Source organism: Mesorhizobium sp. M0340, from assembly GCF_040321535.1.
Classification (GTDB): domain Bacteria; phylum Pseudomonadota; class Alphaproteobacteria; order Rhizobiales; family Rhizobiaceae; genus Mesorhizobium.
The window spans coordinates 1-53,956 of sequence record NZ_JAMYRR010000031.1; the positions used below are offsets into that span (position 1 = coordinate 1).

At 62.9% G+C, this 53,956-nt stretch carries 61 protein-coding genes and 1 pseudogene; 24 read left to right on the plus strand and 38 right to left on the minus strand.

The genetic code is table 11. The annotated features are described in order from the left end of the window. Positions 1-138: 138 nt before the first annotated feature. Genes NKI79_RS29035 through NKI79_RS29050 form a run of 4 tightly spaced genes read right to left on the minus strand, consistent with a single transcriptional unit; the run spans position 139 to position 6,967 of the window. Positions 139-2,226 carry a hypothetical protein gene (locus NKI79_RS29035; RefSeq protein ID WP_352806487.1) on the minus strand — a complete coding sequence of 696 codons (2,088 nt, stop codon included), beginning with the start codon at positions 2,224-2,226 and terminating at the stop codon, positions 139-141. 3 nt (positions 2,227-2,229) lie between these two features. Continuing rightward, the gene (locus tag NKI79_RS29040; RefSeq protein WP_352806489.1) at positions 2,230-5,052 is read right to left on the minus strand and encodes a DUF4159 domain-containing protein; all 2,823 of its coding nucleotides are present in this window, start codon (positions 5,050-5,052) and stop codon (positions 2,230-2,232) included. Beyond that, positions 5,049-5,963, minus strand: a complete 915-nt coding sequence (locus NKI79_RS29045) for a DUF58 domain-containing protein (RefSeq protein ID WP_352477997.1) — start codon at positions 5,961-5,963, stop codon at positions 5,049-5,051. Before NKI79_RS29045 ends, NKI79_RS29040 begins: the two co-directional genes overlap by 4 nt. Then, complete coding sequence (locus NKI79_RS29050) at positions 5,963-6,967, minus strand: AAA family ATPase (protein ID WP_254819166.1); 1,005 nt, start codon at positions 6,965-6,967, stop codon at positions 5,963-5,965. Before NKI79_RS29050 ends, NKI79_RS29045 begins: the two co-directional genes overlap by 1 nt. Positions 6,968-7,113: 146 nt before the next feature. On the opposite strand from NKI79_RS29050, the gene NKI79_RS29055 reads away from it, so the two are divergent. The 3 genes from NKI79_RS29055 to NKI79_RS29065 are packed head-to-tail and all read left to right on the plus strand — an operon-like array spanning position 7,114 to position 9,654. Next, positions 7,114-7,743 (plus strand): DUF1285 domain-containing protein, encoded by a 630-nt coding sequence (locus tag NKI79_RS29055; protein WP_352477995.1) that lies wholly within the window; start codon positions 7,114-7,116, stop codon positions 7,741-7,743. Positions 7,744-7,756: 13 nt separating this feature from the next. Beyond that, positions 7,757-8,389, plus strand: a complete 633-nt coding sequence (locus NKI79_RS29060) for a CoA pyrophosphatase (RefSeq protein WP_352806492.1) — start codon at positions 7,757-7,759, stop codon at positions 8,387-8,389. After that, positions 8,386-9,654: a CCA tRNA nucleotidyltransferase gene (locus tag NKI79_RS29065; RefSeq protein WP_352477993.1), complete on the plus strand. Its 1,269-nt coding sequence runs from the start codon at positions 8,386-8,388 to the stop codon at positions 9,652-9,654. The genes NKI79_RS29060 and NKI79_RS29065 overlap by 4 nt, the downstream gene beginning before the upstream one ends. Positions 9,655-9,657: 3 nt before the next feature. On the opposite strand, the gene NKI79_RS29070 is transcribed toward NKI79_RS29065, so the two are convergent. From NKI79_RS29070 to hemF, 3 genes are all read right to left on the minus strand, one after another. Further along, positions 9,658-9,843 (minus strand): DUF1059 domain-containing protein, encoded by a 186-nt coding sequence (locus tag NKI79_RS29070; protein ID WP_023679490.1) that lies wholly within the window; start codon positions 9,841-9,843, stop codon positions 9,658-9,660. A gap of 272 nt (positions 9,844-10,115) precedes the next feature. Next, complete coding sequence (locus NKI79_RS29075) at positions 10,116-10,376, minus strand: DUF1344 domain-containing protein (protein WP_023679489.1); 261 nt, start codon at positions 10,374-10,376, stop codon at positions 10,116-10,118. A 257-nt stretch (positions 10,377-10,633) separates the two neighbouring features. Continuing rightward, the gene (gene hemF, locus NKI79_RS29080; RefSeq protein WP_352477992.1) at positions 10,634-11,548 is read right to left on the minus strand and encodes an oxygen-dependent coproporphyrinogen oxidase; all 915 of its coding nucleotides are present in this window, start codon (positions 11,546-11,548) and stop codon (positions 10,634-10,636) included. 105 nt (positions 11,549-11,653) lie between these two features. On the opposite strand from hemF, the gene NKI79_RS29085 reads away from it, so the two are divergent. Further along, complete coding sequence (locus tag NKI79_RS29085) at positions 11,654-11,911, plus strand: hypothetical protein (RefSeq protein ID WP_023679487.1); 258 nt, start codon at positions 11,654-11,656, stop codon at positions 11,909-11,911. Here the strand turns inward: NKI79_RS29085 and soxR are convergent. Both soxR and NKI79_RS29095 read right to left on the minus strand, forming a co-directional pair. Next, positions 11,908-12,354: a redox-sensitive transcriptional activator SoxR gene (gene soxR, locus NKI79_RS29090; RefSeq protein WP_352477990.1), complete on the minus strand. Its 447-nt coding sequence runs from the start codon at positions 12,352-12,354 to the stop codon at positions 11,908-11,910. The two genes, NKI79_RS29085 and soxR, sit on opposite strands and share 4 nt — an antisense overlap. Positions 12,355-12,524: 170 nt before the next feature. Then, a complete protein-coding gene (locus NKI79_RS29095) occupies positions 12,525-12,983 on the minus strand; it encodes a tRNA (cytidine(34)-2'-O)-methyltransferase (RefSeq protein ID WP_352806496.1) in 459 nt (152 codons plus the stop codon). Between the two features lie 284 nt (positions 12,984-13,267). Between NKI79_RS29095 and NKI79_RS29100 the strand changes: the two genes are divergently transcribed. From NKI79_RS29100 to NKI79_RS29115, 4 genes are read left to right on the plus strand one after another with little or no spacing between them, the layout of a single operon-like run. Continuing rightward, the gene (locus NKI79_RS29100) at positions 13,268-13,810 is read left to right on the plus strand and encodes a hypothetical protein (RefSeq protein ID WP_352806498.1); all 543 of its coding nucleotides are present in this window, start codon (positions 13,268-13,270) and stop codon (positions 13,808-13,810) included. Positions 13,811-13,832: 22 nt separating this feature from the next. Further along, the gene (locus NKI79_RS29105; RefSeq protein WP_352806500.1) at positions 13,833-15,722 is read left to right on the plus strand and encodes an ABC transporter ATP-binding protein; all 1,890 of its coding nucleotides are present in this window, start codon (positions 13,833-13,835) and stop codon (positions 15,720-15,722) included. Beyond that, positions 15,719-17,602, plus strand: a complete 1,884-nt coding sequence (locus NKI79_RS29110) for an ABC transporter ATP-binding protein (RefSeq protein ID WP_352806503.1) — start codon at positions 15,719-15,721, stop codon at positions 17,600-17,602. The genes NKI79_RS29105 and NKI79_RS29110 overlap by 4 nt, the downstream gene beginning before the upstream one ends. Positions 17,603-17,624: 22 nt before the next feature. After that, the gene (locus tag NKI79_RS29115) at positions 17,625-17,939 is read left to right on the plus strand and encodes a DUF6665 family protein (protein WP_352806505.1); all 315 of its coding nucleotides are present in this window, start codon (positions 17,625-17,627) and stop codon (positions 17,937-17,939) included. A gap of 27 nt (positions 17,940-17,966) precedes the next feature. On the opposite strand, the gene NKI79_RS29120 is transcribed toward NKI79_RS29115, so the two are convergent. Next, complete coding sequence (locus NKI79_RS29120; RefSeq protein WP_254819178.1) at positions 17,967-18,323, minus strand: cupin domain-containing protein; 357 nt, start codon at positions 18,321-18,323, stop codon at positions 17,967-17,969. A gap of 280 nt (positions 18,324-18,603) precedes the next feature. Between NKI79_RS29120 and petA the strand changes: the two genes are divergently transcribed. From petA to NKI79_RS29140, 4 genes are all read left to right on the plus strand, one after another. Continuing rightward, on the plus strand, positions 18,604-19,164 hold the full coding sequence (petA, locus tag NKI79_RS29125) for a ubiquinol-cytochrome c reductase iron-sulfur subunit (RefSeq protein ID WP_352477980.1): 561 nt from the start codon (positions 18,604-18,606) through the stop codon (positions 19,162-19,164). 16 nt (positions 19,165-19,180) lie between these two features. After that, positions 19,181-20,482 carry a cytochrome b gene (locus NKI79_RS29130; RefSeq protein ID WP_352806508.1) on the plus strand — a complete coding sequence of 434 codons (1,302 nt, stop codon included), beginning with the start codon at positions 19,181-19,183 and terminating at the stop codon, positions 20,480-20,482. 140 nt (positions 20,483-20,622) lie between these two features. Next, a complete protein-coding gene (locus NKI79_RS29135; protein ID WP_502909869.1) occupies positions 20,623-21,444 on the plus strand; it encodes a cytochrome c1 in 822 nt (273 codons plus the stop codon). A 214-nt stretch (positions 21,445-21,658) separates the two neighbouring features. Further along, a complete protein-coding gene (locus tag NKI79_RS29140) occupies positions 21,659-22,204 on the plus strand; it encodes an adenine phosphoribosyltransferase (RefSeq protein WP_254819181.1) in 546 nt (181 codons plus the stop codon). Positions 22,205-22,247: 43 nt separating this feature from the next. Here the strand turns inward: NKI79_RS29140 and NKI79_RS29145 are convergent, their stop codons facing one another. The 6 genes from NKI79_RS29145 to NKI79_RS29170 form a co-directional block, all read right to left on the minus strand. Further along, a complete protein-coding gene (locus NKI79_RS29145; RefSeq protein WP_352477975.1) occupies positions 22,248-22,718 on the minus strand; it encodes a MaoC family dehydratase in 471 nt (156 codons plus the stop codon). Further along, entirely contained in the window at positions 22,715-23,176 is a 462-nt protein-coding gene (locus NKI79_RS29150) for a MaoC family dehydratase (protein ID WP_352477973.1), read from the minus strand. The genes NKI79_RS29145 and NKI79_RS29150 overlap by 4 nt, the downstream gene beginning before the upstream one ends. Positions 23,177-23,308: 132 nt before the next feature. Then, positions 23,309-24,283: a magnesium/cobalt transporter CorA gene (gene corA, locus NKI79_RS29155; protein ID WP_352477971.1), complete on the minus strand. Its 975-nt coding sequence runs from the start codon at positions 24,281-24,283 to the stop codon at positions 23,309-23,311. 218 nt (positions 24,284-24,501) lie between these two features. Further along, positions 24,502-25,605: a redox-regulated ATPase YchF gene (ychF, locus tag NKI79_RS29160; RefSeq protein ID WP_352806516.1), complete on the minus strand. Its 1,104-nt coding sequence runs from the start codon at positions 25,603-25,605 to the stop codon at positions 24,502-24,504. 109 nt (positions 25,606-25,714) lie between these two features. Continuing rightward, positions 25,715-26,440 (minus strand): aminoacyl-tRNA hydrolase, encoded by a 726-nt coding sequence (gene pth, locus NKI79_RS29165; RefSeq protein WP_254819186.1) that lies wholly within the window; start codon positions 26,438-26,440, stop codon positions 25,715-25,717. Between the two features lie 23 nt (positions 26,441-26,463). Next, positions 26,464-27,108, minus strand: a complete 645-nt coding sequence (locus tag NKI79_RS29170) for a 50S ribosomal protein L25/general stress protein Ctc (RefSeq protein ID WP_254819187.1) — start codon at positions 27,106-27,108, stop codon at positions 26,464-26,466. A gap of 388 nt (positions 27,109-27,496) precedes the next feature. On the opposite strand from NKI79_RS29170, the gene NKI79_RS29175 reads away from it, so the two are divergent. After that, the gene (locus NKI79_RS29175; protein ID WP_352806519.1) at positions 27,497-28,759 is read left to right on the plus strand and encodes a flavin-containing monooxygenase; all 1,263 of its coding nucleotides are present in this window, start codon (positions 27,497-27,499) and stop codon (positions 28,757-28,759) included. 126 nt (positions 28,760-28,885) lie between these two features. Here NKI79_RS29175 and NKI79_RS29180 read toward each other — a convergent pair whose 3' ends face one another. Further along, a complete protein-coding gene (locus tag NKI79_RS29180) occupies positions 28,886-30,121 on the minus strand; it encodes an MFS transporter (RefSeq protein ID WP_502909868.1) in 1,236 nt (411 codons plus the stop codon). A 130-nt stretch (positions 30,122-30,251) separates the two neighbouring features. On the opposite strand from NKI79_RS29180, the gene NKI79_RS29185 reads away from it, so the two are divergent. Then, positions 30,252-31,118 carry an AraC family transcriptional regulator gene (locus tag NKI79_RS29185; protein WP_352477962.1) on the plus strand — a complete coding sequence of 289 codons (867 nt, stop codon included), beginning with the start codon at positions 30,252-30,254 and terminating at the stop codon, positions 31,116-31,118. Between the two features lie 114 nt (positions 31,119-31,232). Here NKI79_RS29185 and NKI79_RS29190 read toward each other — a convergent pair whose 3' ends face one another. The 6 genes from NKI79_RS29190 to lgt all read right to left on the minus strand — a co-directional run bounded on the left by NKI79_RS29190 (position 31,233) and on the right by lgt (position 37,111). After that, a complete protein-coding gene (locus tag NKI79_RS29190) occupies positions 31,233-32,168 on the minus strand; it encodes a ribose-phosphate pyrophosphokinase (protein WP_254819191.1) in 936 nt (311 codons plus the stop codon). A gap of 253 nt (positions 32,169-32,421) precedes the next feature. Continuing rightward, positions 32,422-33,042 (minus strand): hypothetical protein, encoded by a 621-nt coding sequence (locus NKI79_RS29195; RefSeq protein ID WP_352806525.1) that lies wholly within the window; start codon positions 33,040-33,042, stop codon positions 32,422-32,424. Positions 33,043-33,096: 54 nt separating this feature from the next. Further along, on the minus strand, positions 33,097-34,248 hold the full coding sequence (locus NKI79_RS29200) for a M24 family metallopeptidase (protein ID WP_023678425.1): 1,152 nt from the start codon (positions 34,246-34,248) through the stop codon (positions 33,097-33,099). Continuing rightward, the gene (pgeF, locus tag NKI79_RS29205) at positions 34,248-35,036 is read right to left on the minus strand and encodes a peptidoglycan editing factor PgeF (RefSeq protein WP_352806528.1); all 789 of its coding nucleotides are present in this window, start codon (positions 35,034-35,036) and stop codon (positions 34,248-34,250) included. The genes NKI79_RS29200 and pgeF overlap by 1 nt, the downstream gene beginning before the upstream one ends. Positions 35,037-35,174: 138 nt before the next feature. Beyond that, positions 35,175-36,263 (minus strand): class I SAM-dependent methyltransferase, encoded by a 1,089-nt coding sequence (locus tag NKI79_RS29210; RefSeq protein WP_352806530.1) that lies wholly within the window; start codon positions 36,261-36,263, stop codon positions 35,175-35,177. Continuing rightward, on the minus strand, positions 36,260-37,111 hold the full coding sequence (gene lgt / locus NKI79_RS29215; RefSeq protein WP_352806532.1) for a prolipoprotein diacylglyceryl transferase: 852 nt from the start codon (positions 37,109-37,111) through the stop codon (positions 36,260-36,262). Before lgt ends, NKI79_RS29210 begins: the two co-directional genes overlap by 4 nt. A 131-nt stretch (positions 37,112-37,242) precedes the next feature. Between lgt and NKI79_RS29220 the strand changes: the two genes are divergently transcribed. The 3 genes from NKI79_RS29220 to NKI79_RS29230 all read left to right on the plus strand — a co-directional run bounded on the left by NKI79_RS29220 (position 37,243) and on the right by NKI79_RS29230 (position 38,743). Further along, positions 37,243-37,545, plus strand: coding sequence for an accessory factor UbiK family protein (locus NKI79_RS29220; protein ID WP_352806535.1), 303 nt, complete (start codon positions 37,243-37,245; stop codon positions 37,543-37,545). A gap of 331 nt (positions 37,546-37,876) precedes the next feature. Continuing rightward, entirely contained in the window at positions 37,877-38,377 is a 501-nt protein-coding gene (locus NKI79_RS29225; RefSeq protein ID WP_023678420.1) for a type III secretion system chaperone family protein, read from the plus strand. A gap of 6 nt (positions 38,378-38,383) precedes the next feature. Further along, complete coding sequence (locus NKI79_RS29230) at positions 38,384-38,743, plus strand: tRNA-binding protein (protein ID WP_352477950.1); 360 nt, start codon at positions 38,384-38,386, stop codon at positions 38,741-38,743. A 12-nt stretch (positions 38,744-38,755) separates the two neighbouring features. On the opposite strand, the gene NKI79_RS29235 is transcribed toward NKI79_RS29230, so the two are convergent. The 4 genes from NKI79_RS29235 to NKI79_RS29250 form a co-directional block, all read right to left on the minus strand. Next, the gene (locus tag NKI79_RS29235; RefSeq protein WP_352806538.1) at positions 38,756-39,778 is read right to left on the minus strand and encodes a glycosyltransferase family 4 protein; all 1,023 of its coding nucleotides are present in this window, start codon (positions 39,776-39,778) and stop codon (positions 38,756-38,758) included. 205 nt (positions 39,779-39,983) lie between these two features. Further along, on the minus strand, positions 39,984-41,399 hold the full coding sequence (locus NKI79_RS29240; protein ID WP_352806541.1) for an ATP-binding protein: 1,416 nt from the start codon (positions 41,397-41,399) through the stop codon (positions 39,984-39,986). 50 nt (positions 41,400-41,449) lie between these two features. Then, positions 41,450-42,169, minus strand: coding sequence for a response regulator (locus NKI79_RS29245; protein WP_023678415.1), 720 nt, complete (start codon positions 42,167-42,169; stop codon positions 41,450-41,452). After that, positions 42,156-42,683: a MarR family winged helix-turn-helix transcriptional regulator gene (locus NKI79_RS29250; protein ID WP_023719182.1), complete on the minus strand. Its 528-nt coding sequence runs from the start codon at positions 42,681-42,683 to the stop codon at positions 42,156-42,158. Before NKI79_RS29250 ends, NKI79_RS29245 begins: the two co-directional genes overlap by 14 nt. 243 nt (positions 42,684-42,926) lie before the next feature. Here NKI79_RS29250 and NKI79_RS29255 point away from each other — a divergent pair, with 243 nt between their 5' ends. The 3 genes from NKI79_RS29255 to NKI79_RS29265 all read left to right on the plus strand — a co-directional run bounded on the left by NKI79_RS29255 (position 42,927) and on the right by NKI79_RS29265 (position 45,109). Then, positions 42,927-43,820 (plus strand): branched-chain amino acid aminotransferase, encoded by an 894-nt coding sequence (locus NKI79_RS29255; RefSeq protein ID WP_352806544.1) that lies wholly within the window; start codon positions 42,927-42,929, stop codon positions 43,818-43,820. 145 nt (positions 43,821-43,965) lie between these two features. Beyond that, entirely contained in the window at positions 43,966-44,277 is a 312-nt protein-coding gene (locus NKI79_RS29260) for a hypothetical protein (RefSeq protein WP_254819202.1), read from the plus strand. A 190-nt stretch (positions 44,278-44,467) separates the two neighbouring features. Then, complete coding sequence (locus tag NKI79_RS29265; RefSeq protein WP_352713127.1) at positions 44,468-45,109, plus strand: MBL fold metallo-hydrolase; 642 nt, start codon at positions 44,468-44,470, stop codon at positions 45,107-45,109. Positions 45,110-45,179: 70 nt separating this feature from the next. On the opposite strand, the gene NKI79_RS29270 is transcribed toward NKI79_RS29265, so the two are convergent. The 3 genes from NKI79_RS29270 to NKI79_RS29280 all read right to left on the minus strand — a co-directional run bounded on the left by NKI79_RS29270 (position 45,180) and on the right by NKI79_RS29280 (position 46,434). Continuing rightward, on the minus strand, positions 45,180-45,590 hold the full coding sequence (locus NKI79_RS29270) for a BA14K family protein (protein ID WP_352806548.1): 411 nt from the start codon (positions 45,588-45,590) through the stop codon (positions 45,180-45,182). A gap of 193 nt (positions 45,591-45,783) precedes the next feature. Then, positions 45,784-45,996 (minus strand): cold-shock protein, encoded by a 213-nt coding sequence (locus NKI79_RS29275; RefSeq protein ID WP_006202521.1) that lies wholly within the window; start codon positions 45,994-45,996, stop codon positions 45,784-45,786. Positions 45,997-46,221: 225 nt separating this feature from the next. Then, the gene (locus NKI79_RS29280; RefSeq protein ID WP_006202520.1) at positions 46,222-46,434 is read right to left on the minus strand and encodes a cold-shock protein; all 213 of its coding nucleotides are present in this window, start codon (positions 46,432-46,434) and stop codon (positions 46,222-46,224) included. Between the two features lie 500 nt (positions 46,435-46,934). Between NKI79_RS29280 and NKI79_RS29285 the strand changes: the two genes are divergently transcribed. After that, complete coding sequence (locus NKI79_RS29285) at positions 46,935-47,330, plus strand: Kazal-type serine protease inhibitor family protein (RefSeq protein WP_352477940.1); 396 nt, start codon at positions 46,935-46,937, stop codon at positions 47,328-47,330. Positions 47,331-47,340: 10 nt separating this feature from the next. Here NKI79_RS29285 and NKI79_RS29290 read toward each other — a convergent pair whose 3' ends face one another. From NKI79_RS29290 to NKI79_RS29305, 4 genes are read right to left on the minus strand one after another with little or no spacing between them, the layout of a single operon-like run. After that, a complete protein-coding gene (locus tag NKI79_RS29290) occupies positions 47,341-47,565 on the minus strand; it encodes a hypothetical protein (protein ID WP_352477938.1) in 225 nt (74 codons plus the stop codon). A gap of 32 nt (positions 47,566-47,597) precedes the next feature. Further along, positions 47,598-47,735 carry a hypothetical protein gene (locus tag NKI79_RS29295; RefSeq protein WP_254819207.1) on the minus strand — a complete coding sequence of 46 codons (138 nt, stop codon included), beginning with the start codon at positions 47,733-47,735 and terminating at the stop codon, positions 47,598-47,600. Positions 47,736-47,780: 45 nt separating this feature from the next. After that, positions 47,781-48,026, minus strand: a complete 246-nt coding sequence (locus tag NKI79_RS29300; protein WP_254819208.1) for a hypothetical protein — start codon at positions 48,024-48,026, stop codon at positions 47,781-47,783. Then, positions 48,023-48,289 carry a hypothetical protein gene (locus NKI79_RS29305; RefSeq protein WP_352477936.1) on the minus strand — a complete coding sequence of 89 codons (267 nt, stop codon included), beginning with the start codon at positions 48,287-48,289 and terminating at the stop codon, positions 48,023-48,025. Before NKI79_RS29305 ends, NKI79_RS29300 begins: the two co-directional genes overlap by 4 nt. 336 nt (positions 48,290-48,625) lie before the next feature. On the opposite strand from NKI79_RS29305, the gene NKI79_RS29310 reads away from it, so the two are divergent. From NKI79_RS29310 to NKI79_RS29320, 3 genes are all read left to right on the plus strand, one after another. After that, positions 48,626-48,808 carry a hypothetical protein gene (locus NKI79_RS29310; RefSeq protein ID WP_352477934.1) on the plus strand — a complete coding sequence of 61 codons (183 nt, stop codon included), beginning with the start codon at positions 48,626-48,628 and terminating at the stop codon, positions 48,806-48,808. A 10-nt stretch (positions 48,809-48,818) separates the two neighbouring features. Next, positions 48,819-49,085 (plus strand): DUF1488 family protein, encoded by a 267-nt coding sequence (locus NKI79_RS29315; protein WP_254819211.1) that lies wholly within the window; start codon positions 48,819-48,821, stop codon positions 49,083-49,085. Positions 49,086-49,268: 183 nt separating this feature from the next. Beyond that, positions 49,269-50,924 (plus strand): tetratricopeptide repeat-containing sulfotransferase family protein, encoded by a 1,656-nt coding sequence (locus tag NKI79_RS29320; RefSeq protein WP_352806554.1) that lies wholly within the window; start codon positions 49,269-49,271, stop codon positions 50,922-50,924. On the opposite strand, the gene NKI79_RS29325 is transcribed toward NKI79_RS29320, so the two are convergent. From NKI79_RS29325 to NKI79_RS29340, 4 genes and pseudogenes are all read right to left on the minus strand, one after another. Beyond that, positions 50,911-51,264: a DUF1428 domain-containing protein gene (locus tag NKI79_RS29325; protein ID WP_352477930.1), complete on the minus strand. Its 354-nt coding sequence runs from the start codon at positions 51,262-51,264 to the stop codon at positions 50,911-50,913. The two genes, NKI79_RS29320 and NKI79_RS29325, sit on opposite strands and share 14 nt — an antisense overlap. A gap of 78 nt (positions 51,265-51,342) precedes the next feature. Beyond that, the gene (locus NKI79_RS29330; RefSeq protein ID WP_352477929.1) at positions 51,343-51,771 is read right to left on the minus strand and encodes a VOC family protein; all 429 of its coding nucleotides are present in this window, start codon (positions 51,769-51,771) and stop codon (positions 51,343-51,345) included. Between the two features lie 125 nt (positions 51,772-51,896). Next, positions 51,897-52,070 carry a hypothetical protein gene (locus tag NKI79_RS29335; protein ID WP_023719167.1) on the minus strand — a complete coding sequence of 58 codons (174 nt, stop codon included), beginning with the start codon at positions 52,068-52,070 and terminating at the stop codon, positions 51,897-51,899. Between the two features lie 103 nt (positions 52,071-52,173). Next, positions 52,174-53,702: pseudogene (locus NKI79_RS29340) on the minus strand (ABC-F family ATP-binding cassette domain-containing protein). Positions 53,703-53,956 lie beyond the last annotated feature (254 nt).

The window sequence follows — 53,956 nt, forward strand, 5'->3', positions numbered from 1 at the left end:
GCCCAGAAAAGCCTCCGCCAAGCTCAACTGGCCCATCTGCTTCACTGCCATCGCGATTCCCTCCGAGCTTCGTCTCAGAGAATCACAATCAGCGAATTACGCAACAGGCCCACAAGGGGAGAAGGAAGGACGGTGCCGCTACCGCCCTTCGCGGTACCACATAGAGCCCATCGCCAGAAGCAGCAGGCCGAGTCCGAGGAAGCCACCGAACAGCGGCACGCGCGAGACGGCCTTGAGCACGCTGTCGTCGGTAGTGCGCAGGCCGATCCAGTCATTGCCGGAGGCCGCGCCCGACGAACGGACCGGGACGATTGATGGCAGCGTGACCGTGCTGGTGAGATTGCCAAGTGGCGAGGCCGGAGCCAGCCGGCGAACGCTGCCGCCGGTTGCCTCAGCCGGTGGTTTCAGCCGGTTCTCGGTGGAGACGACATCGGTGAATTCCGGGGCGTTGACCGGCCCGACATGGGCCAATGCCGTCAGGTCGCCATTGCCGACCTGGTAGAGACCGATTTCGCTGGTCTCGACGCTGCCGAGGAAGACACCTGGTTCGGATTTCTCGAGCCTGACGATCAGTGCCTTGCCGGATGGCGTGATGACTTGCGCCGGGCCGGGATCGTCGCTCATCGTCTGGCGGCGGATTTCCAGCACCATGCCGCGGCCGTCGGCGGTCAGCCGCTCTTCCTCGAGTTCGGGCTCCTTCATCAGCCAGTGGGCGATGCGCCGGTAGAGCTGGACATGCGGCCCACCGCCTTCGAAGCCGCGCGCCCACAGCCAGCCCTGGTCGGACAGAAGCATGCCGACGCGGCCTTCGCCCTTGCGATCGAGCAGCAGCAGCGGCCGGTTGTCGGCGCCCTTCATCACCGCCTCGCCCTCGGGGTTCTCGACCCCGATGGTGCGGAACCAGCGGCTCCAGTGCGGCGGCTCGGTCGCGGAGCCGTCGAGCCCACGCGTTACCGGATGACGCTGGCCGGTATCGGTGAGGCGCGGATAGAAGGCCTTGTCGATGACCTCGCCGGTCGGCATTGCCGGCAGCGCCGACATCAGCGGCGTGCGGGCGATCGAGCTTTCGCCGGCATATTCGGGGCCTGCCGCGATCAGCAGCGCGCCGCCCTTTTCGACATATTCGGAGATATAGTCGTAATAGAGGATCGGCAGGACGTCGCGGTGCTGATAGCGGTCGAAGATGATCAGGTCGAAATCCTTGATCTTCTCGACGAACAGCTCGCGCGTCGGGAAGGCGATCAGCGACAATTCGTTGATCGGCGTGCCGTCCTGCTTTTCCGGCGGGCGCAGGATGGTGAAGTGCACGAGGTCCACCGAAGCGTCGGATTTCAGCAAATTGCGCCAGGTGCGCTCGCCCGCATGCGGTTCACCGGAAACGAGCAGTACCCGCAGATTTTCGCGAATACCGTCGATCAGCGCGATGGCGCGGTTGTTGGTGTCGGTGAGTTCGCCCGGCTCGTGGTTGATGGCGAGTTCGACAATGTTGCGCCCGGCGCTGGGAATAGTCACCTGCAGCGGCATCGCCTGGCCGATGTTGGCGTGCTCGACCGATACCTGCTCGCCATTGACCGATACGCGGACATCGACCGGGCCGGTGTCGTTGTTGGTGGCGATGACGCGATAGGTCATGTCGAGCGGCTTGCCGACGAGGCCGAAGCGCGGCGCATTCTCGAAGCGAATGCGACGGTCCTTTTCATGCTCGTTGCCGGTAATCAGCGCATGCAGCGGGGCATTGAAGTCGGGTGTGCCGGACGGTGCGTCATGCACCTCGCCATCGGTGATCATGATGGCGCCGCCGATGCGCGATGGCGGCACGTCGCGGAAAGCATTTTCGAGCGAGGAAAACAACCGCGTGTCGGTGCGCTCGTCGGCGGCTTCGGACTTGCCGGCTTCAACGACACGGACGTCGAACTGCTTGAAGCGGCCGAGACGCTGCTGAAGCCCGGCTAACGCCGCGTCGGTCTGCTTGGTGCGGTCGCCGATATCCTGGCTCTGGCTGCGGTCGACGACGACGGCGACGATGCTTTTCAGCGGCTCGCGCTCTTCGTCGAGGAACACCGGATTGAGCAGCGCCGCAGCCAGGGCAATCAGGGCTGCCAGGCGGAAAATCGCACCGCGCTGGCGAAACCAAAGGCCGGCCAGCGCCAGCAGCAGCAGCGGCACCAGGACCACTGCGAGCAGCGGCCAGGTGATGAGCGGTTCGAAGGAGAGCGACCAGTTCATGGTCTACTGTCCCAGCCGCTCGAGCAGCACCGGGACGTGCACCTGATCGGATTTGTAGTTGCCGGTCAGCATGTACATCATGATGTTGACGCCGGCGCGCAGCGCATAGATGCGCTGCATCGGATCCGATGGCACCGTCGGCAATAGCGGGTCGCCATTCTCGTCGACCGCCCAAGCGCCGGCGAAATCATTGGCGGTGATCATGATTGGCGAAACGCCGTCGCCGGTGCGCACCGGGCGGTTCTCGGTGTTGCTGGCTTCGAGCGATGCCTCGACCCAAAGCGGGCTGCCGGCAAAACGGCCGGGAAACTCCGGAAGAATGTAGAAGGATTTGGTCAGCACGTGGTCCGACGGCACCGGTTCCAGCGGTGGCACGTTGAGGTTGCCGAGGATGTCGCGCAGCCGCTCCGTAGCCGGGCTGGTCGAATCCGCACCAATGCCATTGGCGAACTGGTCACGGGTGTCGAACAAGACCGTTCCGCCCTGCTGCATATAGGCGTCGATGCGGGCGATGGCGGCCTCGCTCGGCATCGGGGCCGAGGGATCGATCGGCCAGTAGATCAGCGGGTAGAAGGACAGTTCGTCCTTGGAGATGTCGACGCCGGCGGGTGCTCCGGGTTCGAGCGCGGTTTTTTCGATAAGAAAGCGGGTCAGCCCTTCGAGCCCGGCGCGGCTGATCGAATCGACACCCGGCTCGCCGGTCAGCACGTAGGCGATCCGGGTCTTTGAAATGTCCCCGATCGCCTCCGTGTCTCCCGGTTTGGCGTCGTCGGCACGCGCGACGTCCGCTTGGCCAATCACGGCGCCGAGCGCCATCAGCAGGACTGCTGCCGTCGCCGCAGCGCCGGCACGGCGCGGCCGGCGCGACAACAGGCCGCCCATCCAGAATACGGCAAGCGTGTCGAGCACCATCAGCACCAGGGCGGCCGTGACAAGCGGACCTTTGAGGTTGCGCTGCTCGTCGAAGGCATACTGGATGGTGGTGACCGGCACCGTGATTTCAGGCCGGGCCAGCGGCGTGAATGCGCTGTCGCCACCGAGCAGATTGTGAGCGAACACTCCCGTTTCCGAGCCGTAGAGGCCGGGCGGGTTTTCCAGCGTCACCGGCAGCGGGCCGGCGACGGGCACTAGGGGCCTGGCATCCGGCGTCGGCGGCACCAGCGTGCCGTCGGCGGCGATCATGCGATAGGGTGCCAGCGACGTGGCGGCTGCCTCGGCATTGGCGACTGCCGAGCCCTGGTTGCGCGACAATTGCACGATGCGCCGCAGCATCTCGACGAAGCTTCCGGAGATCGGGAGGTTGGACCACGTCGCCTCGGGGGTGACGTGGAACAGTACGAGGGTGCCCTTGTCCTTCTTCATCCCGGTCACCAGCGGCGTACCGTCGGCAAGCGTGGCCCAGGTGCGCTCGACAATGTCGGGCGTCGGCTCGGCCAGCACCTGCCTGGTAACGGTGACCTCGGTTGGCGGCGCGAGGTCGGCGAAGGGACCGGTTTTCGGGAATTCGGTGACCGGCTGCGGCGCCGTCCATGACAGCGCGCCGCCAAGCGATCGCTCGCCGGTGCGCAGCCGGACCGGCAGCAGATCGTCGTCATTGCCGGCAGCGGCCAGCCGCGAACCGGCAAAACGCACCAGTGTGCCGCCCTTGTCGACCCAGTCGACCAGCCTCTGCCGCGCCTGTTCCGGAATGGTGCCGACATCCGCCATGACGATCATCGCCGGTTTCTGGTCGAGCAGTTGCGGAATGGCGTCGGCGAGATCGACGCTCGACGGCTCGACGAGATCGGCGAAGGGCTGCAGGGCGCGGCGGATGTAGTAGAGCGGCGACAGCAGCGGTTGCGCCTGATCGGCCTCGGACTGCGACAGCAACCCGACGCGGCGGCGTTTTGAGCTCTCATCGAGCACGCGGACGGCACCGGCCTGGCGCTCGCCATCGAGCGCGATATAGGCGAAGTCGTTGCGCAGTTCGAACGGCACCGCCATCGTGCCGGTCGCGGTGGTTCCGCCCGGGGCAAAGGTAAGCATCGCGTCGGCAATGCGGCGGCCCTTGTCGTCGAACGCGCCGGCCGTCACCTGTGCAGGTGCCGGGTCGCCCGGTGCGCGGATGGCGGTCAAGGCGAAGCCGTCGACCTGGTTGTCGGCGCCGGTCAGGCCAGTCAGCGACAGCCGGTCGGAGACGGCCCAGACAATACGTGCCGCGTTCTTTGACAACAACGTGTTGAAGGCGGTTTCGTCGCCTTGCGCCGCCAAGCCATCGGCGAGCACTGCGACGCTGGCGCCCGGCAGCGACTCCAGGGCTGACGCGACGCGGGCGTAGACGGCGGGGCGGTCGGTCGGGATCGGCCGCGGCTTTGCCGCGCGCAGCCGGTCGAGCGCGGCAGCGGCATCGAAGGGACCGATCTCGGCATTCGGCTTCTCGGCGGTGAAAGCGATGAGCACCGGCACGCCATTCGAATTGGCATCGGCGATCAGCCGCTCGGCGGTAGCGACCCGCTTGCCCCAGTCGGCGGCACTTGCCCAGTCATTGTCGATCACCAGCGCCAGGGCGGCGCCCTCGGCGGGCAGCTTTTCGCGCGGGTTGAAGACAGGTTCGGCAAGTGCCGCCACGACAAGCGCGGCCATCAGCAGCCTGAGCAGCGTCAGCCACCAAGGGCTCTGCTGCGGCGTTTCTTCGCGCCTCAACACGCGGGCGAGAATCCTGAGCGGCGGAAACACCTCGGTTTGCGGCCTGGGCGGGGTCAGCCGCAGAAGCCACCAGATCACCGGCAGCGCCAGCAGGCCCCACAGCACCATCGGCGCCCCGAAGGAGAGCGGCAGCCAACTCATGCGCGGGCCCTCCCGGCAAAGCTGCCCTCGGCGGTCATCGCCATATGGATGCGCACCAGCGCCTCGGAGGCAAGGCGATCGGTATGGTTGACGGTAAAGCTCCAGCCAAGCCGTTTGCACCAGGCGGCCAGTTCCTGGCGGCGGGCGGCATAAAGCAGGCGATATTCCTCGCCCAGCATTTCGGCGCGGCCGGCGGTCAGCTTGTCGCCGGTCTCAGGATCGGTGAATTCGGTGCGCCCGGCATAGGGGAAGCTTTCCTCGGCCGGATCGGCGACCTCGATCAGATGTGCGCGCACGCCGTGGCGGGCGAGCACGTCCAGCCAGGCCATGGTGTCCTCGACCGGGTCGAGGAAATCGCTGACGAGGACGATGTCGCAGAAGCGGCGAATGCCGGACAGGTCGGGCTTTGCCGGCAGGTCGCCGGCGTGCATCAGTTGCGCCGCGATGCGCTCGGCGCCATTGCGGGCGGTGAACGGGTCGGTCAGGCCGGGCCAGGCAATGCGCTCGCCGCTGCGCGACAAAAGCTCGGCCATGGCCAGCGTCAGCACAAGGGCGCGCGATTCCTTGGAAACGCCGGCTCCGGTCGATTTGTAGAGCATGGAAGGCGAGGGGTCGGCCCACAGCCACACCGTGTGGGCGGCCTCCCATTCACGGTCGCGGACATAGGTGTGGTCGTCGCGGGCGGAACGGCGCCAGTCAATGCGCGAGGAATCGCCTTCGACATAGGGCCGGAACTGCCAGAAATTCTCGCCGATGCCGCGCTTGCGGCGGCCGTGCCAGCCGGCAATTACCGTGTTGACGATGCGGCGCGCCTCGACCAGCAGGTCCGGCACCAACGAAGCCCGCAACCGGCCTCTGGCGAGCGCATCGCGCGTCGCTGCCGGTGCCTGCGCTTCACCGATGCGCGCCATCAAATCCCTTTCGCGAGCTTCGCCACGACGTCGCGAACCGTGGTGCCCTCGGCGCGGGCGGCGAAGGTCAGCGCCATGCGGTGCTGCAGCACCGGCTCGGCCAGTGCGCGGACGTCGTCGACCGACGGCGCCAGCCGGCCGTCATAGAGGGCGCGGGCGCGGGTGCACAGCGTCAGCGCCTGACTGGCGCGCGGGCCTGGGCCCCAGGCGACGTGCTTGTCGGTATCGGCGTTGCCCTGGCCGGGACGCGCAGAGCGCACCAGCTTGAGGATCGCCTCGACGACGCTTTCCGGCACCGGCATGCGGCGGATGAGCGTCTGGATGTCCTTCAGCCGCGCCGGCTGCAGCACGTTTTCAGCCTTGGCATCCTCGATACCGGTGGTTTCCAGCAGGATGCGGCGCTCCGCCTCGATCTCGGGGTAGAGGATGTCGACCTGCATCAGGAAGCGGTCGAGCTGTGCCTCGGGCAGCGGATAGGTGCCTTCCTGCTCCAGCGGGTTCTGCGTCGCCAGAACATGGAACGGTGACGGCAAGTCGTGGCGCACGCCGGCAATGGTGACGTGGTATTCCTGCATCGACTGCAGCAGCGCCGACTGGGTACGCGGCGAGGCGCGGTTGATCTCGTCGGCCATCAGCAGTTGCGCGAAGATCGGCCCGGAAATGAAGCGGAACGAACGCTTGCCGAATTCATCCTGCTCCATCACCTCTGAGCCGAGAATGTCGGACGGCATCAGGTCGGGCGTGAACTGGATACGGCGCGAATCGAGGCCGAGCACGATGCCCAGCGTTTCGACCAGCTTGGTCTTGGCTAGGCCGGGCACGCCGACCAGCAGTGCATGGCCGCCGGCCAGCAATGCGACGAGCGTGCGCTCGACGACGCTTTCCTGGCCGAAGATGACCCGGCCGACGCCGTTGCGAACCCTCGAAATGTCGGCCAGCGCTTTCTCGGCCTGCGCCACCATGTCCTTTTCGCTGATCGGGCTTTCCTTGATCATCACGCTCATGCAGCATCGATCCTTCTGGTTGGAAATACCGCTTGGCACAGTGGGTGCCGCAGAATGCCGCGATTCGGCCTCGCAGGGCGCCTGTCTTTGAATTTAAATCACAGACTTAGGCTGACAAGCGGAACAACAGTGACTATTTCGTGACCATGACGGAAGCCGCAGACAATCGTGAAGAGAGCCTGACGGCCGCGACCGAGGCGCGCGGGCTGCAAGCGCTGGTCTCGCGCGCGACGCGCGCCGGCAAGGGGCCGGCGCCGGTGGAACGCTGGAATCCGGCGTTTTGCGGCGATCTCGACATGGAAATCAAGCAGGACGGCACCTGGTTCTATCTGGGAACGCCGATCGGCCGGATGCCGCTGGTGCAGCTTTTTTCCTCGGTGCTGCGTAAGGACGAGGACGGCAGGACCTACCTGGTGACGCCGGTGGAAAAGGTTGGCATCCGCGTCGCCGACGCGCCCTTCATTGCCGTCGAGATGGACGTGTCTGGCGCGGGCGACGGACAAATCATCACCTTTCGCACCAATGTCGGCGACGTGGTCGAGGCTGGGGCGGGACACCCGCTGCGCTTCGTCGATGAGGACGAGACAGGTGGCCTGAAGCCCTATGTGCTGGTGCGCGGGCGGCTGGAGGCGCTGGTGGCACGGCCGGTGATGTACGAGCTGGTCGAGCACGGCGAAGAGATCGACATCGGTGGCAAGACGATGTTTGCCGTCCGTTCCAAAGGCGAGGTCTATCCAATCATGCCGGCTGAGAAACTGAAACGGCTGAGCGCATGATGGACCGCCTATGATGGATCAGGTGACGCCGTTGGCGTTTTCCGCTGCCGAGTTTCGCCAGCGCGTCGCGGCGCAGCCGCTGGCGCATGCCGGCGACGATTTTGGCGACCACCGCTTCAATCCGGGCCATCCCAGACTGAAGCTGGCCAACGCGCTGCGCGACGCCGCCGTTCTGATCCCGGTGGTCGATCATGGCCATGAAGCCACGGTCCTTTTGACCAGGCGGGCGGAAAAGCTGCGCAACCATTCGGGGCAGGTTGCTTTCCCCGGTGGCACCGTCGATCCAACCGATGCGAGCCCGGAAGCGGCGGCGTTGCGCGAGACACTCGAGGAGATCGGTCTCGATAGGGATTACATCGAGATCATCGGCCGTCTGCCGGACTACGTTTCCGGCAGCGGCTATCGCATCGCCCCGGTGCTCGGGATTGTGCGGCCCGGTTTCAGCCTGACGCTGAATTCCGACGAAGTCGATGCTGTCTTCGAGGTGCCGCTGGGTTTTCTGATGGACCCCGCCAACCACACCAGAGACAGTCGCATGTGGAACGACCTCGAATGGTTCTTTTACGAGATGCCCTATGGCGGCCAGCGCATCTGGGGCGTCACTGCGGGCATCATCCGAACGCTCTATGAAAGGCTCTATTCGTGAGCAATCCTGTGTCGATTGCCGGCAAGGCCGGCTGGCTCGGCGAAAGCCACTTGCAGCGCCTGCTCGCCGCGCTCACCCACGGCGGCGAGGAGGCGCGTGTCGCCGGCGGTGCGGTGCGCAACGCGCTCATCGGCCAGCCGGTCGCCGACATCGACATCGCCACCACGACGGTGCCCGAGGAAACCATCCGGCGTGCCGAGGCGGCGGGCTTCAAGACGGTGCCGACCGGCATCGAGCATGGCACCGTCACCGCGGTCGCCCAGGGCAAGGCCTATGAGGTCACCACGCTGCGTGCCGATATCGAAACGGACGGCCGGCGCGCCAAAGTGTCGTTCGGCCGCGACTGGAAAGCCGACGCTGAGCGGCGCGATTTCACCATCAATGCACTCTATGCCGAAGCCGATGGAACGGTCGTCGATCTGGTCGGCGGTATCGCCGATATCGAGGCGCGGCGGCTGCGCTTCATCGGCGATCCGGAAGCGCGTATCCGCGAGGATTATCTGCGCATCCTGCGTTTCTTCCGTTTCTTCGCCTGGTATGGCGACGGCAGGCCGGATGCCGAAGGGTTAAAGGCTTGCGCCCGGCTGAAGCAGGGGCTCGACCAGCTCTCGGTCGAGCGCGTCTGGTGGGAATTGAAGAAATTGCTGTCGGCGCCGGATCCGTCGCGGGCGCTGCTGTGGATGCGCCAAGCCGGCGTTCTGACCGCCGTTTTGCCGGAAAGCGAGAAATGGGGCATCGATGCCATTCACGGGCTGATCAAGGCCGAGAAGGACCTGGCCTGGGCGCCGGACCCGCTGCTCAGGCTGGAAGCCGTCGTGCCGCCGGATGCCGCGCGCATGAAAACGCTTGCCGAGAGATTGAGGCTTTCCGTGAGCGAGGCAAGCCGCCTGCGGAATTGGGCGATCACGGCTGCCGTCGATCCGAAAACGACCGAAGGAGAGTTGGCGAAAAGGCTTTATTTTGGCGACCGCCAAGGCTTTGTCGATCGGTTGCGGCTGTTGCTTGCTTCCGCTCGAGCCCGCGCGGTCGAAGACAATGACGCACTACTCGAAGCCGGTGGCTTCTCGCGCCTGCTTGCCTTCGCCGAAAAATGGCAAAACCCTGTTTTTCCGCTCAAGGGCGCCGATCTGACGACACTTGGCGCGTCACCGGGGCCAAAGCTTGGTGCAACGTTGAAGAACCTTGAAAAGGAATGGGTCGAGTCCGGTTTTGCGCTCGATCGCGGCGCGCTGCTCAAGCGCGCCGCAGAGGCACTCGAATCCTGACCGTCACGCTGCGTCGCGGACCTTTTCGATGCGCGAGCGGATCGCCTCGATCATCGTCTCGCGAATCACCGTCTCGCCATGCGTCTCGCGCAGATGCTCGACGGCACGGCGCATGACCTCAGCCTCCTCCTCCGCGCGTGTGTGCCACTCGCAGCCGGGTACGAGCGACCCGCAATGGAATTCCTTCATCGGCTTCTCCTCATCTCCTCCTTGGAGCACCGCGCAGCGCACTGACACGGAAGCTCCAGACCTTTGATTGCGCGATCCGGAAACCGCGTCCGGTATCCGGGCTACACGCTGGCCAGGTTAGCATAACACGATCGAATGGTTTTGGTTGCCTTAGAGTGCCGTGCGTCCAAGCCGACACGCGGTGATCGGATTGCGAAAAGGCGGAGCATCGCTGCTCCGCCCTCTTACGCTACCTAGGAGTAAGACCTCGTCTTGCTCCAGCGGGCAGGACATCACTTCACGATCTTGACTGCCTCGGCAATTTTATCCTTGCCGCTCATATCCCACGTGACGCGGACCTTTTCGCCGACCTTCAGGCCAGGATCCTTGAAGGTCTGGGGCAACGTAAAGGTGGCTCCGTTATCCAGAACCAGGCTCATCGCCGTTCCATCAAAGCTTTTGATCGTGCCGGTGGTGTGCTTGACCGCAGCGAATGCGGCAGTACCAGAGGCGAGAACGGCAGCGGCGGCTGCGGTCATAATAAGCTTGCGCATGGCATGCTCTCCTGGAAAATGCGGGCACTGCTTGGGAAAGGTGCCCCATTCAATCATGGGCCGTCCGGTCACGTCGGGTCGCGGCTCTCGGGAGTAAAGAACCGCCGGCGTTTCCCGGCCCGACGCGACAAATAGCCCAATCTTTACAATGGTATATTAGACGAAAAAGATATTTTTTGGCGCGCCTTGCGCCACATTCGCTGTCAAATTCCGGGGATTTGGACCCGATTGCGGCTCACGTCGTGCTCACCGAGATTTTACGGCCATTTCGCTTCTGGCGGCAGGCTGGACAGGATCGAGGCGACATTGCCGCCGGTCTTCAGCCCAAAGATGGTGCCGCGATCGTGAAGCAAGTTGAATTCGACATAACGGCCGCGGCGGATGAGCTGCTCGTCACGGTCGCCATCGGTCCAGTTGTCATTGAAGTTGGCGCGCACGAGATGTCCGTAGACGACGAGAAAAGATCGCCCGACGTCCTGGACGAAGTTGAAATCGGCGTCCCAGCCGCCTTTGTCCTCATCCGAATGCAGCCAGTCGAAGAAGATACCGCCGGTACCGCGCGGCTCGTTGCGGTGCGGCAGATAGAAGTACTCGTCGCACCAGGCTTTGAATTTCACGTGGTCGGCGATCGCCGCGTTCTTCTCGCAGGCAAATTGCATAGCCCTGTGGAAGGCGACCGTGTCGGGGTCGTCCTGGCTGCGGCGGCGGTCGAGCACCGGTGTCAGGTCGGCGCCGCCGCCGAACCACTGGCGTGAGGTGACGACCATGCGCGTGTTCATATGCACGGCCGGCACGTTGGGGTTCCACGGATGGGCGATCAGCGAAATGCCGCTCGCCCAGAAGGACGGGTCCTCTTCGGCGCCCGGCATCTGCTTCCTGAATTCGGGGGAGAACTCGCCATGAACGGTCGAGGTGTGGACGCCGACCTTCTCGAAGACGCGGCCATGCATCATCGACATGATGCCGCCGCCGCCCTTGCCGGCATCGCGTTGCCACGGCGTCTTTTCGAAGCGACCGGGCGACCAGCTGGCCTGCGGCCCCCGCAGGTCCTGCTCGATCTGCTCGAAGCTGGCGCAGATACGCTCGCGCAACGTCTCGAACCACAGCCGTGCCTTCGTCTTCTTCTGTTCGATGTCGGCTGGCAGCCCCGCCGGTATCTCGGGTCGTTGCAAATCCTGTCTCCGGTTGCGGGGCGTACCCCGACAAATGACTCGTCTTTTCCGGCCGCGATCCCTAATCTCTTAGGTGCAAGGGTCAAGTGTGAATGGAGTTCTTTCGTGCGCACCCCGGCAAGACCGCCGCTGGATGGCCTGAAGAAGAGGCTCGACCGTTCACGCGCCGAGAACGCGCGCATGCCGCGCGACGGCTTCCTGCGCGAGACCTTCGTGCTGCCGCGCTCCGACGCTCGTCTCAAGGCGAAGGAATGGTTCGAGCGCTTTCCCAAGCAGGCCTATTGGACCGAGATCGAGAGCTGGTTCGAGCGGCCGGGCGACGTCATCGAATTCACGATCAGGCGGCTGCCGGCGGCGGATTAACGCTCGATCAGCAAGCGTCTCGCGCCCGGCCCTCGGATGCTCAGCCGGTCGCCCTTATTCCGCAGCGGACATTTGTCGATCGACATGCAGCCGCAGCCGATACAGTCGGTCAACCCGTCGCGCAGCTTCTTGAGCTGACTAATCTTCTGGTCGAGCTCGTCGCGCCAAGCCGTCGAAAGCAGGTTCCAATCCTCGCGGGTCGGCGTTCGTCCTTCGGGCAGCGATCGAAGGGCTGTGCCGATCTCGGCCAGCGAAATGCCGACCTCCTGCGCTACCTTGATGATCGCCACACGTCGCAGCACGTCGCGGCCGTAACGCCGTTGGTTGCCTGATGTGCGGTGGCTGCGGATCAGCCCGCGCGCTTCATAGAAATGCAGCGCCGACACCGCCACGCCACTGCGCGTCGCCACCTGGCCGACCGTCAATTCCGTTGCCGCAGCCATCTCCGATTTTCCGCTTGACCTCAAGTTAAGTTGAGCTTGTAGCGAAGAAGCCTCGAAGATGCAAACGGCAGGAGATGGCGATGGGCGTCTGGATTAGAATGACCGGAGAGGACGCAGTGTTGCGTGAGGACGATGCCTTGGTCGCTGCGGCCGGCGATCGCGTTCACGTCCTAGCGAAGCTGCCGGATCGCCTCGCCCGCCACCATCGCAACGGAAAGCGCGACGTTGATGCTGCGCGCTCCGGGCTGCATCGGGATGGTCAGGCACGCATCCGCCGCCTCGTGGACGGCATCCGGCACGCCTGCGGATTCGCGGCCGAACAGGAGAATGTCGTCGCCGGCAAAGGCGAAATCCGTGTAGACGGCAGCTGCTTTGGTCGACAGCAGCACCAGCCGCCGCTCGGCAAGCTTGCGCCAGTCCTCGAAGGCGTGCCAGTCGACATGCCGGGTGAGCGCCGCCATCTCGAGGTAGTCCATGCCGGCTCGTTTCAGCGCCCGGTCACCGAGCGGGAAGCCCGCCGGTTCGATGATGTCGACGCCGAGACCGAGGCAAGCGGCGAAGCGCAGGATTGTCCCGGTGTTGCCTGCGATATCAGGCTGGTAGAGCGCGATGCGGAGACGGTCGTTCATTTCCGCGTCCTTCTAATAAGTGGCAGATCAGCCACAGAGCTCTCGCGGTTTTGGAAATTCCTGGACTGGCGGGTGGTCATTTTCTGCGAAGTCGGTTATACGGCCAGCATTGTCAACCCGAACCGATGGAGGGGTAATTCATGATGGCCATGCACATCCACCACCTCTCTCGTGGGCTTACCAGCCCGACGGCGGTTTCGGTACGACGATTCTCCTGACCTTTTAGACTTCTAATCGCACCGATTCCCGCCGAAACCTTTTTCGGCCTTTGAAGGAATCCTGCGATGTTTTTCAAGCTGTGGAAGGGGCTGAACGCCCCGCCTGAACACAATTCGAGCGATGTCACCTTTGCCGCACCGCGCATGCCCGCGGCCTGGGTTGGCTCACCCTTCTATCTGCATCTTCAAGTGGAGGACGGACCGATGTTCGATCCCTGTAGAATACCCGGCTCAAGAAGCCTGCACGAGCGCAAGACCGCGACCTGGGCGCTTTTGATCGGCGAGACCCACTCGTCGGCGGTTCACGCCGAGACCCGCCGGCGTCCGCATCGCGGCATGCTGCCGGACGTCGATTTCTCGCGCGCCGTTCCGGACTATAGCCGGCCGTCGCTGGTGCGCCGGATCATCAGGCTGATCCGGCCTGGTGCAAAAACCGGCGCGAAAATCCGGATTGTCAAAACGTCGTCAGCATCGTCAAGCGAGACTGTCGGCGAAAGGCCCGCGACATCCTATATAGCGCGAAGCAGGGCCGGCGAGGCGGACGATACCGTATCGCCGGTCCTTGACGCCATGCGGTCTGGGCACCTCGTCCGTTCGCGTGCCGCGTGAGCAGGAAATTGTGAGCATCACTATGTTTAGCTGGTTTGAAAAAAGGCTCGATCCGTTCCCTGCCAAGGAGCCGGTCGAGCCGCCGCGGACACTGATCGCCTTCTGCGTGCATTACACGCGCGGCGCATGGCCCTACATCGCTCTCGATGCGGTACTGGTGACGGCCATCGCCCTTGCCGAGGTGTGGATGTTCGGCTTCATGGGCCGGATCGTCGACTGGCTGTCCGGACAGAATCGCGAGACGTTCCTGCAGACCGAAGGCTTGAAGCTGGCCGGCATGGCCTTCATCGTGGTTTTCGCGCTGCCGGCAACCGTCTGGTTCCATTCGCTGCTCAACCAGCAGACGCTGATGGGTAATTATCCGATGCGTATCCGCTGGCAGGTGCATCGGTACCTGCTCAAGCAGTCGATGAGCTTCTATCAGGACGAGTTTGCCGGGCGCATCGCGACCAAGCTGATGCAGACAGCGCTCGCTGTGCGCGAGTGCGTCATCAAGCTCATCGATGTGCTCAATTATATCGTCGTCTATTTTCTCGGCATGCTGTTCATTGTCGGCTCGGCAGACTGGCGGCTGGCTGCGCCACTTGCCGTCTGGCTTGCCGGCTATGTCCTGCTGTTGCGCTATTTCATCCCGCGACTGGGCAAGGTCGGCGAGGAGCAGGCCAATGCGCGCTCGACCATGACTGGCCGTGTCGTCGACAGCTACTCCAATATTCAGACGGTCAAGCTGTTCTCGCATGCGCGGCGCGAGGCATCCTTCGCCAAGGACGGTATGGCCGGCTTTCTCGACACCGTTTACCGATCGATGCGGTTGGTGACGCAACTCTACGGCCTGCTCTACGTCCTGAATTCGCTGCTGTTGTTTTCGGTCGCCTCGATCTCGCTATGGCTGTGGCTCGGCCAAGCCGTGACGATCGGCGCTGTCGCCCTGGTCATCGGCCTCGTGCTGCGGCTCTGGGGCATGTCGCAATGGATCATGTGGGAGATGTCCACGCTGTTCGAGAATATCGGCACAGTGCAGGACGGCATCGCCTCGATCTCGCTTCCGCGCCTCGTCGAGGATCGGCCTGGTGCCAAGGATATTGCCGTGACCAAGGGCGAGATCCGTTTTGAGGACATCCGCTTCCACTACGGCAAGCAGAAGGGTGTGATCGAAAGCCTGTCGCTGACGGTGAAGCCGGGCGAGAAGGTCGGCATCGTCGGTCGTTCGGGTGCCGGCAAGTCGACGCTGGTCAATCTTCTGTTGCGGTTCTACGACCTCGAAAGCGGCAAGGTCCTGATCGACGGCCAGGACATTGCGGCAGTGACGCAGGACTCGCTGCGGGCCCAGATCGGCATGGTCACGCAGGACACCTCGCTGCTGCATCGCTCAGTACGCGAGAACATTCTCTATGGCAGGCCGCACGCCAGCAACGAGATGCTGATCGAGGCGGCGCGGCGCGCCGAGGCGCTGGATTTCATTGCCGGCTTGTCGGATTCGAACGGCCGCAAGGGTTTCGACGCGCACGTCGGCGATCGCGGGGTCAAATTGTCCGGCGGCCAGCGGCAACGCATCGCCATAGCCCGTGTCATGCTGAAGGACGCGCCGATCCTCATTCTCGACGAGGCGACCTCCGCCCTCGATTCCGAGGCCGAGGCGGCCATCCAGGAGAATCTCTACAAACTGATGCAAGGCAAGACCGTCATCGCCATTGCGCACCGGCTGTCGACGATCGCGGCCATGGACCGGCTCGTGGTCATGGACAAGGGCCGAGTCATCGAGGAAGGTTCGCATGAGGAACTCGTTGCCAAAGGCGGGCTCTACGCCCAGCTCTGGCAACGTCAGTCGGGTGGATTCCTGCTCGACGACGGCCCTTCTGCCAACGATGCAGCCGCCAACGATGCAATCGCCAAGGGTGAAGCCGCCGAATGATGACTGCCATCTACCGCTGGTTCGAGAACTGGGTCTATCCATTTCGGGAGCCCGCGGACCTTCGGCCACCTGCCGGCGTCAGGGGTTTCCTCTGGCATTATGTCGGGCAGGCGAAGATCGCCTTCTTCGCCATGCTGGTGATCGGCGGCATCGCGCCGCTGGTCGAAGCCGGACTGTTCTATTTCGTCGGGCGGCTGGTCGACATCCTCGACCAGCTTCCCGGCGAACGCAGCTGGCACGCGCTGTGGACTGCCGCCGGCCCGGAACTTGTCTTCATGATCGCGGTGGTGCTGGTCATCCGCACCATTGTCGTCGGTCTGTCGGCGCTGGTTGACGAGCAGACGATCACCCCGGGTTTCTATAATCTGGTGCGCTGGCAGGCGCATCGCCATGTCTCGCGCCAATCCTACGCCTTCTTTCAGAACGACTTTGCCGGGCGTATCGCGACCAAGGTCTGGCAGGCGGGACAGGCGACCGGCGATCTGATGGAAAGCTTCATCGAGGTCGTCTGGTTCATGGTCGTCTATACGGTGACGACGCTGGCGCTGGTCGCCGGGCTCGATCTCCGGCTGGCGGTGCTGGTGGTGATCTGGATTACCGCCTTCGGCTTGCTGGCCAGGCGCTATTTGCCGGCAATCCGCAAACATGCCGAAGCGACCGCCGAAGCCGGCTCGATGATCACCGGCCGCCTTGTCGATTCCTATTCGAACGTGCAGACGCTGAAACTGTTCTCGGCCGATGGCGACGACCACTACATCAGGAACGGCTTCGACATCTATCTCGATGCGCTGCGCCCGTTCACCCGCCGGCTGACAGGCGTGCGCATGGCGCTGACGATGCTGTCGGGCATCATGATCACGGCGATCGCCTGCTTTGCCGTTTATCTCTGGGTCGAGGGTTCGATCACAGTCGGCGCCGTGGCTTTCACGCTGTCTTTGGTGCTGCGGCTGAACATGCTGCTCGGCCGGCTGATGATGCAGCTCAACGGCATCTTGCGGAATCTCGGCGTGCTGGAGAACTCCAAGGCGCTGATCTCACAGCCGCTCGGCCTGACCGATGCGCCGGACGCGAAAGAGCTTGTCGTCGGCGGCGGGCGCATCGACGTCAGCAATGTCGAGTTCCACTACGGCAAGGGGTCCGGCGTGCTCAACGGCATCGACCTCGTCGTGCGGCCGGGCGAAAAGGTCGGCCTGGTCGGCCCGTCCGGCGCTGGCAAGACGACCTTGGTCAATCTGATCCTGCGCCTCTACGACCTCGAGAGCGGCAAGATCACCATTGACGGGCAGGACGTCTCCACGGTCACGCAGAATTCGCTGCGCGCCAATATCGGCGTCGTCAGCCAGGATACGGCACTTTTCCACCGCTCGCTGCGCGACAACATCAAGCTCGGCATGCCGGAAGCGACCGACGCCGAGGTGGTCGCGGCAGCGAAGAAGGCCGAGGCGCACGAGTTCATCCTCGGTCTGCGCGACAATCGCGATCGTATCGGCTACGAGGCCTATGTCGGCGAGCGCGGCGTCAAGCTCTCCGGCGGCCAGCGCCAGCGCGTGGCGATCGCCCGCGTCTTCCTCAAGGATGCACCGATCCTGGTGCTCGATGAGGCCACCTCGGCGCTCGATTCCGACATCGAGGCGGCGATCCAGGAAAATCTGGCAAGGCTGATGGAAGGCAAGACGGTCATCGCCATCGCGCATCGGCTGTCGACCATTGCGGCACTCGACCGGCTTGTGGTGCTCGACGAGGGCCGCATCGTCGAGCAAGGCACGCATGACGAGCTGGTCGGGCTCGACGGGCTCTATGCCAGGCTGTGGAAGCGGCAGTCCGGCGGCTTCCTGTTCAACGAGGAGAGCGCGCTGGCCGAGACCCGGCCGGCGGAGTAGTTTCTAAAAACCGGAGTAGACCATGGCGGTGAGAATGCCATCGAATTTCGGACGGTCCGGCGCGCAGGAGAGCGCGTTGGACCTGCTTGGCCATGAAATCCTCGGCGAGAAGGCGGCCGCGCTCGGCCGCGCCGGCCGGCGCGTCGAGGAAACATTGACGAGGCTGCGCGAGAGTTGCGACAGTGTCGACCGTGCCCGGCTGCTCAGGGATGCAGCCGAAGCGGTGCACGGGTATTTCATCCAGCGCGAACTCTGCGGCCTGCGCAAGCACGACGCGGTGATCCGGGAATACAACATTCCCAAGGCCGTGCTGGCCAGGCTCGGCGCCAGCGGATGATCCGAACCGGAACTGGTTTGCGAAGCGTTATTCCAGCCACTCGGTGATGAAGCTGCCGTTCTCGTGTATGTCGGTGGTTTCCAGCGGGCCTGGCCCGAGATTGGTGAATTTGTGCGGCGTGTTCGGCGGTACGACCAGGATCTGGCCGGCTGTGGCCTCGATCTGCCGGTCGCCGACGGTGAACAGACCGGTCCCGGTTCGGATGATGAAAATCTCGCAATAGGGATGGCTGTGCAGCCTCGGGCCGCCGCCGGTCTCCGGCAGGTAGTTAAAGATCAGGCAACTGCTGGAACCGTAAGGCCCGCATTGCAACTCGCCTTGCCAGTGGTCGGGCAACTGGTCGGGCGCTTTGGCCCATTTGTCGCGGTCGATGACATGCGCCATGGGGCGAGGATAAACCGGGCGAGCGTCCGCTGTCGAGGTGAACGCAGCCGTTTGGTTTTGCTGCTGTTTTCCAATCGTTCCGCTGGGCAAATTACGCCCCCGCGACAATCTGCCCTTGTGCCTTCGCCCGTCTGGACAAAAACAGGCTTCACGCATAAACCCAAGTCCCAAATGCCGGAGGAATTCGCTAGCCTGTTCGCCATGCGCTGTCGGGCCGGCGCGATTGAGCGGGGAACAAGCTCGGCCGCCGGCACGGAAGAGGCGAAAGGATCAGGCACCCGTGAGCGCAACCGACACCCAGGATCCCAACCGTCGTGATTTTCTCTACGTCGCCACCGGCATGGCCGCGGTGGTCGGCGCGGGCGCCGTTGCTTGGCCGTTCATCGACCAGATGCGTCCGGATGCCTCGACGCTGGCGCTTGCCTCGGTCGAGGTCGACGTCTCGTCGTTGACGCCAGGAATGTCGCTCGTCGTGAAGTGGCGCGGCAAGCCGGTAGTCGTGCGCAACCGCACCGAAAAAGAGATGAAGGACGCCGAGGCGGTCAATCTCGCCGAGCTCAAGGACCCAATCGCCCGCAATGCCAACCTGCCGGCCGACGCGCCGGCGACCGACGCCAATCGAACCACGCCGGGCAAGGAAGCCTGGATGGTGATGGTCCAGGTCTGCACCCATCTCGGCTGCATCCCGCTCGGCCAGGAGGGCGATTTCGGCGGCTGGTTCTGCCCATGCCACGGTTCCGTATACGATACCGCCGGCCGCATCCGGAAGGGGCCGGCGCCGGAGAACATGGCAGTACCGGTGTTCCAATTCGTTTCCGACACCAAGATCCGTATCGGCTGAGGCAGGGGATATTTCCATGAGCGAGGGACACTCGACCTATACGCCCAAGACCGGTATCGGACGCTGGTTCGATTCGCGCATGCCGCTGCCCCGGCTGGTCTATGACAGCTTCATCGCCTATCCGGTGCCGCGCAACCTGAACTATGCCTGGACCTTCGGCGGCATCCTTGCGCTTATGCTGGCGGCGCAGATCCTGACCGGTATCGTGCTGGCCATGCACTATGCAGCCGACAGCACTCTCGCCTTCGATTCGGTCGAGAAGATCATGCGCGACGTGAATTCGGGCTGGCTGCTGCGCTATCTCCATTCCAACGGCGCGTCGTTCTTCTTCGTCGCCGTCTACATCCATATTTTCCGTGGCCTCTACTACGGCTCCTACAAGGCGCCGCGTGAGCTGCTGTGGATCCTCGGCTGCATCATCTACCTGCTGATGATGGCGACCGGGTTCATGGGCTATGTGCTGCCCTGGGGCCAGATGAGCTTCTGGGGCGCCACCGTCATCACCGGCTTCTTCACCGCCATTCCGCTGGTCGGCGACTGGATCCAGCAGCTTCTCCTCGGTGGCTTCGCGGTCGACAATCCGACGCTGAACCGCTTCTTTGCGCTGCACTATCTTTTGCCGTTCATGATTGCCGGCGTCGTCGTGCTGCACATCTGGGCGCTTCACGTCGTCGGCCAGAACAATCCGACCGGCATCGAGGTCAAATCGAAGACCGACACGCTCGCCTTCACGCCTTACGCGACCATAAAGGACGGGTTCGGCATGATCGTGTTCCTGTTCGTCTTCGCCTATTTCGTGTTCTACCTGCCGAATTATCTCGGCCATCCCGACAATTACACCGTGGCCAACCCGCTGAAGACGCCGGCCCACATCGTGCCGGAATGGTACTTCCTGCCGTTCTACGCGATCCTGCGCGCCATCACCTTCAATATCGGGCCCATCAACTCCAAGCTCGGGGGCGTGCTCTGCATGTTCGGCGCGATTGTCATGCTGTTCCTGGTGCCGTGGCTCGACACCTCGAAGGTGCGCTCGGCAGTCTACCGGCCCTGGTACAAGCTGTTCTTCTGGCTGTTCCTGGCCGACGCCATCCTGCTCGGCTGGCTGGGCTCGCAGCCGGCCGAGGGCAGCTATGTATTCATGGCGCAGATGGCGACGCTGTTCTATTTCGCCTTCTTCCTGGTAGCGCTGCCGGTGCTCGGGCTGATCGAAAAGCCGCGACGGCTGCCGAATTCGATCACCGAGGCGGTGCTCGAGAAGAACAAGGGCGGCGGCGGACATCCTGCCGGTGCCACGACCGCGCCGGAAACCAAGGGCTGAGCATGATCCCGAAAAGTGGAAACCGGTACTCGGACAAGGTCATGCTCGAGACGATGACAGCGCGTCAGAGAATCTCAAGGGGAATTGGCATGAAAAAGATTCTCTCCTCGCTGGCGCTGCTTGGCCTTGTGGCCGCGGGCATGGGTGCCGCAAGCATTGGAGCCAGCGCCCAGGAAGAGGCGCACAATGAGGCGGCGCCGACGCATTTCCCGATACACGAACCGAAGGAAATGAACTGGAGCTTCGCCGGGCCATTCGGCACCTACGACAAGGCCCAGCTGCAGCGCGGACTGAAGGTCTACAAGGAAGTCTGCTCGGCCTGCCATTCGATGAATTTGGTGGCGTTCCGTACGCTGGAAGGCCTTGGCTATTCGGATGCGCAGATCAAGACGCTGGCGGCCGAATATACGATCCATGACGGCCCGAACGATGCCGGCGACATGTTCGACCGTCCCGGCAAGCCGTCCGACCATTTCCCGGCGCCATTCCCCAATGTCGAAGCGGCAGCGGCGGCAAATGGCGGCGCAGCACCGCCCGACATGTCGCTGCTGGCCAAGGCGCGCGGGGTCGAGCGCGGCTTCCCGCGCTTCGTGTTCGACATCTTTACGCAATATGCGCAGGGCGGCCCCGACTACATCCACTCGCTGCTGACCGGCTACGACCAGCAGCCGCCGGCAGGCATGGTCATACCGGAAGGCACGCACTACAATCCGTACTTCCTGTCCGGCGTGTCGCTGAAGATGCCGAAGCCGCTCTCCGACGGCCAGGTTACCTATGATGACGGCGCGCCGCAGACGGTCGACCAGTACTCGCGCGACGTGTCGGCCTTCCTGATGTGGGCGGCCGAGCCGCACCTCGAGGACCGCAAGAAGACCGGCTTTCGCGTGCTGGTCTTCCTGCTGCTGTTCGGTGCGCTGGTCTACCTGACCAAGCGCAAGGTGTGGGCCGGCGTGGCGCACTGAGCCCTGCGATATACGAGAATGCGAGGGCGTCGAAAGGCGCCCTTTTCATTGCAGGCATGTCGATTCATCGCAGCCGACGCTGAGCAAGGCCCTTTGCCGGACAATTTTCCGTCAGGCATCACATGGCGGTAGCCGGACTTGGCGGCGCCGGGTTACGATTGGCCCATTCCTTTCACGCCTTCAGCCGAATCTGAATAGCCCGGAGAGCCGCTCGATGAAATCCTCGCTCGAAGAGACGCTGCTTGCCGCGATCCGCACCATTCCGGATTATCCCAAGCCGGGCATCCTGTTTCGCGACATCACCACGCTGCTCGGCAATGCGCGGGCCTTCCGCCGCGCCATCGACGAGCTGGTGCATCCCTATGCCGGCCTGAAGATCGACAAGATCGCCGGCATCGAGGCGCGGGGCTTCATCCTCGGCGGCGCCATCGCCCACCAGCTCTCGGCCGGCTTCGTGCCGATCCGTAAGAAAGGCAAGCTGCCTTACGAGACGGTGCGCGTCGCCTACAGCCTGGAATACGGGCTGGACGAGATGGAGATGCACAAGGACGGCGTTTCTCCAGGCGAGAAGGTAATCCTCGTCGACGATTTGATCGCCACCGGCGGCACGGCCGAGGCGGCCGTCAAGCTATTGCGGCAGATCGGCGCCGATATCCTCGCCGCCTGCTTCGTCATCGACCTGCCGGACCTTGGCGGCCGAGAGAGGTTAGAGGCGCTCGGCGTACCGGTAAGGACGCTGATCGGGTTTGAGGGGCATTGAGCGTCTCTTCCTTCTTTCCTGTGGGAGAGGGGAAGAACTCCGCTCACTCCACCTTCACCAGCACGGCACTTTCGAATTCGATGACCTTGTCGCCGGTCGAATCGAAGGCTTCGGAGCGGAGGGTCAGCAGCCGCCAGCCCGGTCGCGAGGCGATGGGGCGATGGGCCAGCGCGGTGCGGGTGAAAGTCACGGTTTCCCCTGCATAGACAGGTTTGGGCCATTTGAGGTTCTTGAAGCCGGGCGAGGGACCGAATTCCGGAACCGGCCCGGGGCCGGGCCAGCGGGCGACCTCTGCCTCCATGCCAGCCTGGAGGTTCAATTTCATCCAGGTGGCGGCGGTGTGCCAGCCCGAGGCGCAGAGCCCGCCGAATATACTGTTCCTCGCCGCCTCTTCGTCGATATGGAATATCTGCGGGTCGTATTTGCGGGCGAACGCCTTGATCGCCTCCGGTTCGAATCGATGTGAACCAAGCGTGACGGTGATACCGATGCAGAAGAATTCGTCGAGGCTCACGCACTGCCCTCGCGGGTGAGGAACATGACGGTGTTTTCGAGCTCGAAAACACCTTCGCCGCGCTGGTTGAACAACTCGCTGCGCATGGTCACCAGGCCAAGGCGGGGCTTCGATCTGGACAGTCGCTTGGCAAGGACGGTGGTGCTGCCGCTCAACAGGTCACCGGCCAGGACCGGCCGTTTCCATTTGACCTGGTCGACGCCTGGCGCGCCCTGGGAGGTCGAGTCGAGCAGGAAGGCATCGCACAGCATGCGCATGAACATGGCGCAGGTGTGCCAGCCCGAAGCCGCCAGCCCGCCGAGGATGCTGGCCTTGCCCGCGGCCTCGTCGAGATGCATCGGCTGGGCATCGAACTCGTCGGCGAATTCTATGATTTCAGCGGCGCTTACCAGCTTGGTGCCGAGGTCGAGCGAAGCGCCCTCGACAAAATCCTCATAAGCCCAGGTCTTTGTGGTCATGGTCTGGAAATCCTGTTCAGGATTGTACAATCGCTACGGGTCGGCTCCCGGATGCAGGCAGGGCGGCATTTGGTCAAGCAATTTCTGGTGCGCCAGCCTGCTGTGCCCAAGCCGTAGCGCGCATTGACGACCCTATAGCCAGCCGCGACGGCGGAAATACCAGAAGGGCAGGATTGCCGAAAGCACCATCATGCCGATGGCGAAGGGATAGCCAAAGTGCCATTTGAGCTCAGGGATGATGTCGAAATTCATGCCGTAGATTGAAGCGACAAGCGTCGGCGGCAGGAAGATGACAGCGGCGACGGAGAAGATCTTGATGATGGCGTTCTGCTCGATCGAGATCATGCCGAGCGTCGCGTCGAGCAGGAAGCTGATCTTCTGCGACAGGAAGGTGGCGTGGTCGGCAAGCGACAGCACGTCGCGCGACAAGGTCTTGATGCGGGCGCGGGTATCCTTGCTCATCTTGGTCTGAGTGGAGGCATGGGCGAGAAAGCCGGCAAGGCGCTGCAGCGAGATCAGGCTGTCGCGGACCGAGGAGGCGAGGTCCTCCTTGCGGCCAATGCCTTTCAACAGTTCCTGGAAGTCACGGTTGCGCTTGGAAACCTTGGTCGATCGTGCCTCGAAGATGTCGCGCGAGATCGCCTCGACGTCGCGGCCGGCGCGCTCCAGAATATCGGCGAGGCGGTCGACGATCGCCTCCAGCAGGCCAATCAGGATGGTGTCGCCGCTGGTGCAACCGGTCGCCACCTTCTCGGCGCGCAGCGGAAAGGTCTTGAACGCCTTCGGCTCGTGGTAACGCACGGTGATCAGCCTGCTGCCGGCGAGCACGAAGGTGACCGGCGACATCAAGGGATCATCCAGTTCGGTCTGAGCCGGCAGAATGGCGGTCATGAAGTAGGCGCCGTCCTCGACGTAGAGACGGCTCGAGATCTCGATCTCCTCCATCTCTTCCCGGGTCGGAACGGCAATGCCGAGCCAGGTCTCGATCGTGGTCTCTTCTTCCTTTGTCGGGCTGAGAAGGTCGACCCAGACGACAGCATCGCTGTTTTGCAGGAGATCGTCGACAAGGCGCAGGCGATCATTGTCGACGACGAAGGCCTTGATCATCGCCGGTCTCCCTTGCTGTTGCTAAAGAGGGTTTCGTTCGGAAGGGGCGCGTCACTCTGATCGCACTGACATGGCCACGTGAGGCTCGAGACCAGCGCAGAGGCCCCTTAGACCGGGCGTGACGTGCCGTCAAGCAGCGGCAAGGCGCCGCTGCGATGCCTGTTATGAAGTTGTGACCGAGCAACAGCCATTGTGGAGGCCGGGCGGGTCTCGCCGGGTCAGGTGTTGAACTTGAACAGCATGATGTCGCCGTCCTGGACGACATACTCCTTGCCTTCGTCGCGCGCCCTGCCGGCCTCCTTGGCCGCCACTTCGCCGCCCAGCCTGACGAAATCGTCATAGGCGATGGTCTGGGCGCGGATGAAGCCGCGCTCGAAATCGGTGTGGATGACGCCTGCCGCTTGCGGCGCCTTGGCACCCTTGTGCACGGTCCAGGCGCGCGTCTCCTTGGGGCCGACGGTGAAATAGGTGATGAGCTGCAAAAGCTCGTAGCCGGCGCGGATCACCTTGTTCAGGCCGGGTTCGTCCAGGCCGAGCGTTGCCAGGAATTCCATTTCCTCTTCGTCCGAGAGCTGGGCGACTTCGGCCTCGATCGCCGCTGAAATCACGACGGTGCGGGCACCTTGCGCGGCGGCCATCTTCTCGACCGCCCTGGTATGCGCGTTGCCGGTGGCGGCGTCGGCTTCCGCGACGTTGCAGACGTAAAGCACCGGGTGTGAGGTCAAGAGATTCAGCCCCTGCAGGATGCGGAGATCCTCACCCGAGATGCCGTTGAGCAGGATGCGGGCGGGCTTGCCGGCCTGCAGCAGTTCGAGCGCCGCTTCCATCATCGGAAGTACGGTCGCTGCTTCCTTGTCCTTGCCGGCGGCACGCTTGCGGATCTGCACGATGCGGCGCTCGAGGCTGTCGAGATCGGCAAGCATCAATTCGGTCTCGACGGTCTCGGCATCGGCGACAGGATCGATGCGGCCCTCGACATGGGTAATGTCGTCATCCTCGAAGCAGCGCAGCACATGGACGATGGCGTCGACCTCACGGATGTTGGCGAGGAATTGGTTGCCGAGCCCTTCGCCTTTCGAGGCGCCACGCACCAGGCCGGCAATGTCGACGAACGAGATGCGGGTCGGGATGATCTCCTTCGACTTGCCGATCGCGGCGATCTTCTGCAGGCGCGGGTCGGGCACCGCCACCTCGCCGGTGTTCGGTTCGATGGTGCAGAACGGATAATTGGCGGCCTGTGCCGCCGCCGTTCTGGTCAACGCATTGAAGAGCGTCGACTTGCCGACATTGGGCAAGCCAACGATGCCGCATTTGAAACCCATTTTTGTCTGGTCCTATCGGGAAATCGAGTTTGATCAGGGCTATGGGCGAAAGCGCCGATGATCGTCAAGCCCTGAGCACTCATGCCCGCGGCGCTGACGGCGCCATGGCTCAGTCCTTGCCGCCAAAAAGCTTCTTCAGCATAGCCGCCATCGGGCCGGTTTCGGGCAGCTTGGCCGCCGGCTGCTGCGGCCGCGCCTGGCGGACGTGGCTTTGTGCCTTTGGCGCCTTGGGCGGCGGGCGGTCGTCGTCGCCCGTCGGCGTGAGCTTGTCGCGCAGGGCCAGCGTCACGCGGTTCATGAAGGAATTGTCGTCGCCCTCGGCAAGCAATCCGGCACCGTCGGCGATTGCGTCGAGCAGCACGTCCAGCCATTCGCGGTCGGCTTTGGCGAAATCGCCGAGCACATGGCCATGCACCATTTCCTTGACGCCGGGGTGGCCGACGCCGATGCGCACACGGCGAAAATCCTTGCCGACGTGCTGGTCGAGCGAGCGGATGCCGTTGTGGCCGCCGGAACCGCCACCGACCTTGACGCGCACCTTGCCGGCAGCAAGGTCGATCTCGTCATAAAAGACAGTCAGCGCCGAAGGGCCGAGCTTATAGAAGCGCAAGGCTTCGCCGACCGACTGGCCGGACAGGTTCATGAAGGTCTGCGGCTTGATCAGGATCACCTTTTCGCCGGCAAGCGTGCCTTCGGCGATCAGACCCTGGAATTTCTTCGACCAGGGCGAAAAGGAATGGCGGCGGGCGATCGCGTCCGCCGCCATGAAGCCGACATTGTGCCGGTTGCTGGCGTATTTCGCGCCCGGATTGCCGAGGCCTGCAAAGACAAGCATCGTCGCCTCCGGGCGGGAAGGAGTTACTTCTCTTCGGCGGCAGGAGCCGCTTCGGGCGCAGCCGCTTCAGTCGTCTCTTCTACCGCCTCCGGCTTCATCGCCGAGGAGCCGGCAATGGTCGCGATGGTGAAGTCGCGGTCGAAGATCACCGGCTTGACGCCGGCCGGCAAGGTGACGGCCGAAATGTGGATGGAATCGCCGATATCGGTGCCGGTGAGATCGACGGTGATGAAATCCGGGATCGCATTGGCAGGGCAGTGGAACTCGACCTCGTGGCGCACGATGTTGAGCACGCCGCCGCGCTTGATGCCGGGCGACTTGTCTTCATTGATGAAGTGCACGGGCACGTCGACATTGACTTCGGTATCCTTGCCGATGCGCAGGAAATCGACGTGGACCGGAAAATCCTTGACCGGGTCGAGCTGAAAATCCTTGGGCAGAACCTGGATCTTGTTGCCGTCGACATCGATCGTGGCGACCGTGGTCAGAAACCCGCCGCCATGGATCTTGTAGTAGATGTCCTTGTAGGTCAGCGCAATCGCCAGGGGAGGCTGCTTGTCGCCGTAAATCACTGCAGGCACTTTACCGTTGCGGCGAACTGCACGGGCGGACCCCTTACCGACCTGTTCGCGCGCTTCGGCCTTGAGCTCGTAAGTATCGTGGCTCATGGCATTTCCTTTCGCGTTGTTCTGGAGCGTTCGCGGCCAGCGTGGCTGGGCCGTAAACGTCGAAAGCCGCCGGGTGGGGCGGCCTTCCGCCGCGTTGCCTCCAAGGGTGTCTACGCGGGTGGCGGCTCTATAGCGGAAGGCGGCGCGAGGTGCAAGCCAAAGGCAGGTATGGGCAGCATCTCACTGAATTTCGGCTTTGCGCCCTTGGCGGACGTTCAGTTGACAAACTTCCGCACAGGCGCGACTTACACGAGACACGACATCTTAGTCATCGCCACGCCAAGTGTTGTCATGTTCGATTTGTCAAGCCTGAGAGCAAGCCGTACTGGAAAGCGAACCGTTTACTGATTTCACGAAGTACAATGGGTGACAGTCAGAGGGGAACGCAATGACGAGCGCGACGGACATTCTTGATGCCGTCGTCATCGGTGCCGGCTGGGCGGGGCTAGGAGTCAGTCATGCGCTGATGCAGCGCGGCTTACGTCACAGAGTGCTGGAGCGACATCGCATCGGTGAGACCTGGCGGACCCAGCGTTGGGACTCATTTCGGATAAATACCGCGAACAGCCAAACGGTCATGCCCGGGGATAGCTATGTCGGCTCCGATCCCGACGGCGCAATGACAAGCGGCGAGTTTGTCGCGATGTTGGAGGACTATGCCCGCCGTCATGCCCTCCCGGTGGAAACCGGTACGCCGGTGACCGACCTTGTTGCGAGCGACGGCCTGTACCGACTTACCATTCCGCGCGGTTCCCTGTGTGCGAGAAATGTGGTGATCGCCAGCAGTAACCAGAACTGCCCGGTGCGCCCGTCCTTCTCCGCTTTGTTGCCGCCCGAAGTCCGGCAGATCGACGCATCAGCCTACCGCAACGCATCCGGTCTCGACAGTGGAGCGGTGGTGGTGGTCGGTAGTGCCCAGTCGGGAGGCCAAATCGCCGAGGACTTGGCCCAAGCGGGGCGAACTGTGTTTCTCGCAACGAGCCGAGTCGGCCGGCTGCCCCGAACGTATCGAGGTCGTCACATCAGTGTCTGGCTGGTTCTTAGCGGACTGCTAGACGTGACGCGCAAGGAAATACTTGAACAGGGCCCAATCCCAGGAAGGCCGCTGCAAGGAGCGCTCCATACGATCAGCCTGCAGTCCCTCAGTGCGCAAGGCGTCGTCGTACTGGGTCGGCTCACGGGCGTCGACGACGGCCGCCTCTCGTTCAGCGACGAGGCGGAAGCGCATGTTCGCCATGCGGACGAGGGCTCCGCCAGAGTTCGAAGCCAGATCGACGATTATATTGCGCGCAACCGAATCGATGCCCCCGAGGCTGAGCCGGACCCGGCGGAGACGATTGAAGCGCGTCTGCCCAATCCACCGGTCCGATCAATTGATCTCGCGGCGCGGGGGATCACAACGGTGATCTGGTGCACCGGTTTCACTGGGGATTTCGGATGGGTGCGCGTTCCCGATGTGCTCGATCCACATGGCCAACCACTGCACGAGAACGGGTTTGCGAGCGTCCCGGGTGTGTATTTTGCCGGCCTGCCTTTTGCAATCACCCGGCGGTCGGGCACAATATTGGCAATTGCGGAGGAAGCAGCCCTGGTGGCCGACGATATCCAGCGTCGTTTGGTAAGGATCGCCTCCGACCTCCCGATTCAGTGATCCCGACCGCAGACGAATCTCATCCGGTCGGCGGCTCTCTCCTCTCGCGAGATTTGAGCCATTCAAGATGAATGGCCGCGGAGGGTTAAAAGCCGAGGTCCAACCCGACGTGTCACCTGCTCGTGGTCAATGCGCCACCTTCCTGGCTTTCCGCATGTTCGGTAAGAACACCGTCAGTAGCCCGAGCAGCGGCAAATACGAGCAGACCTGGAAGACGAAATCGATGCCCTTCATGTCGGCGACGACGCCAAGCACGGCGGCGGCGATGCCGCCCATGCCGAAGGCGAAGCCGAAGAAGATGCCGGCGATCATGCCGACGCGGCCGGGCACCAGTTCCTGGGCGAAGACGACGATGTTCGAGAAGGCCGAGGACAGGATCAGGGCGATCAGCACGGTGAGAACCATCGTCCACTCGAAATTGGCGTAGGGCAGGGCCAGCGTGAAGGGCAGCACGCCGACGATCGAGAACCAGATCATCGCCTTCTGCCCGTAGCGGTCGCCAAACGGGCCGCCGAGCAGGATGCCCAGGGCCGAGGCGCCGAGGAACAGGAACAGCATGACTTGCGACATCTGCACCGAAACACCGAACTTATGAATGGAATAGAAGGTGTAGTAGCTGGCAAGGCTGGAAATATAGGCGTTCTTGGTCAGTACCAGCAGCGTCAGCACCAGCAGCGCTCCCATCACCTTGCGGCGCGGGAAGGGCGAGACGAAACCTGCTGCCTTGCGGGTGCCCTGCGCGGCACGCAGGCGGCTGTACCAGCCGCCGACCTGCCACAGCACGATGATGCCGATCAGCGAGCCGCCGGCGAACCAGGCGATGCTGGTCTGGCCGAAGGGCACGACGATGAAGGCTGCCAGTAGCGGCCCCATAGCCTGGCCGAAATTGCCGCCGACCTGGAACAGCGACTGCGCAAGACCGAACCGGCCGCCGGAGGCGAAGCGGGCGATGCGCGAGGATTCCGGATGGAAGATCGCCGAGCCGATACCGATCAGCGAGGCGCCGATGAGGAGCAGGAAATAGTGTCCGGCGTAGGCCAGCACGACCAGTCCGATCAACGAGGAGGCCATGCCGTAGGGTAGCGAATAAGGCATCGGCCGCTTGTCGGTGATCATGCCGATCACCGGCTGCAGCAAGGATGCCGTCACCTGGAAAGTGAAAGTCAAGAGGCCGATCTGCCAGAAATCGAGACCGTAATTGTCCTTCAGCAGCGGATAGATCGCCGACAGCAGCGACTGCATGATGTCGTTGATGCAATGGCAGAAGCTCACCGCCAGGATGACGGTGAAGGCCATCGCCTGAGCTGAGATGTGGCCGGCCGCTACCGGCTCGCCCTCGGCGATTGCTGCGGTATCTGTCAAGGCATGCTCCGTGGTCTTTTTGGCGGGCACTTCCGCACGCGGTGTTATGGGGCCGGTTGCCTTATACGTTGCTTGTCACGCGACTTCTTTCGTGGTTTGGTCCAATAGTTTCGCAAGTGGGCCATAGCTGATGCCGCATGGCAGGGAAATGTTTAAAGCGGGCGACGGTGATCTCGGGTTGTTGCATGAGCGTCGCTGGCAATGGCTGGAGCAGGCCGTTGGGCCGGCAGTGGCGCTGCCGACCGAATATCCGGACGGCTACCATGTGCCACGGCACCATCACAGCCGCAGTCAGTTGCTGCACGCGCTGGTCGGGGTCGTGCTGGTAACGACGCGGCATGGGCGCTGGATGGTGCCTCCCGACCACGCGATGTGGATCCCCGCCGGCACCGAACATTCCGTCGAGATGCTGGGCGACGTCAGCATGCGGTCCGTCTATGTGATGCCGGAGGCCATTCCCGGCCTGCCGGACGGATTGCGCGTCGTCGGTATCACCGATCTGATGCACAGCCTGATCGTGGAATCGGAAAAGCTGCCGCAGGGCGCCGAGTTGGAGGGGCGGGGCGGGCTGATCATGAAGCTCCTGCTGCACGAAATCCCGAACCTGCCGGAACGGCCGCTCGGACTGCCGTTCCCGTCCGACGCAAGGCTGGCGGCGCTATGCCGGCGCTTCGTCTCGGCACCGTCACCGCATGCGACGATCGACCAATGGGCCGCTATCGTTGGCATGAGCCGCCGCTCTTTCACCCGCGCGTTCCACCGCCAGACGGGATTGTCGCTGTCGACCTGGCGTCAGCAGGCCTGTCTGTTCGCGGCGCTGCCACGGCTGGCCGACGGCGAGCCGATCACAAGGGTGGCGCTCGATCTCGGCTATGACAGCGTGCCGGCGTTCATCACCATGTTCAAGCGCATGCTGGGAGCCTCGCCACGCGGTTACATGCGGGGCGCCCGTGATGCTGGCGAAGGTGCGGCGAATAAACGGTCCGGCTCGGCCTGAGTCGCAGCCCTGAAGCGCGTAGCGTTCGACCGGCCTCATGCGACGCGCTTTGGATTCTTGTTTTTATGCATGTCGTTATCGCAAAACCGCTGCACAGTTTTGCGCGGACATGCATTAATCGAACAGGCTCGACACCGATTCCTCGGTCGCCGTGCGTGAGATTGCCTCGCCCATCAATTCGGCGATAGAGATGACGCGGATATTGGCGGCGTCGAGCACTGCCTGCGTCGGCTGGATGGAATCGGTGATGACCAGTTCCTGCAGTTTCGAGGCGCCGATGCGGGCGATGGCGCCGCCGGACAAAACGCCATGGGTAGTGTAGGCGGTGACACTGGTGGCGCCGTCGGCAAGCAGCGCATCGGCTGCATTGCACAGCGTGCCGCCCGAATCGATGATGTCGTCGATCAACAGGCAATCCTTGCCGCGCACGTCACCGATGACGTTCATGACTTCCGATTCGCCGGGGCGCTCGCGGCGCTTGTCGACGATGGCGAGCTGGGCATCGATGCGCTTGGCGAGGGCGCGGGCGCGGACCACGCCGCCGACATCCGGCGAAACCACCATGACATTGGCAAGCTGCTTGTATTTCGCCTTTACGTCGCGGGCCATGACCGGCACGGAAAACAGATTGTCGGTCGGGATGTCGAAGAAGCCTTGAATCTGGCCGGCATGGAGATCCAGGGTCAGCACCCGGTCAACGCCCGCCCTCGTGATCATGTTGGCGACCAGTTTGGCCGAGATCGGTGTGCGGCCCGAGGCACGGCGATCCTGCCTGGCATAGCCGAAATAAGGAATAACCGCAGTGATGCGCTTGGCCGAAGAGCGCATGAAGGCGTCGATCATGATGAGCAGTTCCATCAGATGATCGTTGGTCGGGAACGAGGTGGACTGCAGGATGAAGACGTCCTCGCCGCGCACATTCTCCTGGATCTCGACGAAGATTTCCTGGTCGGCGAAGCGCCTGACGCTGGCCTTGCCCAGCGGAATGTTGAGGTAGCGGGCGACTGATTCGGCCAGCACCCTGTTGGAATTGCCCGCGAAGAGCTTCATGCACCGTTCCTGGCGAAGGATTGAGAGACTCCGATAGCACTCCAGCCTCTTAGTCGGGCTTTTAGCGGCCCGCGCCGGTATTGCAAGCGTCGTGAATGGGAATCCGCCGGCTAATCTCAATAAACGCTTACGGCTTGACGATGCGGCGATAGGTCCACTTCGATGCCGACGGAATCGGGGATAGCTCTATCTTTCAGTCTGAGCATGGTCTCTTCCGAAACCGGATTCCACTTTTCGGAAATCATGCTCCAGGTCAGCCGGCGCCGCCGCCAAGCCAGGTGGCGAACTGGTCGATTGTCTGGTCGGCAATTGCCTGCATGGTCGCCGGGGCGACCGCCGCCCAGCCTTCGCCGCCGCCGACAGAGGGCGCCTTCTGCTGGCCGTTGATGCGATGCAGCCGGTTGCCGGCCGGGTCATAGATGTCCCAGACGTAGATGACGGTGGTGTCCTTGCCTTCCGTCATGGTCGAGAAATAGCCCTTGAGCACATGCGTTGGGGTCTGGTCGGTGCTGCCGGCCAAGGTGATGCCGCGCTGCCTGGCGCGTGTCTGAAGCTCGGCGGTCAGCGGTGTCGCGGCTTCTACCGAGGCGCCGACGATCGGCGCCACCTGCAGCCGGGTCCGCGCAATGGCAGCCGCGCTTTTGGCGGGCGGCACGGCTGCTGCAGCCGAAGGCTGCGCTGTATCTGCAGTTTGCGCGGTGCCGGCAGGCTGAGCCGGAGTTGCGGGGGGCGTTGCGGCACTTCCGGCTCCGGAGAGCGATTGCGTCGATTGCGGGGCAATGGCCGACGGTTCGAGAACGTCCTTCGCATTGGTGCAGGCCGCCAGCGCCAGCGCCACGAGCAATGACACGGTCGTCACATGCGATCGTCTCATTGGCCTGAAAACTCCTTGGCGACGAACGCCCCTCACACTCTTTGCATTATGGATTCACTGCACGATCAAGTCGAGATCATGGCGGGACAGCGGCTTCGGCTGGGATTCGGTCGTCAGATAGGTGCGGCCAAGCGTCATCGCGGTTTCGGTTTCGGAGTCCATGATGATCATATGGGCGAACAGCGTCATGTTCGGCGCAATTGGTTCGGGATTACCCTGATAGAACATCGGCATATCCATCCAGGACGGGGTGAAGCGGGCGCCGAGCGAATAGCCGCAGGCATTGAGCCGGTGCTTGGTCAAATTGTGGGCTTCGAGGGTGCGGGCATGGGCGTCGAACACGTCGCCGAACGTATTACCGGGCGTCATCGCCTTCTCGACTGCAAGTAGCGCGGCGCGGGCGGCATCGAACAATTCCTGGTGGCGTTTCGATACCTTGCCGGTCAACACCGTACGCATCATTGCCGCATGGTAGTGGTGGAAGACACCGGCCCATTCGAGCGTCAGCTGGTCGTTCTTGGTGAGCTTGCGGCGACCGGCCTTGTAGCGGCAAAGCAGGGCGTCGACGCCGGAGCCGATGATGAACTCGTTGGCCGGATAATCGCCGCCGCCGGCAAAGATCGCACCTTGCATGGCGGCGAGGATCAGCGCCTCATCGCCGCCCTGCTTGATCAGCGGCAGTGCTGCGTCCAGCGCGTCGTCGGCCAGATTTGCGGCTTTTTCCGCCTTGGCGATTTCTGCCGGGCTCTTGAACAGCCGTAGCCGACTGACAATGCCGGAGGCATCCGCGATCTGCCCGAAGGTCTGCAACTGCTCGTCGAGGCGCCGGCCATTATAGGCCGTCAGGCCGTGGGTGTCGTATTCGACGCCGATGCGGGCGCCGAGCAGGTCGAGTTCGTTGAGCAGATTGCGCAGGTCGACCGCCGGATTGGCGCCGTTACGGTCCGTCCACAAAACGATGTTGTCGATGATCGAGGTGTGGCGCGCCTGGCGCAAGTCGGCCGAACGCGTCAGCAGCACCATCGAGCCGTCGGCCTTGACCACCAGGCACTGGAAAAAGCAGAAGCCGAAGGTGTCGTAGCCGGTTAGCCAATACATGCTTTCCTGGGCAAACAGCAGGACGGCGTCGAGCTTCTTTTCGGCGATCTCGATCATCAGTCGATCGCGCCGCGCGTCGAATTCCGAGCGTTCGAAATGCAGCGCCATCAGTCAGCCTCCAAAACGATTGCCGAAACCTGCCGCCCGTAGTCGGGCTCGTTGCGATGGGTGCTGCGCCGATAGGAGTAGAAAAGCTCTTCCTCAGCATAGGTGCAGCGGCCAAGTCCTTCGGCGTTGACGCCAGCCTTGATCAGCCGGTCGACCGTGTAGCGGTTGAGATCGAACATCGCGTGTCCGGCATTTGCTGAGGGCGCGAAATAGCGAGCATTGCCGGCATCGGCGTCGACGAAACGGGCGACGAATTCCGGTCCGACTTCGTAATTCCGTGGGCCGATCGAAGGACCGAGCACTGCGACGATGCGGTCGCGCCGGGCGCCGAGGCTTTCCATTGCCGCGATGGTGTTTTCCAGCACTCCGGTGAAAGCGCCTTTCCAGCCGGCATGGGCGGCGCCGATAATGCGCGCCCCGGCGTCGGCGAAGAGGACCGGTCCGCAGTCGGCGGTCGAGGCACCGACGGCAATGCCCGGCCGGTCGGTGACAATGGCGTCGGCCTTGGGCCGCTCGCCGGCAAAAGGCTCCCTGGCAATGACGACGTCCGGCGAATGAACCTGGTGAGCGGTCAGCAGATGGTTTGCAGGCACGCCCATCCATTCGGCGACCCGGCGGCGATTCTCGCGCACCAGCGTCTGGTCGTCGTTCGAGCCGGTGCCGATGTTGAGGCCCCGGTAGATGCCGCTGGAAATGCCGCCGACTCGCGTGAAGTAGCCGTGGCGGATGCCTTGCGCCGTTTCCAGCAAGGGCGACCGAACGGGATCCGGTTTGGTCTGATTCAGCATGGCGGCTTTGTTGTCCGTATGGGCGATTTCGTCAAGCGAGTTGAAGGGCGCAGTTGAAGGCTGGTCGGTTGAAGGCTGGCGAAGTTGATGTCGGGCGCTAGTCGGAGACGGGAGAGTGAGAGAGGCGGCAGCGAAAAGTCAATCCGTGCTTGGAAACGGCGGAACGGCAATGCCTGCGGGGAGAACGGCAAGCACCTTGAAGAGTTCGCCCATGGCCTGCGGGCCGGCGAGGCGCTCGACGTCGGCCGCGATTTTTTCGCGAGCTGCCTCATCGGCATTGGCGCCGAGCCGGCCAGCCCGTTCGAGGAGCCCCATCTTGAGCAGGAATTCACCTTGCGTGGAGAGGTGGGCATCAAGGCCGTGCGCCCGAACGGTGGCCGCGAGGGCGGCGAAATCGACATGGGCGGTGAGATCGGCCTGCCCCGGATTGGCCAGCACGTCCTCATGACCGTGCTTGCGCAAGGCCTGCAAGGTGTCGCCGATCCCGGGCTGGAGGTGACCGTAGTCGAGAAACAGGCCGGCGCCGCCAAATCCGGCAAGTCGCCCGGCGATTGCCGCCATAAGGGCAGCGCGGGCTGGCGCCACCTCGACGATGGCACCTTGCGGCGCATTCTCGGCACCCTCCGGCAGCAGCATCGGGTCGAGCGAGCCGGCGCCGACGAAAAAGCGCAGCCGGTTCGCATCGTCGAGACCGATCATCCGTTCGCGCCAGCCGGCTCCAGCGCGGACGAACTGCCGGATGGGCACCGCGTCAAACAGCTCGTTACCAACAATCAGAAGCGGCCCCTGCGGCAGCGTCTCGACGGCCTCATGCCAGGCGATGGTGGCCGACGTCCCGGCAAGCGTCCGTTTCTGGACCTCGGTCAACCGCGGACTGGTCTCGATCAAGGCGAACGATGCGCTGGCGGTAAGCGTCGGATCGAGCCGCGAAAGCGTGCGCAGCATATCTCTCATCAGCGTGCCGCGGCCGGGGCCGATTTCGGCGATGGCAACCGGCGTCGGCCGGCCGATCGCCAGCCATGCCTGGTAGAGCCAGACAGTGACCAGCTCGCCAAACATCTGACTGATCTCCGGCGCGGTGACGAAGTCGCCGGCGGCGCCAAACGGCTCGCGTGTCGTATAATAGCCGTCCTTCGGATCGAACAGGCAGAGCGCCATGTATTCGCTGATGGGGATCGGTCCCACCGCACCGATCAGCTCGGCGATGCGGGTCTTCAGCCGCGTCATGCCGGCTGCGGTTTTGTCACCGGCTTGGCTGTAGCCATCGCCCAGATGCCGGCCAGCACCATCGGCAGTGACAGCACCATTCCCATGGTCAGCCAGCTCGTGCCAAGGAGGTAACCAAGCTGCTGGTCGGGCTCGCGAAAGAATTCGACGAAGATGCGCGAGGCGCCATAGCCGGCGATGAAGGCGCCCCCGACGAAGCGCGGCGTCTTCAGCTTGAGCCTGGAATGGGTGAGGAAGCGCAGGACCAGGAACAGCACCAGGCCTTCGAGCAGCGCCTCATAGATCTGGCTCGGATGACGTGCAAATGGGCCGCCATTGGGGAATTCGAATGCCCATGGCACGTCGGTCGACCGGCCCCATAGTTCGGAATTGATGAAGTTTGCCAGGCGAACGAGGCCAAGCCCTACCGGCACGCCGGCGGCAACCACGTCGAACAGCGACCATGTGCGGATGCCGCGAGACCGGGAAAACAGCGTCATGGCGAGAATGACGCCGAGCAGGCCGCCATGAAACGACATTCCGCCCTGCCAGACGGCGACGATATCAAGCGGATTGGCAATGTAGCGCGGCAGGTCGTAGAACAGCACGTAGCCGGTGCGTCCGCCGAGCACCACACCGATGGCTGCCCAGACGATGAAGTCGTCGAGGTCGACGGGCTTCATCGGCAGGATGCCGTCGGGCCAAAGCTTTGGGTTGGTGACGAGGCGTTTGGCATACCACCAGGCGAACAGAATGCCGACGATATAGCCGACGCCGTACCAATGCACCGCCAGTGGTCCGATCCGGACGATGACCGGGTCGATGTTGGGAAAGGGCAGGGCGGCCAGCGGCAGCAAATATTCGCTCAACAGGGTCTCCAGGTTCCCAATCAGGTTCGGGCGCGGACCATGCGGCAGGCTTTTGGCGCGGTCAAGGCAAGCATATGCTTGCATTCCGAATCGTGCGCCACTACGTCAATTCAACCAAGCGAGGATTTGCCATGGCGACCGGACCGAACCGCATTCTCGATGAATTCGCCAAGCTGATGACCGATGCAGCCGGTGCCGCGCAGGGCGTGCGGCGCGAGGTGGAGACCGCCTTCAGGGGCCAGGCCGAGCGCATACTCAACTCCATGGACGTGGTGCAGCGCGAGGAATTCGACGCCGCTCGCGACATGGCGGCGAAGGCCAGGGAAGAAAACATCCGCCTCGCCGCTCGCATCGAGGCGCTCGAGGCCAGGCTTGCCGAATTGACCGGTCAAGCAGCGCCTGCGGCTGCGGTTAAGCGGCGTGCAAAAAAATAATCAGCAATAAATCGTTAAACTTTTCCACAAAGCCGGATCGCAAAAAGCGCTTTGTCGTGAATCGCTTACCGGTACTGCGTGAATCTTTGTGACAGCGCCTTTCCACATGCGAATGACGCAGTGCGAAAAATTTGGCTGGTCACGCGACTCCCGATCAATAGACTGAATTTGTTGCATGATTCGGAGCAGGGTCGTGCGCCGGGCGGTGGGGTCCGGTCCGGGGTCTTTGCGTTGACGAAGTCCTGGCCGTCCGAGTTCTAGGCAGAATTGTTCGAGTGTGCCTCTCCCGCGGAGCGTGTGGTGGCGCTCCCAGAACGACAGGAAGCATTTCATGGAACTTCTCGAACTCGAATTCTCCCGCGAAATTCATCCGGTGGATGTTATCGAGCAGGTGGCGCACAACAACGACTGGTCCTTCGAACGGGCCGGCGACGACGAGATCTCGATTTCGGTTGCCGGGAGCTGGACCGACTACCACGTTTCATTCTCCTGGATGGAGGACTACGAGGCGCTGCACCTGGCCTGCGCCTTCGACATCAAAGTCCCGGAGGCGCGCGCGCTCGAGGTGATGCGGCTGCTTTCGCTGATCAACGAGCAGATGCTGTTTGGCCATTTCGATCTCTGGGAGCAGGAAGGCGCCATCATGTTCCGCCAGTCGCTGCTGCTGGCCGGTGGGGTCGAACCGTCGAGCCAGCAGGTCGAGGTGCTGCTGTCGTCGGCGCTGGAAGCCTGCGAATGCTATTTCCAGGCGTTCCAGTTCGTCGTCTGGTCGGGGACTTCGGCCAAGGATGCGTTGGCCGGCGTGCTGTTCGAAACCTACGGAAACGCCTGACCGTCGATGAGTTCGAGCAACACGCGAAAACCCGAGATCAGCTTTGCCGATTTCGACCGTATCGACATCCGCGCCGGCACGATCGTAGAGGCCGAGCCTTTTCCCGAGGCGCGCAAGCCGGCGATCAAGTTGAAAATCGATTTTGGTCCCGAGATCGGGGTGAAGAAATCCTCGGCCCAGATCACAAAATACTATACGCCCGAAACCCTGATCGGCCGGCAGGTGTTCGCTGTAGTCAATTTCCCGCCGCGCCAGATCGGGCCATTCATGTCGGAAGTGCTGACGCTCGGCTTTCCCGATGAAGAGGGCGCCGTCGTGCTTGGCGCGATCGAGCGCAAGGTGCCGGACGGAGGCAGGTTGTTCTAGCTGCGCTGTTGCTCACGCAGCCAGTTTACGCGTGGTGCCCAGCGCCTCTTCAACCGTTTCCATGAACATTTCCGCGCAGGCCTTCCAGCTGTAGCGCATCGCGCGTTGCCGCGCCTCGGCGCGGTCGACGTGAAGGGCGGCGAGCGCTGCTTGCCGCAGGTCGTCCGATACCGCGCCGCCGATGCCGTCTCCGACGATGTCGATCGGTCCGGTGACGGGATAGGCTGCGACCGGCGTGCCACTGGCCAGCGCCTCGATGATGACGTTGCCGAATGTGTCGGTGCGGCTGGGGAAGACGAAGGCATCGGCCGAGGCGTAGATCTCGGCCAGTTCGTCGTTCGGGCGATGGCCGAGGAAATGGGCATCGGGATATCTGGCCTTCAGCTTCGCCAATTCCGGCCCTTCGCCTACGACCACCTTGCTGCCCGGCAGGTCGAGGTCGAGAAAGGCCGGCAGGTTCTTTTCGATCGCGACGCGGCCGACGCAGAGGAAGATCGGTCCGGGAAATCCCAGGTCCTTTCTTTTATCCGGCCGAAAATGATCGGTGTCGACGCCGCGCGTCCACGGCCGGAGCTTGGTGAAGCCGCGCGCCGCAAGATCGTCGGTAAGCGACTGGGTGGCGACCAGCGTGCCCTGTCCTGAATTATGGAAATCGCGCAGCCAGCGATAGGCCCATGCTTCAGGCACCGGCAGGCGCGCGCTCAGATATTCAGGAAAACGTGTGTGATAGCTGGTCGTGAACGGGCGGCCGGCGTTGCGGCAGTAGCGCCGGGCCATAATGCCGAGCGGTCCTTCGGTGACGATATGGATGTGGTCCACCTTGCGTGCCTCGATCAGCCGCGCCACGCGGTGCGGCGTCGTCAGCGCCAGCCTGATATCGGGATAGGTCGGCAGAGGCAGGGTGCGAAAGATGTTGGGCGTCAGGAAATCCGTCTCGACGTCGAACGATTTCAGGGTCTCCGAGAGGCGCTCCAGCGTGTGGACGACGCCGTTCACTTGCGGGCGCCAGGCGTCGGTGACCATCAGGATGCGCATGGCGGTCCCTTGGCGGCAAGCTTGATTGGCTTGCCGCGATGCCTGAGCGGCGACCACGCCGCAGCTCTGGTGTCGCACCGGCGCACCCGGGCAGGCGCGGGGTCGAAATGAGGCCGCAGGGCCGAATCAATCAGAATCGCGCGCTTCATTGGCGCTCTTCACCATGGTTTCATGACGGGCGAATGAAGGCCGGGTCTCGCTGCCGTCAAGCCGGAACCTTGATCACCGCCCGCAAGCCGCCGAGCGGGCTGCGTTCGAGGACGATGTCGCCGCCATGGCTGCGGGCAATGTCGCGTGCGATGGAGAGGCCAAGGCCGGTGCCGCTGGCGTCGAGGTTGCGGGCCTCGTCGAGCCGCACGAACGGCTTGAATACATCCTCCCGCTTTTCGGGCGGAATGCCCGGACCGTCATCGTCGATGGTGACGAGCAGCGAACCGCGTCCATGATTGGCGTTGATCTCCACCGTCTTGGCATAGCGGAATGCATTGCCGACGACATTGGAGAGCAGCCGGGCAAAGGCATTGGGGCGCACGTGGACGTGCGGATCGCCGGTAAGTACGGTCGACAGCTTGCGCTTGCGCAGCGCGGCTTCCTCGCGAAGCTTGTCGAAGAAGGCTTCGAGGTCGAACCGGCCGGCATCTTCCGATGCTTCGCCGCGTGCAAAGGCAAGGTAACCTTCCAGCATCGACTGCATGTCGTCGATGTCCTGGTCGAGTGCCTGGGTGTCGGCCGCCTTGGTCCCGGCCAGTGCCAATTGCAGCTTGAAGCGGGTGAGGATGGTCCTCAGATCGTGGCTGACGCCGCTCAGCATGGCGGTGCGCTGCTCGAGCTGGCGTTCGATGCGTTCGCGCATCTGGATGAAGGCAAAGCCGGCGCGGCGGACTTCCTCGGCGCCGCGCGGGCGAAAATCGCGCGGCATCGGCCGGCCTTTGCCAAAGCTCTCGGCCGCCTCGGCCAGCGTCAGAATCGGCCGGATCTGGTTGCGCAGGAAAGGAATGGCGATCATCAGCAGCACCAGCGAGGTGCCGACCATCCAGATCAGGAAAATATGGGTGTTCGACGCATAGGCCTGGCTGCGGCGCACGAAGACCCGCAGCACCTTGTTCTCAAGCTGGACGCGGACTTCGACGATATTGGAATTGCCGACCGTATCGATCCAGAACGGACGGTTGATCTGGCGGGTGATCTCGGACGAAAGGATCTCGTCGAGGATCGAGAAGAACGGCTTTGGCCCGGGTGGCGGCAACGGGTCGGGGGGGAGGAGGTCGACCTTCAGCTGCATGCGATCCTGGGCGATACGGATGACGTTCGCGTAGTCGGCGTCATGCGGATAGGTCTCTATCAGGTCGATGATGGCGGCGATGTCGCGCACCGTGGCCTGTGACAGGCGTTGCGTCACGGTCTGCCAATGGCGCTCCATGAAGACAAAGGCGACGACCGACTGCAGCATGATCATTGGCGCTATGACGATGATCAGCGAGCGGGCATAGAGCCGCTTCGGCATGTAAAGCGACACCAGGCGCCAGAAACGGTTCCAGGCGCGCGGCACGGCCTTCAGCGCCCGCGTCGCGCGGGCGCTGAAGCCGCCATCTCCCGGCCGTTCGAGTTGCGTGGTCGCCATTCGTCTTTTCGCTCACCGGGACCCGGCAAAGGGCCGCTGTCGGCGGCATTCTATTCCACGCTGAGCCGATACCCAATACCGCGCACGGTCTGCAGCCAGACCGGATTGGACGGATCGCGTTCGATCTTGCGGCGCAGCCGGTTGATCTGGACGTCGATCGTGCGCTCGCCGACCTCGGATTCGTCGCCGACAAGCTCATGCCGCGGTATCGTCTCGCCGGCACGGGCAGCGAAGATCGCCAGGATTTCCTGCTCGCGGTCGGTCAGCTTGAGCGCCTCTCCGCCGCGCTTCAGCTCACGCCTGGCGATCTGGAACGTATAGGGGCCGAAGACCAGCTGTTCGACCTTGGGCGTCGTCGCGGGGCCGCCGCGGCGCAGGATATTGTTGATACGCAGGATCAGCTCACGCGGGTCGAACGGTTTAGGCAGATAGTCGTCGGCGCCGGCCTCGAGCCCGGTGATCCGGCTGTCGGTTTCGGACAGTGCGGTGAGCATCAGGATCGGTACGTTTTTCTCCGCCCGCAGCGCCTTGGTGAGATCGACGCCGCTTTCACCCGGCATCATCACATCGAGCACGATCAGATCGAAGTCGAGGCCGGCCAGCTTACGCCGCGCCTCGCCGGAATTTCCGGCGACGGTGACGCGAAAGCCGTTTTCGGTGAGATACTGTTTCAGAAGATTGCGGATACGGGTGTCGTCGTCGACCACCAGCAGATGCGGCGCGTCGTCTTCCGGTGCTGTCGGATGATCAACCCTCTCAATGGTCTCCATGGCTTTTCCCTGACATCTTTGCGGGCACAATGTCGATCTGCGCCCTTAGTTCCGGATTGACCATCGCTTCAAGGAACCGTTCGATAACGGCGCGTTCGGTGGCTCCGGAATCTTCCAATGCAGCATGGATGCGGCGCGACTGTGGCCGCGCCAGCGCCAGCGCCAGCGCACGGCCCTTGGCCGTCGGATAAAGCTCGCGCTGGCGGCGGTCGCGGGGGCCCTGCAATTGCACGATATGGTCGGTGTCAATCAGTTGCTTGAGCACGCGCGCCAGGCTCTGCTTGGTGATCTTGAGCACGTCGAGGAGCTCGGCGACCGTCAGGCCGGGCCGGCGATTGACGAAATGCAACACCCGATGATGGGCGCGGCCAAAACCGTAGTCGGCCAGGATCTGGTCCGGATCGGAGGTAAAGTCGCGATAGGCGAAGAAGAACAACTCGATGATGGCGAAATCGATGCCGTCCTCGTCGGTGATCGCCGTCCTGATCGGCTCTGCGGCTGCGTGGCTCGTCATCTTTTCTCCGTGTGAAGCAGAAATTATGTCAGCACTATTGACGTATTTTCCGCGCGATGGTAATTTTTGGCAAGCTTTTCGGCGGATTGCGAACGAAAAGGCAAGCGAAGCCGTTTTTTCCGGAACTTCCTAAGTTTGCCAGACCTTAAATATCCGCCTACGCTTTGAGACAATGGCCGCCCGCAGCGGCCGAGGCGAAACACGCAACGACACTGTGCGGGCTGCCGCCCGCGGGAGGTTACCATGGCATCCGTTCCCTTCGATCAACTGGACGGCTTTATCTGGATGAACGGCCAATTCGTCAAATGGGCCGACGCCAAGATCCACGTCTTGACCCACGGGCTGCACTACGCCAGCGCGGTATTTGAGGGCGAGCGCGCTTATGGGGGCGAAATTTTCAAGCTGACCGACCACACCGAACGCCTGCATGAATCGGCGCGCCTGCTTGGCTTCAAGATACCCTACTCGGTCGCCGAGATCGACGACGCCTGCCGTACGCTGTTGAAGAAGCAAGGTTTCCAGGACGCCTATGTCCGGCCGATCGCGTGGCGCGGCAGCGAACAGATGGGCGTTTCCGCACAGAACAGTCGGATCAACTGCGCCATCGCCATCTGGCAGTGGCCGAGCTATTTCGACCCGGCGCAGAAGCTCAAGGGCATCCGCCTCGACATGGCCGAATGGCGCCGCCCCGACCCGCGCACCGCACCGTCGAAATCGAAGGCGGCCGGCCTCTATATGATCTGCACCATGTCCAAGCATGCCGCCGAGGCCAAGGGCTATGCCGACGCTATGATGCTCGACTGGCGGGGCCAGGTGGCGGAAGCGACAGGCGCCAACATCTTCTTCGTCAAGGACGGCAAGATCCATACGCCCAAGCCCGATTGCTTCCTCGACGGCATCACCCGCCGCACGGTCATCGGCCTTGCCAAGGACCGCGGTTTGGAGGTGATCGAGCGCGCCATCATGCCGGAAGAGCTTGAAGGCTTCCAGCAGTGCTTCCTCACCGGGACGGCAGCCGAGGTGACGCCGGTTTCGGAGATCGGTCCATACCGATTCGAGGTCGGCGAAATCGCCAAGACGCTGATGAATGACTATTCTGCGGCCGTTCAGCCCAAGCACGCAATCGCTGCAGAATAACGAAAGTCACAGCTTTTTTAACTAGTAAGGGCGGTTTTCGGGCCGCCCTTTTTATTTAAGCGCTTCTGCATTTGACTTTCACACAATTCGGCGTCTCATGATGGGGTCGGCCCGGGAGGCTGGCAGCTATGGAGGGACTGGAAATATGGATATGAACACGCTTCTTCCGATCATTATTCAGGTGATTACGGGTATCATCGGTGGTCAGGCGGTTGGCGCGGCTATCAAGACGGCGGCGATGGGGCAGCTTACCAAAATCCTGGGCGGCGCTGTTGGCGGCGTCGGCGGTGCGGCCATCCTCAACAGTCTGCTGGGTGGCGCGGTCGATCCGACAGCCGCGGCCACGGCGGCAGGGGCAGGCAGCGCGTTGAACATTTCAAATATCGTTGGCGGTGCCGGCGGCGGCGCCATCCTAACCGGCATCATCGGTGCGGTCATGAACGCGATGAAGAAATAAGCTTTGACGTTTCAGGGTTTTAAATGGGCGGCTTCGGCCGCCCATTTCGTTTTCCGTTTTGCGTTTTTCCGTTTGCCGTTTGTGGAGCGGTGGACGCCGTTCGCGTGTGTCTCTACATCAGGGTAAGGTTAGGGCTTTCCTGACGCGTTCGAGGGGGCGCGCAGCGCTCCGACAGCGTGAAAGGACGAATATGGGTCAGCTCAACGCCGGCATCGTGCCGGTCACGCCGTTCCAGCAGAACTGCACCATTCTCTTCGACATGGACGACAGGCAAGGCGTTGTCGTCGATCCGGGCGGCGACATCGACAAGGTGCTGGCGGCACTCGAGGACAATGCGATCACAGCCGGCGCGATCTGGATCACGCATGGCCATATCGACCATGCCGGCGGGGCCATGGAGCTGAAGGAGGCGCTCGGTATCGAGATCATCGGCCCGCATGCCGCCGACCGGCCGCTGCTCGCCAATCTCGAGAACCAGGCGAAGCGCTACGGCATCACCGATCCCGTGCGCAACTGTGTCCCCGACCGTTTCCTTGCCGAAGGCGAGACCGTTTCGTTCGGCTCACACGTGTTCGAGGTGCTCCATTGTCCGGGCCATGCACCCGGCCATGTCGTCTACTATAACCGGGCGGCGAAGTTCGCGCATGTCGGCGACGTGCTGTTCCGCGGTTCGGTCGGCCGCACCGACCTGCCGGGCGGCGACCACGCCGCGCTGATCGCCTCGATCAAGGAGAAGCTTTTGCCGTTGGGCGACGACATCGGCTTCATCTGCGGCCACGGTCCCGGCGGCCGTTTTGGTGAGGAGCGGCGAAGCAATCCGTTCCTGATCTGAAACCGCTTGCCGGAAACGAAAAAGCGCGGCCTGTGCGACCGCGCTTTTTTCCGGCAGGAAACTGCCTCCGTTAATTGGTGGTGCAGAAATGCTGTTCGCCGTCATAGCCTGTGAACGTGCCGGTACGCGCGTTGAAGCTCCGGTAGCGGTCCGAGCAGTATTCGTACCAGCCGCGGGTCCAGGGCTCCGCATAGCTTTCGGCATAGGCCACTCGCGGCTGCACGTAATAACGGCGCACCGGGGCAGGCCGGTAGTATTCATCATCATAGGCCGGGTCGTAATAGCGGGGCTGCGGGCTGGCGAGCGCACCGCCGATCAGGGCACCGGCCGCAAGGCCGAGCACGCCTGCCGCAACGGCGTCGCCGTTGCCGTGGTGCCGGCGGTGATGGCGCCATTCATCGGCACTGGCCGCGGGCAAGGTCGCAAGCGTGGTCGCAACGACCGCGGCGGACAGGATGGCAGTCTTGAAAATTCGGTTCATGTCGGTCTCCTTCGTGCCGGCCCGGGTCGTTTTCGGGGGATGCGGTCCGGCTTTAACGAAGATTAATATGGGACCGTGGCTGAACGGGGGCTGAACGAAATTTGGCCAGGCGGGTTCATCCAACCGGGCGATTCAAGCGTGCGGCAAACACCGCAGGCCAGACCGGCCCGCGTCCATTCTGTCCAGGGCCGGTTCAGCCGATCGACAGGTTGACGGCTTTCGGACCCTTGCCGCGCTTGTCCGGCTCGGTGTCGAATGTCACTTTCTGCCCATCCTCAAGACCGGGAAGACCCGACGCCTGCACGGCCGAAATATGGACGAAGACATCCTTTGCCCCGTCGTCCGGCGTGATGAAGCCGAAGCCCTTGGCGTGATTGAAGAATTTGACGGTGCCGGTCTGCGGCATGGGAAGCTCCTTTGATCCCACAAGTCCAGTCTCGGGCCGGCAAATGCCCGGACGGAAATTTGTCCTTTATTTTAGTGCCATCGGCAAGAGAAAGTTTTGCGGGTGCCGGCAAGCATCCCAGAACACAAAAGGCGCGACGAAAACCGCCGCGCCTTTATAAAATTCACGTCACACCAAAGCCTTGCAGCATCCTCACACCCGAAAGGGCGCGCGGCACGCCGCCGTTCAGGCGGCGCGGAGATTGACCGCTTTCGGACCCTTGCCCATACGGTCGGGCTCGACATCGAAGGTGACCTTCTGACCGTCGACGAGCGTGCGCAGCCCGGAAGCCTCGATCGCCGAGATGTGGACGAACACATCCTTGGCGCCGCCATCGGGCGTGATGAAGCCGAAGCCTTTGGTAGCGTTGAAGAATTTAACGGTGCCGGTCTGGGCCATTGGGGAAACTCCTTCACCCGTGTCAGTCTTGGTGGTTCCGCCCGCCGCCTGGCGCCGTGGGCAAGTCCCGGTGGTTGCTTCGGCAGTCATGCATTGGCGCATGGTAAAACCCCCCGCCGAAAACGGGGCTGTCAGAGATTCACCAGTATCGGGGAAAGGTCGTCCAAAACGTTCCGCTCTCCGGGTCGCAAATGCCCGAACACAAAATTTATCGCACGGAAACGTGATGCTTGCAAGATAGAGCCGCGGGCGGCCCCAACAGGCGCATCCCGACGCATCGCACCGATAGTCCCGGTTCTCCGCGCGGTCATCGGCCAGACGCCACCCAGGCATGGTCCAGCAAGCGGGGCCGGTGCTGTTTTGCCTTTGCGCCGGCATACCGCCTTGGTTGGCCATGCCGCCCGTTGCAAACAGGGGTTGCATTTGGCGGCGGAATGACGAGGATCGGCCGGACGCAGGCACCATTTGTGCAGGCAGGAGTTTCGAGGGAGGGAACATTCATGCGGTTTCTTGCGGCAATCTTCTCGCGGCAGGGTTTTTCCATCCTGTTCCTGTCGGCAATTCTCGCGGCCTGCACCGTCGTGGTCGATGAGGGGCCGGGGCCGCGCCCGCCACGGCCGGGCCCGCAATTCTGCACCAGGCAATATGACCCGGTCTGCGCCAGGCGCGGCGGGGACCGCCAGACCTTCGCCAACGCCTGCCTTGCCGAACGCGCCGGATACCGCATCATCCGTGAAGGCGAGTGCCGTGGCGGTGGTGGCGGCGGGGAGCAGACATTCTGTACCCGCGAATACCGCCCGGTCTGTGCCCGTCGCCATGGCGAACTGCGCACGTTCCCCAATGAATGCGAGGCCCGCGCGGCTGATTATCGGGTCGTCGATGATGGGCCGTGCTAGCGCACCGGCCTCACTGTTCGTCCGGATAGACACCATCGGCGGGGCCGACGTAGAGCTCGGCGCCGTCCTCGTTGGAGATGCGCAGGCGATCGGGGATCTGCGGCATCATCAACGTGTGAAGCAGCGTGGCGGCGCCTTGCAGGGCGGCGCGCAGGTTCGGCGCCTCCAGCGACACCCGATCGAGTGTCGCTTCGTCGGCATCGCGCGAGCGGTAGAACTCGATGACGAAGTTCAAGCACGCCTCCAGCAGATTGTCTGCGATCGACCCTAGCCTTTGGACTTGGGTTTCGTACCGGTCTCCGCCTGCTTGACCGCCGAGCCGAACGGCGAGGCCGGCTTTGCAGCCACCTTGTCCTTCTTGGGCTTGCGTGTCTCGCGGTTGCTTCGCTGTTGACCCTTGGCCATTTCTGATCCCTCGTGCGTGGGTGGTAATGTCGAGAGTGCTATCGCTCAGCCGGCCGGGTTGTCGACCGGTTCGAGATTATCTTCCGTCGTGACCCGCTCGTAGGTCTCCTGCTCGCTGCGGATGCGGTATTGCGGCGAGCCGTCCTTGACCGGCAGCCGGCTCTTGATCTGGAACAGCTCCGCGGTCTTTTGGACAAGGCCGATGCGGCTCTTCATGCGGACGGTCTGGCCGACGGTGAAGATATGCGACGGCGTATCCGTGCGCCGCGCACTCTGCTGGAAGCGGATCATGTAACGTTCTCCTGATCGTGCCGAAGCGCTGCTTCGAGTTCGGCGTGGTCGACGGCGACAAGCTGGCTGGTCGGGCTTTTCACCGTCCTTGACGGCAGATGGATGAAAGTGGCGACGCGGCGCCAGGCAAGCCACGACATGCCGTCGATCAGTTCCTCGTCGTGGTCGATGTCATAGTCGCCGGCCGGCTGCACGCCATCTAGCCCGCCAAGCACGAAAGGTGCCGCGAAATGCGCGATGGAATGAGTGGTGCGGGCAGACATTCTTGTGCCTTGAAGTTTCTTTCCGGCCTGGCCCTGAAAACGGGGCCTGCATTGCGGTATCGGGTATCGGCGATTTGAATGAGTTTTGGCGGGCCGAGAACCCCTGACGCCGCGAGGGGACCAAGCACGGCCCAAAAACGGTTCCATACCAATATTCTGAAAATGCGGCTTATTCAAGAAGATTCCGGCTTTTTGCCGCTACCAACGTAAAATTACTTTTCTATGGTTATTTGCGAAACGATGATACGGTGCCGGGCATCTCAAAAATTGTTTGAAGAAGTTCCGGAAGAGTTCCTCCGGCATTTGTGTTTATTTAGGTATGAAGGGAATAGAGTCATGAGTTCCGTAAGAACAGCGAATGTCCCGACAGTTGCAGTCGATCCTGTCGTCAAGCCGACAAAGGTCATATCGCCGCGCCTCACGATAAGAAGCGACGAGGCGGCAAGGCGAAGGATTGCCGACACCGACGGCACGGTGCGGCGGGCGCGCCAGCTTGCCGAAAGCAACCGCCTGATTTGACGCGCAAGCCATGACACTCAATTTTCCCAATCCCAGCCGGTCCTACGACGCTGCAGCCAAGCGCGTTCGTTTCGTCGGGCATGACGGCATGTTCGAAGTCCCGTTCTTTATCGAGGTTACGGCACTTTCGACGGTAAACCCGGCTGCAAGCGGAGCCGAAGCCGAATTCCTCAGTGCCTTCGACGCCAAGCGTTCGTCGATCCACGATATTGCGCGCGAAGCCTACTCGCATGGCCGCAAGAACATGTATGTGCTGACGCCGGCCGACTTTCGGTAAGTTCCCCGGGTTCGGAGGTTTGCTTCGTAGCGACCGCCGTCTGCTCTTGCACGTGCCGCAGCGATGGCCTAGATCGCGGCAGGCGGACAACACGGCAGGTTTCCCATCAACAGAGATCCGAGACAACCGGCAGGCACGCGTTACGGCTCAGGCGGACAGCCGCCGCTGGGGCTCGACCAGCACGTGCAGCGGGCGCTGCAGCTGCACCAGGCGGGGCGCCGGCAGGAAGCCGAGGCGCTTTACCGTCAGGTGCTGGCGCAAAAGGCCAACCACCCCGCTGCTGCGCATTTCCTCGGGCTTCTGCTGCACCAGACCGGGCGCAGCGCCGAGGGGCTGGCGCTGATCGAACAATCGGTGCGTCTGCAGCCGAACAATCCGGATTTCCTCAACAATCTCGGCACCGTGCTGCGCGACCTCGGCCGGGTAGCGGCCGCCGCCGATCTCTTCCGCAAGGTGGTGGCGATTCGGCCGGACCAGTTGGCGGCGCGCGACAATCTCGGCTCGTCGCTGAAGCAGCTCGGCCAATTCGAAGGCGCCGAAGATATTTATCGGGGCACGATCGGCCGCAACCCGTTCCATGTCCGCGCCCGCGTCGGGCTTGCCGAAACGCTGCAGGAAGCGGGCCGGCTGGATGAAGCACTGGCTGTTTTTCGCGAGGCGCTGACGATCCGGCCGAAGGATGCCGATCTTTTGCACGGCCTGGGCGTCGGGCTGATGGAAAAGGGCAATCTCGACGAGGCTGCGGATCTTTTCAGGCAGGCGCTGGCGGTGGACCCCGGCATGGCCAGGGCCTGGCTGATGCTCACCCAGGTCAAGCGCCAGAAGGAGCGCGACGCCGAGCTTGCCCGCATGGAGGCGGAGCACGCCAAGGCGGCGCAAGGCAGCCTGGCGCGCATGCAGCTTTCCTTCGGCCTCGGCAAGGCCAACGACGACCTCAGGGATTATGGCCGCGCTTTCGACTATTTCGCCGAAGGCAACGCGATCCGCCGCCAGGGCATCGACTACGACGCCGGCAAGACGCGCGGCGAGTTCGAGGCGATGAAGGCCGTATTCGACAAGACCTTTTTTGAAAAACACAGGCCGGGCGGGATCGCCGACGACACGCCGATCTTCGTTGTCGGCATGCCGCGATCCGGCACCACGCTGGTCGAGCAGATCATCGCCAGCCATCCGCAGGTCTATGGCGCCGGCGAGCTCAGCATATTGAAGACGGCGGTCGGTAAGCAGTTTCCGCTCAGCATGAAGGGCGGCTTTCCCTGGGGCATCGCCGACATGCCCGACAAGGCCTATGCTGAGGCCGGCCAGGCATATCTCGACATGCTGCGCGCCCGCTATCCAGGTTTTCGGCACGTCACAGACAAGATGCCCGGCAACTTCCTCTTGGTCGGCTTCATCCATATGATGCTGCCGAAGGCTAAGATCATCCATTGCGCGCGCGATGCGGCGGCGACCTGCCTGTCGATCTACAAGGTGCACTTTCGCGGCGACAGCCATCGCTACGGCTACGATCTCGACGAGCTCGCCGATTTCCACAACCTCTACACCGATATCATGGCGCACTGGCACGCCGTGCTGCCTGATGTCGTGCACGACGTTCGCTACGAGGATTTCGTCGCCGACCAGGAAGGCCAGTCGCGGGCGCTGATCGCCCATCTCGGCCTCCCATGGGACGACGCCGTGCTGTCGTTTCACCAGACCGACCGGCCGGTGCGCACGGCGTCGGCCGCGCAAGTGCGCCAGCCGATGTATCAGGGCTCGGTCGATCTGTGGAAGCGCTATGGCGACCGGCTGAAGCCGCTGCTCAATAAACTTGATCGAGGGGCGCCTACAGCTCGATGAAGGGCTGAAAACCGCCAAAGATCATGCGCTTGCCGTCGAACGGCATGGTCTCCCAGTCCGGCTTGAGGCGCGGATCGGCCATCACCTTGGCCATCACCGCATCACGATGCTGCCTGGATTCATAGACGACCCAGGAGAAGACGACGACCTCGTCTTCCTTGGCCTGCACGGCGCGCGGGAACGAGGTGAGCTCGCCATAGGGTACGTCGTCGCCAATGCATTCGACATAGGCCAACGCGCCATGCTCCTTCCAGACGGCGCCGGCCGTCTGCGCCATTTTCTTGTAGCCATCGAGATTTGCCTTGGGCACGGCCAGCACGAAACCGTCGACATAGGACATCTGACTTCCTCCATGTGATCGTTTTCCTCTCCCTTTAGAGCGGGGAGAGGTGATTTCAGACACAGCCTGTGTTGGATGTTAAGCTGCTTTCACCGGTGCGTTCATTGCCCATTCGACGCCGAACGGATCACGCATATTGCCCCAGCGGTCGCCCCAGAACATCACCTGCAACGGCACGACTGCCTCGCAACCCGCCTCGATGGCCCGCTTCCACCAGGCGTCGATGTCGTCGCTGCCGAGATGGAGCTGCATGGTGTAGCCCTGCGGCTTCACAGGGGCCATTCCATGCTCGGGATAGAAGTCGGAAAGCATCAGGGTCGAACCGTTGATGTGGAGATGGATATGCATGGTGCGGCCCTGTTCATCCGGCGGATAGGCAAAGACCTGCTCGGCACCGAAGGCCTTTTGGTAAAATTCTGCGGCTTTGAAAGCGCCGTCCAGCTGAAGGTAGGGCGTCAATCCGCCAAGCACTTTGGCGGCGGACTGGGTCTGCGGCTGATCATTCATGTCATGCTCCTCTTTGCGTCTGGTTGGCCTTTGCGAACCACAGGACGAACGGAACGGCGAAGATCCTACACGGCCGATGGTTTGGATTCGAAATGGCGCCTGCCGCGACGGCCAACTGCCACCTTTCAACCTTCGATGCGAATCCGCGGGCTGTTTTGCGCGTCGACGACGATTTCCGGCCAGCCGATATCTTTGCGCAACTCGATCGGCAATGAAAGGATGGCGCGTTCGCTGCGATAACGGGCGCGAGCCGCCGAGTAACGCGTCACGGCGTGACCTATGGATGACAGAATAGACATGATGCTTTCTCCTCGATTGGCGCCGGCATCACCGTGTCGGCGTCCCAAGGACGTGGCATGCGATCATCATCCGACAGAGCGCCGGATTTTTTTCCGCAATTTTTTAACCGCCCGCTTCGGCTACCTCCTGGAAGAAAGCTTCCGGGCTATCGATCTCGATCAGCCGCCGTTTCTCGATCAGCCAGAAGCGGTTGCCAACCGCGCGGATGAAGGAGCGGTCGTGCGAGGCAAGCAGGCAGCTCGCCTGACGTTCCAGCAATTCCGCTTCCAGCGCTTCCTGGCCATCGATATCGAGATGATTGGTCGGCTCGTCGAGCAATAGAAATTGGGATTGGCGAGCCTCAGCGCCAGCATCATCAGCCGCGCCTTCTGTCCGCCCGACAGCACGCCGATCCGGCGCTCCTGCATGTCGATGCTAACGCCGACGCCCGCGAGCAACGAGCGGGCGCGCTGCTCGCCGACATCGAATCTGCGCGAGAGCATCGCCAGCGGCGTGTCGTCGCCGCTGATGCCCGACAATGCCTGGTCGCTATAGCCGAGCACGGTCGACGGCGTCACCTTCACGCCTTGCGCCGCCGTTTGCGGCTCGACGATGGCATTCCGGATCAGGCCGATCAGCCGTGATTTGCCGACGCCGTTACGGCCGAGCAGGACAATGCGGTCGCCTTGGCAGATATGGCGCTTGCCGCTGCCGAACAGAACCGTGCCGTCAGGCATTCCGACCACCAGATCGTCGAGCGTGATCAGCACCTTGGCATGGCTGCCGCGATTGGCGAGCTTGATCGTGCCCGCTGATCTTTCGCGGTGCGCCGGCGCTGCCGCTTCTTCCAGGCGCTCTGCCCGCTGGTTGAGCTGCTTGGTCTTGACCGTCAAAAGGTCGCTGCCGGAATTGATGCCGATATTGTTGAGCTTGGCCGCTTGCCGGCGCAGCTGCTGCGCCACTTTCATGTCGCGCTGGAACTTGCGTTCGGTCGAGGCGTCGACCTCGTCCAGCGCAAGCCTCGCCCGCGAATAGGGCAGCGAAAACACCGGCGATTGTTCGGGACGCAGGAACAGCGTGCGGTTGGTCGTGGCGTCGAGGAACGCCCTGTCATGGCTGGCGATCACCACCGGCACCTCGAGCGGCAGCGCGTTCAGCCAGATCTCGAGCTGGCTGATCTTGGCGAGATCGAGGTGATTGGTCGGCTCGTCGGGAAGCAGGACGTCGGGATCGGTGACCCAGACGCGGGCGATCAGCGCCAGCCTTTGCCATCCACCGCTCAAGGCCCGCATCGGCCGCTCGCGCATCGGCTGCGGCACATCGAGTGAATCGAGGACCACATCGACGCGCCATTGTTCGCTTTCGGCCTGCTCGGCCGGCAAGACGTCGGCCACGAGTTCATGAAAGCTGCGCCCGGCGAGCGCTGCGGGGATGATTTGCTCGACATAGCCGACGCGCAGGCCACGCGTGCGGGTGATGTCGCCTGTGATGGCTTCGAACTCGCCCGTCAGGCACCTCAACAAAGTGGATTTGCCGCGACCATTGGCGGCGACGATGCCGAGCCGGTCGCCGGTGCCGATGGTGAGGTCGAGATTGGAGAAGAGCGGCGCACTCATAGTGACGCCGAGGGACTTGAGGCTGATCAGGGCCATGTCGATTTCTCTGGTCTGTCCGGAGTGATTCCGGTTGATGCACTTTGACGGTGCGCAGGCTGGCCATCAGGCTCGGCGTTGCAGCACCACGAAGGGCAGACCAAGAAAATCGAAGCGGGAGAACCCGGACCGTCTCTGGTCAGCCCTGCAAGCAAGCTCGCAGGGCAGGGACAGGGCCGCGCTGACGGTGGTGGTCGATGTGCACGCAGCCCTCCTTTCAAGACGTTCGAGTGTGGAGACTGGCTACACCAAGG

Excerpts from the sequence above, each read along its gene's own strand:
- NKI79_RS29035 (WP_352806487.1), bottom strand. The coding sequence starts at position 2,226 with ATGAACTGGTCGCTCTCCTTCGAACCGCTCATCACCTGGCCGCTGCTC.
- NKI79_RS29040 (WP_352806489.1), bottom strand. The coding sequence starts at position 5,052 with ATGAGTTGGCTGCCGCTCTCCTTCGGGGCGCCGATGGTGCTGTGGGGC.
- NKI79_RS29045 (WP_352477997.1), bottom strand. The coding sequence starts at position 5,963 with ATGGCGCGCATCGGTGAAGCGCAGGCACCGGCAGCGACGCGCGATGCG.
- NKI79_RS29050 (WP_254819166.1), bottom strand. The coding sequence starts at position 6,967 with ATGAGCGTGATGATCAAGGAAAGCCCGATCAGCGAAAAGGACATGGTG.
- NKI79_RS29055 (WP_352477995.1), top strand. The coding sequence starts at position 7,114 with ATGACGGAAGCCGCAGACAATCGTGAAGAGAGCCTGACGGCCGCGACC.
- NKI79_RS29060 (WP_352806492.1), top strand. The coding sequence starts at position 7,757 with ATGGATCAGGTGACGCCGTTGGCGTTTTCCGCTGCCGAGTTTCGCCAG.
- NKI79_RS29070 (WP_023679490.1), bottom strand. The coding sequence starts at position 9,843 with ATGAAGGAATTCCATTGCGGGTCGCTCGTACCCGGCTGCGAGTGGCAC.
- NKI79_RS29075 (WP_023679489.1), bottom strand. The coding sequence starts at position 10,376 with ATGCGCAAGCTTATTATGACCGCAGCCGCCGCTGCCGTTCTCGCCTCT.
- soxR (WP_352477990.1), bottom strand. The coding sequence starts at position 12,354 with ATGGCTGCGGCAACGGAATTGACGGTCGGCCAGGTGGCGACGCGCAGT.
- NKI79_RS29095 (WP_352806496.1), bottom strand. The coding sequence starts at position 12,983 with ATGAACGACCGTCTCCGCATCGCGCTCTACCAGCCTGATATCGCAGGC.
- NKI79_RS29100 (WP_352806498.1), top strand. The coding sequence starts at position 13,268 with ATGTTTTTCAAGCTGTGGAAGGGGCTGAACGCCCCGCCTGAACACAAT.
- NKI79_RS29105 (WP_352806500.1), top strand. The coding sequence starts at position 13,833 with ATGTTTAGCTGGTTTGAAAAAAGGCTCGATCCGTTCCCTGCCAAGGAG.
- NKI79_RS29110 (WP_352806503.1), top strand. The coding sequence starts at position 15,719 with ATGATGACTGCCATCTACCGCTGGTTCGAGAACTGGGTCTATCCATTT.
- NKI79_RS29115 (WP_352806505.1), top strand. The coding sequence starts at position 17,625 with ATGGCGGTGAGAATGCCATCGAATTTCGGACGGTCCGGCGCGCAGGAG.
- NKI79_RS29120 (WP_254819178.1), bottom strand. The coding sequence starts at position 18,323 with ATGGCGCATGTCATCGACCGCGACAAATGGGCCAAAGCGCCCGACCAG.
- NKI79_RS29130 (WP_352806508.1), top strand. The coding sequence starts at position 19,181 with ATGAGCGAGGGACACTCGACCTATACGCCCAAGACCGGTATCGGACGC.
- NKI79_RS29135 (WP_502909869.1), top strand. The coding sequence starts at position 20,623 with ATGGGTGCCGCAAGCATTGGAGCCAGCGCCCAGGAAGAGGCGCACAAT.
- NKI79_RS29140 (WP_254819181.1), top strand. The coding sequence starts at position 21,659 with ATGAAATCCTCGCTCGAAGAGACGCTGCTTGCCGCGATCCGCACCATT.
- NKI79_RS29150 (WP_352477973.1), bottom strand. The coding sequence starts at position 23,176 with ATGACCACAAAGACCTGGGCTTATGAGGATTTTGTCGAGGGCGCTTCG.
- corA (WP_352477971.1), bottom strand. The coding sequence starts at position 24,283 with ATGATCAAGGCCTTCGTCGTCGACAATGATCGCCTGCGCCTTGTCGAC.
- ychF (WP_352806516.1), bottom strand. The coding sequence starts at position 25,605 with ATGGGTTTCAAATGCGGCATCGTTGGCTTGCCCAATGTCGGCAAGTCG.
- pth (WP_254819186.1), bottom strand. The coding sequence starts at position 26,440 with ATGCTTGTCTTTGCAGGCCTCGGCAATCCGGGCGCGAAATACGCCAGC.
- NKI79_RS29170 (WP_254819187.1), bottom strand. The coding sequence starts at position 27,108 with ATGAGCCACGATACTTACGAGCTCAAGGCCGAAGCGCGCGAACAGGTC.
- NKI79_RS29175 (WP_352806519.1), top strand. The coding sequence starts at position 27,497 with ATGACGAGCGCGACGGACATTCTTGATGCCGTCGTCATCGGTGCCGGC.
- NKI79_RS29185 (WP_352477962.1), top strand. The coding sequence starts at position 30,252 with ATGCCGCATGGCAGGGAAATGTTTAAAGCGGGCGACGGTGATCTCGGG.
- NKI79_RS29190 (WP_254819191.1), bottom strand. The coding sequence starts at position 32,168 with ATGAAGCTCTTCGCGGGCAATTCCAACAGGGTGCTGGCCGAATCAGTC.
- NKI79_RS29195 (WP_352806525.1), bottom strand. The coding sequence starts at position 33,042 with ATGAGACGATCGCATGTGACGACCGTGTCATTGCTCGTGGCGCTGGCG.
- NKI79_RS29200 (WP_023678425.1), bottom strand. The coding sequence starts at position 34,248 with ATGGCGCTGCATTTCGAACGCTCGGAATTCGACGCGCGGCGCGATCGA.
- pgeF (WP_352806528.1), bottom strand. The coding sequence starts at position 35,036 with ATGCTGAATCAGACCAAACCGGATCCCGTTCGGTCGCCCTTGCTGGAA.
- NKI79_RS29210 (WP_352806530.1), bottom strand. The coding sequence starts at position 36,263 with ATGACGCGGCTGAAGACCCGCATCGCCGAGCTGATCGGTGCGGTGGGA.
- NKI79_RS29220 (WP_352806535.1), top strand. The coding sequence starts at position 37,243 with ATGGCGACCGGACCGAACCGCATTCTCGATGAATTCGCCAAGCTGATG.
- NKI79_RS29225 (WP_023678420.1), top strand. The coding sequence starts at position 37,877 with ATGGAACTTCTCGAACTCGAATTCTCCCGCGAAATTCATCCGGTGGAT.
- NKI79_RS29230 (WP_352477950.1), top strand. The coding sequence starts at position 38,384 with ATGAGTTCGAGCAACACGCGAAAACCCGAGATCAGCTTTGCCGATTTC.
- NKI79_RS29235 (WP_352806538.1), bottom strand. The coding sequence starts at position 39,778 with ATGCGCATCCTGATGGTCACCGACGCCTGGCGCCCGCAAGTGAACGGC.
- NKI79_RS29240 (WP_352806541.1), bottom strand. The coding sequence starts at position 41,399 with ATGGCGACCACGCAACTCGAACGGCCGGGAGATGGCGGCTTCAGCGCC.
- NKI79_RS29245 (WP_023678415.1), bottom strand. The coding sequence starts at position 42,169 with ATGGAGACCATTGAGAGGGTTGATCATCCGACAGCACCGGAAGACGAC.
- NKI79_RS29250 (WP_023719182.1), bottom strand. The coding sequence starts at position 42,683 with ATGACGAGCCACGCAGCCGCAGAGCCGATCAGGACGGCGATCACCGAC.
- NKI79_RS29255 (WP_352806544.1), top strand. The coding sequence starts at position 42,927 with ATGGCATCCGTTCCCTTCGATCAACTGGACGGCTTTATCTGGATGAAC.
- NKI79_RS29260 (WP_254819202.1), top strand. The coding sequence starts at position 43,966 with ATGGATATGAACACGCTTCTTCCGATCATTATTCAGGTGATTACGGGT.
- NKI79_RS29265 (WP_352713127.1), top strand. The coding sequence starts at position 44,468 with ATGGGTCAGCTCAACGCCGGCATCGTGCCGGTCACGCCGTTCCAGCAG.
- NKI79_RS29270 (WP_352806548.1), bottom strand. The coding sequence starts at position 45,590 with ATGAACCGAATTTTCAAGACTGCCATCCTGTCCGCCGCGGTCGTTGCG.
- NKI79_RS29275 (WP_006202521.1), bottom strand. The coding sequence starts at position 45,996 with ATGCCGCAGACCGGCACCGTCAAATTCTTCAATCACGCCAAGGGCTTC.
- NKI79_RS29280 (WP_006202520.1), bottom strand. The coding sequence starts at position 46,434 with ATGGCCCAGACCGGCACCGTTAAATTCTTCAACGCTACCAAAGGCTTC.
- NKI79_RS29285 (WP_352477940.1), top strand. The coding sequence starts at position 46,935 with ATGCGGTTTCTTGCGGCAATCTTCTCGCGGCAGGGTTTTTCCATCCTG.
- NKI79_RS29295 (WP_254819207.1), bottom strand. The coding sequence starts at position 47,735 with ATGGCCAAGGGTCAACAGCGAAGCAACCGCGAGACACGCAAGCCCAAG.
- NKI79_RS29300 (WP_254819208.1), bottom strand. The coding sequence starts at position 48,026 with ATGATCCGCTTCCAGCAGAGTGCGCGGCGCACGGATACGCCGTCGCAT.
- NKI79_RS29305 (WP_352477936.1), bottom strand. The coding sequence starts at position 48,289 with ATGTCTGCCCGCACCACTCATTCCATCGCGCATTTCGCGGCACCTTTC.
- NKI79_RS29310 (WP_352477934.1), top strand. The coding sequence starts at position 48,626 with ATGAGTTCCGTAAGAACAGCGAATGTCCCGACAGTTGCAGTCGATCCT.
- NKI79_RS29315 (WP_254819211.1), top strand. The coding sequence starts at position 48,819 with ATGACACTCAATTTTCCCAATCCCAGCCGGTCCTACGACGCTGCAGCC.
- NKI79_RS29325 (WP_352477930.1), bottom strand. The coding sequence starts at position 51,264 with ATGTCCTATGTCGACGGTTTCGTGCTGGCCGTGCCCAAGGCAAATCTC.
- NKI79_RS29330 (WP_352477929.1), bottom strand. The coding sequence starts at position 51,771 with ATGAATGATCAGCCGCAGACCCAGTCCGCCGCCAAAGTGCTTGGCGGA.
- NKI79_RS29335 (WP_023719167.1), bottom strand. The coding sequence starts at position 52,070 with ATGTCTATTCTGTCATCCATAGGTCACGCCGTGACGCGTTACTCGGCG.